General features: G+C 56.0%; 52 protein-coding genes and 2 pseudogenes (2 of these 54 running past the window's edge). 35 read left to right on the forward strand and 19 right to left on the reverse strand.

Features of this window, described 5'->3' with window-relative positions; translation table 11 throughout:
* Positions 1–432, reverse strand: partial view of a hypothetical protein gene (locus ACWHYZ_RS01145; protein ID WP_447985471.1) — the 5' portion only. It extends 402 nt beyond the left edge of the window; only the first 432 of its 834 coding nucleotides appear in the window; the start codon lies at positions 430–432; its stop codon lies off the left edge, out of view.
* A 410-nt stretch (positions 433–842) separates the two neighbouring features.
* On the opposite strand from ACWHYZ_RS01145, the gene ACWHYZ_RS01150 reads away from it, so the two are divergent.
* A complete protein-coding gene (locus tag ACWHYZ_RS01150; protein WP_447985472.1) occupies positions 843–1,541 on the forward strand; it encodes a hypothetical protein in 699 nt (232 codons plus the stop codon).
* A gap of 1,028 nt (positions 1,542–2,569) precedes the next feature.
* Entirely contained in the window at positions 2,570–4,498 is a 1,929-nt protein-coding gene (locus ACWHYZ_RS01155) for a DEAD/DEAH box helicase (protein ID WP_447985473.1), read from the forward strand.
* A 29-nt stretch (positions 4,499–4,527) separates the two neighbouring features.
* Here the strand turns inward: ACWHYZ_RS01155 and ACWHYZ_RS01160 are convergent, their stop codons facing one another.
* From ACWHYZ_RS01160 to ACWHYZ_RS01175, 4 genes are all read right to left on the reverse strand, one after another.
* A complete protein-coding gene (locus tag ACWHYZ_RS01160) occupies positions 4,528–4,683 on the reverse strand; it encodes a hypothetical protein (RefSeq protein ID WP_447985474.1) in 156 nt (51 codons plus the stop codon).
* A gap of 689 nt (positions 4,684–5,372) precedes the next feature.
* A complete protein-coding gene (locus ACWHYZ_RS01165) occupies positions 5,373–6,512 on the reverse strand; it encodes a hypothetical protein (protein ID WP_447985475.1) in 1,140 nt (379 codons plus the stop codon).
* 1,256 nt (positions 6,513–7,768) lie between these two features.
* A complete protein-coding gene (locus ACWHYZ_RS01170; protein ID WP_447987502.1) occupies positions 7,769–8,191 on the reverse strand; it encodes an ImmA/IrrE family metallo-endopeptidase in 423 nt (140 codons plus the stop codon).
* 508 nt (positions 8,192–8,699) lie between these two features.
* Positions 8,700–9,746, reverse strand: a complete 1,047-nt coding sequence (locus tag ACWHYZ_RS01175; protein ID WP_447982971.1) for an IS110 family transposase — start codon at positions 9,744–9,746, stop codon at positions 8,700–8,702.
* Positions 9,747–9,882: 136 nt separating this feature from the next.
* Between ACWHYZ_RS01175 and ACWHYZ_RS01180 the strand changes: the two genes are divergently transcribed.
* On the forward strand, positions 9,883–10,917 hold the full coding sequence (locus tag ACWHYZ_RS01180; RefSeq protein WP_447982970.1) for an IS481 family transposase: 1,035 nt from the start codon (positions 9,883–9,885) through the stop codon (positions 10,915–10,917).
* A gap of 971 nt (positions 10,918–11,888) precedes the next feature.
* On the opposite strand, the gene ACWHYZ_RS01185 is transcribed toward ACWHYZ_RS01180, so the two are convergent.
* A complete protein-coding gene (locus ACWHYZ_RS01185; RefSeq protein WP_447985476.1) occupies positions 11,889–12,041 on the reverse strand; it encodes a hypothetical protein in 153 nt (50 codons plus the stop codon).
* A gap of 325 nt (positions 12,042–12,366) precedes the next feature.
* Here ACWHYZ_RS01185 and ACWHYZ_RS01190 point away from each other — a divergent pair, with 325 nt between their 5' ends.
* The gene (locus tag ACWHYZ_RS01190) at positions 12,367–12,537 is read left to right on the forward strand and encodes a hypothetical protein (protein WP_447985477.1); all 171 of its coding nucleotides are present in this window, start codon (positions 12,367–12,369) and stop codon (positions 12,535–12,537) included.
* A 1,330-nt stretch (positions 12,538–13,867) separates the two neighbouring features.
* On the opposite strand, the gene ACWHYZ_RS01195 is transcribed toward ACWHYZ_RS01190, so the two are convergent.
* Complete coding sequence (locus ACWHYZ_RS01195) at positions 13,868–14,146, reverse strand: hypothetical protein (protein WP_447985478.1); 279 nt, start codon at positions 14,144–14,146, stop codon at positions 13,868–13,870.
* A 597-nt stretch (positions 14,147–14,743) separates the two neighbouring features.
* Between ACWHYZ_RS01195 and ACWHYZ_RS01200 the strand changes: the two genes are divergently transcribed.
* From ACWHYZ_RS01200 to ACWHYZ_RS01245, 10 genes are all read left to right on the forward strand, one after another.
* Complete coding sequence (locus ACWHYZ_RS01200; RefSeq protein WP_447985479.1) at positions 14,744–15,082, forward strand: hypothetical protein; 339 nt, start codon at positions 14,744–14,746, stop codon at positions 15,080–15,082.
* A 110-nt stretch (positions 15,083–15,192) separates the two neighbouring features.
* Positions 15,193–15,495 carry an urease subunit gamma gene (gene ureA, locus ACWHYZ_RS01205; RefSeq protein WP_447985480.1) on the forward strand — a complete coding sequence of 101 codons (303 nt, stop codon included), beginning with the start codon at positions 15,193–15,195 and terminating at the stop codon, positions 15,493–15,495.
* 51 nt (positions 15,496–15,546) lie between these two features.
* The gene (locus ACWHYZ_RS01210) at positions 15,547–15,672 is read left to right on the forward strand and encodes a hypothetical protein (protein WP_447985481.1); all 126 of its coding nucleotides are present in this window, start codon (positions 15,547–15,549) and stop codon (positions 15,670–15,672) included.
* Positions 15,662–15,937, forward strand: a complete 276-nt coding sequence (locus ACWHYZ_RS01215; protein ID WP_447985482.1) for an urease subunit beta — start codon at positions 15,662–15,664, stop codon at positions 15,935–15,937. Before ACWHYZ_RS01210 ends, ACWHYZ_RS01215 begins: the two co-directional genes overlap by 11 nt.
* Entirely contained in the window at positions 15,930–17,639 is a 1,710-nt protein-coding gene (locus ACWHYZ_RS01220) for an urease subunit alpha (RefSeq protein ID WP_447985483.1), read from the forward strand. Before ACWHYZ_RS01215 ends, ACWHYZ_RS01220 begins: the two co-directional genes overlap by 8 nt.
* A gap of 10 nt (positions 17,640–17,649) precedes the next feature.
* Positions 17,650–18,390 carry an urease accessory protein UreF gene (locus tag ACWHYZ_RS01225; protein WP_447985484.1) on the forward strand — a complete coding sequence of 247 codons (741 nt, stop codon included), beginning with the start codon at positions 17,650–17,652 and terminating at the stop codon, positions 18,388–18,390.
* A 13-nt stretch (positions 18,391–18,403) separates the two neighbouring features.
* Positions 18,404–19,147, forward strand: a complete 744-nt coding sequence (ureG, locus tag ACWHYZ_RS01230; RefSeq protein ID WP_447985485.1) for an urease accessory protein UreG — start codon at positions 18,404–18,406, stop codon at positions 19,145–19,147.
* Complete coding sequence (locus ACWHYZ_RS01235) at positions 19,084–20,013, forward strand: urease accessory protein UreD (RefSeq protein ID WP_447985486.1); 930 nt, start codon at positions 19,084–19,086, stop codon at positions 20,011–20,013. Before ureG ends, ACWHYZ_RS01235 begins: the two co-directional genes overlap by 64 nt.
* 806 nt (positions 20,014–20,819) lie before the next feature.
* Positions 20,820–21,641 (forward strand): CBS domain-containing protein, encoded by an 822-nt coding sequence (locus tag ACWHYZ_RS01240; protein WP_447985487.1) that lies wholly within the window; start codon positions 20,820–20,822, stop codon positions 21,639–21,641.
* Between the two features lie 17 nt (positions 21,642–21,658).
* Positions 21,659–22,525, forward strand: a complete 867-nt coding sequence (locus ACWHYZ_RS01245) for a CBS domain-containing protein (protein WP_447985488.1) — start codon at positions 21,659–21,661, stop codon at positions 22,523–22,525.
* A gap of 82 nt (positions 22,526–22,607) precedes the next feature.
* On the opposite strand, the gene ACWHYZ_RS01250 is transcribed toward ACWHYZ_RS01245, so the two are convergent.
* On the reverse strand, positions 22,608–22,853 hold the full coding sequence (locus ACWHYZ_RS01250) for a hypothetical protein (protein WP_447985489.1): 246 nt from the start codon (positions 22,851–22,853) through the stop codon (positions 22,608–22,610).
* Between the two features lie 54 nt (positions 22,854–22,907).
* Here ACWHYZ_RS01250 and ACWHYZ_RS01255 point away from each other — a divergent pair, with 54 nt between their 5' ends.
* The 14 genes and pseudogenes from ACWHYZ_RS01255 to ACWHYZ_RS01320 all read left to right on the forward strand — a co-directional run bounded on the left by ACWHYZ_RS01255 (position 22,908) and on the right by ACWHYZ_RS01320 (position 36,327).
* Positions 22,908–23,186 (forward strand): hypothetical protein, encoded by a 279-nt coding sequence (locus ACWHYZ_RS01255; RefSeq protein WP_447985490.1) that lies wholly within the window; start codon positions 22,908–22,910, stop codon positions 23,184–23,186.
* A 399-nt stretch (positions 23,187–23,585) separates the two neighbouring features.
* Entirely contained in the window at positions 23,586–24,797 is a 1,212-nt protein-coding gene (locus tag ACWHYZ_RS01260) for a polysaccharide pyruvyl transferase family protein (RefSeq protein ID WP_447985491.1), read from the forward strand.
* Between the two features lie 33 nt (positions 24,798–24,830).
* Positions 24,831–26,399: an FAD-dependent oxidoreductase gene (locus ACWHYZ_RS01265; protein ID WP_447985492.1), complete on the forward strand. Its 1,569-nt coding sequence runs from the start codon at positions 24,831–24,833 to the stop codon at positions 26,397–26,399.
* A 343-nt stretch (positions 26,400–26,742) separates the two neighbouring features.
* On the forward strand, positions 26,743–26,916 hold the full coding sequence (locus tag ACWHYZ_RS01270; RefSeq protein WP_447985493.1) for an MgtC/SapB family protein: 174 nt from the start codon (positions 26,743–26,745) through the stop codon (positions 26,914–26,916).
* Between the two features lie 86 nt (positions 26,917–27,002).
* Positions 27,003–27,338, forward strand: coding sequence for a hypothetical protein (locus ACWHYZ_RS01275; protein ID WP_447985494.1), 336 nt, complete (start codon positions 27,003–27,005; stop codon positions 27,336–27,338).
* 213 nt (positions 27,339–27,551) lie between these two features.
* Positions 27,552–28,481 carry a hypothetical protein gene (locus ACWHYZ_RS01280; RefSeq protein ID WP_447985495.1) on the forward strand — a complete coding sequence of 310 codons (930 nt, stop codon included), beginning with the start codon at positions 27,552–27,554 and terminating at the stop codon, positions 28,479–28,481.
* A gap of 47 nt (positions 28,482–28,528) precedes the next feature.
* A complete protein-coding gene (locus ACWHYZ_RS01285; protein WP_447985496.1) occupies positions 28,529–28,852 on the forward strand; it encodes a hypothetical protein in 324 nt (107 codons plus the stop codon).
* Between the two features lie 76 nt (positions 28,853–28,928).
* Positions 28,929–30,341, forward strand: a complete 1,413-nt coding sequence (locus tag ACWHYZ_RS01290) for an MBL fold metallo-hydrolase (RefSeq protein WP_447985497.1) — start codon at positions 28,929–28,931, stop codon at positions 30,339–30,341.
* A 10-nt stretch (positions 30,342–30,351) separates the two neighbouring features.
* Entirely contained in the window at positions 30,352–30,588 is a 237-nt protein-coding gene (locus ACWHYZ_RS01295) for a hypothetical protein (protein WP_447985498.1), read from the forward strand.
* 98 nt (positions 30,589–30,686) lie between these two features.
* Positions 30,687–31,652 carry an SMP-30/gluconolactonase/LRE family protein gene (locus ACWHYZ_RS01300; protein WP_447985499.1) on the forward strand — a complete coding sequence of 322 codons (966 nt, stop codon included), beginning with the start codon at positions 30,687–30,689 and terminating at the stop codon, positions 31,650–31,652.
* Between the two features lie 443 nt (positions 31,653–32,095).
* A complete protein-coding gene (locus tag ACWHYZ_RS01305) occupies positions 32,096–33,934 on the forward strand; it encodes a glycoside hydrolase family 15 protein (RefSeq protein ID WP_447985500.1) in 1,839 nt (612 codons plus the stop codon).
* Between the two features lie 694 nt (positions 33,935–34,628).
* Positions 34,629–35,330 (forward strand): annotated as a pseudogene (locus tag ACWHYZ_RS01310) (endonuclease/exonuclease/phosphatase family protein); the annotation flags it as partial.
* A gap of 325 nt (positions 35,331–35,655) precedes the next feature.
* Positions 35,656–36,016: pseudogene (locus ACWHYZ_RS01315) on the forward strand (M20/M25/M40 family metallo-hydrolase); the annotation flags it as partial.
* 110 nt (positions 36,017–36,126) lie between these two features.
* Positions 36,127–36,327 carry a hypothetical protein gene (locus tag ACWHYZ_RS01320; RefSeq protein WP_447985501.1) on the forward strand — a complete coding sequence of 67 codons (201 nt, stop codon included), beginning with the start codon at positions 36,127–36,129 and terminating at the stop codon, positions 36,325–36,327.
* 505 nt (positions 36,328–36,832) lie between these two features.
* Here the strand turns inward: ACWHYZ_RS01320 and ACWHYZ_RS01325 are convergent.
* The 6 genes from ACWHYZ_RS01325 to ACWHYZ_RS01350 form a co-directional block, all read right to left on the reverse strand.
* Positions 36,833–37,852: a DUF2950 domain-containing protein gene (locus tag ACWHYZ_RS01325; RefSeq protein WP_447985502.1), complete on the reverse strand. Its 1,020-nt coding sequence runs from the start codon at positions 37,850–37,852 to the stop codon at positions 36,833–36,835.
* Entirely contained in the window at positions 37,773–38,891 is a 1,119-nt protein-coding gene (locus ACWHYZ_RS01330; protein ID WP_447985503.1) for a DUF3300 domain-containing protein, read from the reverse strand. Before ACWHYZ_RS01330 ends, ACWHYZ_RS01325 begins: the two co-directional genes overlap by 80 nt.
* A 258-nt stretch (positions 38,892–39,149) precedes the next feature.
* Positions 39,150–39,566 (reverse strand): hypothetical protein, encoded by a 417-nt coding sequence (locus tag ACWHYZ_RS01335; RefSeq protein WP_447987647.1) that lies wholly within the window; start codon positions 39,564–39,566, stop codon positions 39,150–39,152.
* Positions 39,567–39,597: 31 nt separating this feature from the next.
* The gene (locus ACWHYZ_RS01340) at positions 39,598–42,735 is read right to left on the reverse strand and encodes an efflux RND transporter permease subunit (RefSeq protein WP_447985504.1); all 3,138 of its coding nucleotides are present in this window, start codon (positions 42,733–42,735) and stop codon (positions 39,598–39,600) included.
* The gene (locus ACWHYZ_RS01345; RefSeq protein WP_447985505.1) at positions 42,732–43,934 is read right to left on the reverse strand and encodes an efflux RND transporter periplasmic adaptor subunit; all 1,203 of its coding nucleotides are present in this window, start codon (positions 43,932–43,934) and stop codon (positions 42,732–42,734) included. The genes ACWHYZ_RS01340 and ACWHYZ_RS01345 overlap by 4 nt, the downstream gene beginning before the upstream one ends.
* A complete protein-coding gene (locus ACWHYZ_RS01350; RefSeq protein ID WP_447985506.1) occupies positions 43,934–45,190 on the reverse strand; it encodes a TolC family protein in 1,257 nt (418 codons plus the stop codon). Before ACWHYZ_RS01350 ends, ACWHYZ_RS01345 begins: the two co-directional genes overlap by 1 nt.
* 838 nt (positions 45,191–46,028) lie before the next feature.
* On the opposite strand from ACWHYZ_RS01350, the gene ACWHYZ_RS01355 reads away from it, so the two are divergent.
* The 7 genes from ACWHYZ_RS01355 (at position 46,029) to ACWHYZ_RS01385 (ending at position 52,491) form a co-directional block, all read left to right on the forward strand.
* Positions 46,029–46,298, forward strand: a complete 270-nt coding sequence (locus tag ACWHYZ_RS01355; RefSeq protein WP_447985507.1) for a TMEM165/GDT1 family protein — start codon at positions 46,029–46,031, stop codon at positions 46,296–46,298.
* 40 nt (positions 46,299–46,338) lie between these two features.
* Positions 46,339–46,791, forward strand: a complete 453-nt coding sequence (locus tag ACWHYZ_RS01360) for a hypothetical protein (protein ID WP_447985508.1) — start codon at positions 46,339–46,341, stop codon at positions 46,789–46,791.
* Positions 46,792–47,179: 388 nt separating this feature from the next.
* Positions 47,180–47,746, forward strand: coding sequence for a Spy/CpxP family protein refolding chaperone (locus ACWHYZ_RS01365; RefSeq protein ID WP_447985509.1), 567 nt, complete (start codon positions 47,180–47,182; stop codon positions 47,744–47,746).
* Between the two features lie 325 nt (positions 47,747–48,071).
* On the forward strand, positions 48,072–48,437 hold the full coding sequence (locus ACWHYZ_RS01370; RefSeq protein ID WP_447985510.1) for a RidA family protein: 366 nt from the start codon (positions 48,072–48,074) through the stop codon (positions 48,435–48,437).
* Between the two features lie 224 nt (positions 48,438–48,661).
* Complete coding sequence (locus tag ACWHYZ_RS01375) at positions 48,662–49,387, forward strand: response regulator (RefSeq protein WP_447985511.1); 726 nt, start codon at positions 48,662–48,664, stop codon at positions 49,385–49,387.
* Entirely contained in the window at positions 49,380–50,714 is a 1,335-nt protein-coding gene (locus ACWHYZ_RS01380; RefSeq protein ID WP_447985512.1) for a sensor histidine kinase, read from the forward strand. The genes ACWHYZ_RS01375 and ACWHYZ_RS01380 overlap by 8 nt, the downstream gene beginning before the upstream one ends.
* Positions 50,715–51,417: 703 nt before the next feature.
* On the forward strand, positions 51,418–52,491 hold the full coding sequence (locus tag ACWHYZ_RS01385) for a S1C family serine protease (RefSeq protein ID WP_447985513.1): 1,074 nt from the start codon (positions 51,418–51,420) through the stop codon (positions 52,489–52,491).
* 206 nt (positions 52,492–52,697) lie between these two features.
* Here ACWHYZ_RS01385 and ACWHYZ_RS01390 read toward each other — a convergent pair whose 3' ends face one another.
* From ACWHYZ_RS01390 to mnmE, 5 genes are all read right to left on the reverse strand, one after another.
* Positions 52,698–53,093: a response regulator gene (locus ACWHYZ_RS01390; RefSeq protein ID WP_447985514.1), complete on the reverse strand. Its 396-nt coding sequence runs from the start codon at positions 53,091–53,093 to the stop codon at positions 52,698–52,700.
* Positions 53,094–53,106: 13 nt separating this feature from the next.
* Positions 53,107–53,343: a hypothetical protein gene (locus tag ACWHYZ_RS01395; RefSeq protein WP_447985515.1), complete on the reverse strand. Its 237-nt coding sequence runs from the start codon at positions 53,341–53,343 to the stop codon at positions 53,107–53,109.
* 294 nt (positions 53,344–53,637) lie between these two features.
* A complete protein-coding gene (locus tag ACWHYZ_RS01400; RefSeq protein ID WP_447985516.1) occupies positions 53,638–53,931 on the reverse strand; it encodes a hypothetical protein in 294 nt (97 codons plus the stop codon).
* 873 nt (positions 53,932–54,804) lie between these two features.
* Complete coding sequence (gene mnmG / locus ACWHYZ_RS01405) at positions 54,805–56,676, reverse strand: tRNA uridine-5-carboxymethylaminomethyl(34) synthesis enzyme MnmG (RefSeq protein ID WP_447985517.1); 1,872 nt, start codon at positions 56,674–56,676, stop codon at positions 54,805–54,807.
* A 64-nt stretch (positions 56,677–56,740) separates the two neighbouring features.
* A protein-coding gene (gene mnmE / locus ACWHYZ_RS01410; RefSeq protein ID WP_447985518.1) for a tRNA uridine-5-carboxymethylaminomethyl(34) synthesis GTPase MnmE crosses the window boundary here: on the reverse strand, positions 56,741–57,671 show its 3' portion. It continues 491 nt past the right edge of the window; only the last 931 of its 1,422 coding nucleotides appear in the window; its start codon lies beyond the right edge, outside the window — the gene reads right to left on this strand; its stop codon occupies positions 56,741–56,743.

Genomic DNA, 57,671 nt, shown 5'->3' on the forward strand with positions numbered 1-57,671 from the left:
TTGAAACCGTTTCACGATCTCTCGAAAATCCGCGTATGTCAGTGACGGAAAGTGCTTGGCGATGTAACGATAGGCGGTCAACCAGCGATCGTCCTTCTTGAGAAAGGACAGTTCCTGGGGAAGGTATTGCTCGACGTAATAGACACCTGAGACGAGCAGCACCTCGTACATGGTGTCAAGATTAATGTAATTTGCTCCGAAATCATCATTGTTCACCCGCTTAATAAGGTCGCGCAACGCATCTTTGAAGCGTTGAAAGCCGTCGAGGCCGAGCACCGAGTTAAATTTCCCTGAGAAGAGAAACGAATCGATGAAGGTTGGCTTCACCTTTCGCATCTCGTACAATTTCTTATTATCCGCCTCGCGCAAGATGTCGATGACATCCTGAAGATCGTAGGAGGCGGAGGTGTGTGACGGACTGGTTAGGGGCATGGGTAGTTCTTCCTAATTAATGGAGAGTGTAGTACGGCCACGGATGGGATCACAAGCCCTGCACTAGAATCTGATTCCGCCTAATAAACTTACTGAACGCGTGAATCTAAGCAGGCATTGGGACGCAAAACGATTGCTGTGCAGCGACTTCTCCTAGAGAGGTATAAGTACTTGGGGTCAGGAGCCGAGGAGCAGTCGAACGCGCCGCGGTCAACTTTCCTTACTCAGCAGTATGGGTCAATGATGCGTCGTTTTAGCTTCGGAGGTGCCACCGACTTCCCCGATTCGTTAAGCTCGAATCTGCGCATCGTTAAAACTCATGAGCATGCCTTGAAGGACATCGTCTCTGGTGAAGCCGTCAGGAGCGTTTTGACATTTTCTCAATCGAAAACTCAGGAGGCAGGATCACAATGATATGGTCGACTAAGACAGGCTACGCGTTTCACGTTGTCACGCTCGCACTCTCAGTACTCTTCATCACTCCTCTCGCGCATGCCATTGACGATGACGTCAAAGTGCCTTTCCTGTTTACTGAAGATGCCACACTTCCACAAACCGATCTCAGGGGAAGCCTCCCCCACTCCGATGCCATCCAAAGTGACAAGTATTTAAATGCACCGATGACGCGTTTGGAGTATATGCTGACCAAAATTGAAACAGCCCTTATAGATGAATACACCAAATCATACGTCCTCAGGCAATTAAAGGAATCTTTCGAGCCAACTCCTGACGGCCCCACGGTTGCTCCCTATGCTCGATATGATGCTCAACGGGGGCGGATCTTCATCGGATATACCATCGACAACCTTGGCAAACCGAAATCACCGTTAAAAGCAGCCTGCGAAAATATTTTGATGATTATGAAGGTGGTAGCTCCCCAAGAACCCCTTGGCTTTCTGTATCACAATACTGTACTCGGCGTATTGGCTCAAAAGTCGTATGAACACTACACCCCATCACTGGATGTCCTGGCTAAAAGTGTAATCCATGGTGCCAGACTCCAGTCTGCGACAGCCGACAAGACGATTGTTCATAGCCTGGCCTGTCAACGAAACGAAGTGGACGCCCCGATCGTCTATTATCGGTTTAGTTTTAATCTCAACGACTAAAGGAAAACGGACCAATGGTCACCACTTTGCCCGCAATGACCTCATTCAGGAGGCGGAAGAGGTGCGTTTTTGCTTCATGAATATTGCCACAGCGGTCGCATCGTCATTGCGCCAGTTAGTTTCAGGCGCTACCGCTTCGACGTACTGGTACGGCAAATAACTGCTGAGAACCGACATGACGCAGTTGATTTCGGTTGTCCGCTGGGCAGAGAACTTCTTTGATGAAGCATCAGGACCAGAGAAAGTTAAGGCTGATTTATCCGGGCAAGCTCTATCTCGCCATGCTGACTAACAAATTCCTAAGGTTTTAGCGGAGCATCACTCGGGCGGGAGAAACGAGCAACGACTGGCTACCGGCGTCGCGATGTGGCCACGGGGGGAATCTTATGGCGCCACACAATCCACGTGTCATTGTGGAGAGAGACGTACGTTTGTCTTTACGGCAAATGGGCGCGGGAAGAGCGGTGGGTCTGCGTAGTGGTGTTGTCCCCCGTCGGGATGATCGATAAGCCTGCGAGGTTGAAGCTTCAGAACCTTCAATTCTCAAACTACGTCGTGCGGTCGAGGAAAATGGCCGTCTCTTACAGATGAACATATACCGGCGGCTTAGCACAATTTAGATTGGATGGACGGCGAAATCCGTTTCATAAAAAATGCCGGAGCTGACATTTTATCGTTGTTCAAAAACCATACGTCCCTACTTCTAAGGGCCTCTGTGCCCGTGTTTCCTCTACTCCGCTGATCATCAACGTTTAAAACTCAACTTACGTAGCAATAGGGCATTATATTGGCTGACTAAGGCCATAGGGATATATTTGTTGATTTACTGTAACTGATATATAGGTGCAGCAACGACAGTGCGCCATCGGTATTCTCTTTATCCCATAGAGAACAAAGTGGCTATGCTTCATGGAACCGCTCAGCTGCGAGGAATGAAAGAGCCACTACTGTTGTAACAAGCAGTTACCGCCCGCAATTTCATTTGCATTTACTGATGCATCGATCATCATATGAATCCGAGGAATGATATGGCATTACAGCGTGAACGAATTCAGTTGCCAGGAATGAAGGAAGCAGAAGACCTTGTTCTCACAAAAAGTTACCGGCCTAATTTTAACTTCCCGCATTTCAATCCATTACAATCCAGGGCGCTTGAGCATGCCCTTGCTTGGCATGACCTTTTCGTTATTGGCAAAACAGCATCGGGCAAAACAGTCGTTGGAGAGATGTATGCATTAGAGGCTGCTGAGAGGGGTGTGAAGACGCTGTATTTAGCCCCTATGAAAGCACTTGCGGACGAAAAGTACACCGAATGGAAACATTCAAGGAGTCCTTTGAGCCATCTTCAGATCGGGAAGATCACTGGGGACTCCAGACCAAACGAACGGTCGAATAGCGTCTTGAATGCAGCGGATATTATAATTGCTACCCCAGAAATTCTAGATGTGCAAGTTCGACGCGATCCGATACATTACCCTCAATGGATTTCAGCTATCGGAGCGATTGTCGTCGACGAAGCGCACCTGATTACTTCAAAAGAACGTGGTCCTCGACTGGAGAGCGCCATCATGAGGACAACTGAAACCTTTCCAGAATGCCGCTGGTTGCTACTCTCCGCAACCGCACCGAATAGTCGCGAATACGGGGCATGGCTCTCTAGTCTTGTGTCAAGACACGTTCACATCGTTGAAAGTGAGTACCGCCCGACACAGCTGCAGGTACAGGCTTCTTTGTATAAAATCAACAGGTCGGAATCGCGAGAGGACACTCAAAGGAAACAATGTCTTGAAATTATAAGAAACAACCCCGAGGCGAGCGTCCTTATATTCTCTGGCTATCGCCGTTGGGCACAAGATACAGCGAAATTTTTACAGAAACATGGAATTAAGGCAGGGTACCATATCGCACGTCGTAGCCCGGAGACGTTGGAGCTGTTACAACGAGATTTTACTGAACGGAAATTGCAAGTCCTTGTGGCAACGACTACTCTGGCTTGGGGAGTAAATCTCCCTGCCACCCACGTCATCATAGCCCATCAATACTTCCACCCTGAGGAAAACCCTGAACAAGAAATCCCTGATTACGATATTTGGCAAATGTTGGGCAGGAGTGGTCGCCCTCAGTATGACAAAGTTGGTACAGGCCATATCCTGCTTGCCGAAGAAACCGCCCACTACCATATGGCCAGAATCCAGAATAAGGCTCCGCTGGCATCGAAGATGGTTGACCAATTACCCTTTCATATTCTCGGACGAATACACAGTGTGGACGGACAGACGAAAGACGACTTGCTTCAGGCGTTATCGCGCTCCTTCGCCTCATATCAAGGTAGTTTTAATCAATGTCAAGTTCAGGAGGCACTAGACAAACTGGAGGAGTGGCGTTTCATATCTGAGGAGGTCGATGATGTTGGTCGTTCTGTCTATGTGATTACAAAGAGAGGGGAAGCTTGTGCATTCATGTATCTCGACCCGGAAGATATCTGGATCATGTTTAGTACCCTGATGGGCCACGCGCCATGGCGCAAACATGACTTCGTGTCAGTCGACATAGCCATCGCGTGGGTGTTAGCCGATAGGCCATCTGCGTACCGAGCCCATGCACCTGCAGGGCTGCTTGGAATTCTCAGCGAATTCAAGCATGTTCTAAGCACGACCTTGGGCATGTACGAGCCAAACATCGATCTAGGAGCGGCAGAGTGTGCACTACACTTGCTGATGGGACTGCAGCCAGGTGCATTTTCCAAACGGTTTCCTGCTTTCAAACCTACATCTCATTCTTTTAACAAAATGAAGGTCTCAGATCTGTCACGGATCTGCAGTTGCTTGCATCGTTGGCTTGTGGCCGATGCTGAAGTCGAAGTGCACGATAAGGCGCAGGCAATCGACTTCCTCAATAGAATGACTGAACGGCTGAGAGACCTCGCAAGGGATAGTGCAGCAGGCCTAGAGGAGTAAAAGTTGACCTTTCCCGCTGTCGTCGACCCTCAGTCAAAAGGGGAACCATAAACTTCCTCCCACTCTAAACAAGCGTCATCATAGTCTTCCTGCATCTGATCAATTTGCTCCAGACTATAACCTCGCTGAGTGAGGTTTTGACGATACTCTTCCGAGAAAGGTTGAAACGGATTGACAGGCGGCATATATCCCTCCATTCGAGATTATACCCCCCGTCGGCCTGCGGAGCCTCTTAATAGCTGCAATCGTGTCGCTTCGTCTGACAACTTCTAGAAATGGGTTTGTTTATCGCCATCAAAATATCAACAACTATTATATCTATGTCTATTGCCTTGGGCCGCCATGGAGAGTTCAGTATTTTTGCTCCTTCGGCGGCACTCAGACGCCGCCTCGGACACATTATGCGCTCTAGGAGTTTGACGAAGGCTGAACAAAGGGTATCATCTCTCTGGCGGCGTACTAAGCGACAACGGTGGGACCTCAGTCGATCAAGGACATTATCCCTGAATGGTATCCCTATACATCAACATAAGGAGGCCTGGGAGATCCCTCTAGGCAGTCTCTGAGGAGTCGGCTATGTCACAGCATACCCAAACCGTCACTATTCACCAAGCAAAGACGCAGCTCTCTCATCTGCTGAAGGAGGGTTGTTGCGGGCAACGTCGTAATCATTGCCAAGGCCGGCAAGCCGATGGCAAAGCGCGGCCGATTTTGACGCTCCCCTTCCCGCACTGCAGGAAGACTTTGACGGAAAGACATGAGACTGTGCCTGATCCTATCTGTGGTGAGCGGTACGGTGGGACGCTGTGGTCGGCGCGTATCAGGCGATCTGGTCGGCTTTCAAAAATGGATAGGGGATGTCCTTTTTGGAGATTTACTGAACCTGATGTTGGGTTTGCCAAGCCAAAGGTGGTGCAATATCAGTGCGGCGTATGGTCAGAGTCCCCCGAAGCCTTCCACTGACTACAGCCCTGGAGAAGGTCGCTATACATTTAGGTCCATTCCCCGCTGCTGGATTCAAGTTTAAATTAATTTGTGAGCTGCTCGTTGTCCCGCCGCCAAAATAGCTATGTCCTCGCGTACCTAAGGGAGGATGAGGGCAGCCCCCCACTAAACTCTCTACCATGACGCCGCTCAATGAGGCTGCCGTTACACGACCATTTGCATCTACAGTGGCCTGAAGTTGAAGATTTTGCATTGTTGCTTGATAACGGCAGTCTCTCCCGCCACCGAACTGCACCGAGCTATTGCTTCCTGTTCCCGACCAGGTTCCTGTTATCGGGCTGCAGGTCATCTGAGATAATTTAGAAAGATTTGACTCATAATTTCCAATCTCTTGATCAAGTAAAATGACATTGTCGTTGTAACGCTTTTTCTGCCCCTTTAAAGCGCTTTCGAGCTGTCCCAGTGACTGCAAGACGCGCGTATTGAGGTCGAGCCAATCGAATGCAAACTGGCTCCCGATTCCTGGCAACGCCATGAGGTCTTCATGCACCTTGATCAAATAGACCAGGGACTCCCTTGTACTTGGAATGTCTTTAGTGAGAGTCGCATCAAGAGAAGCGACGACGGTTTTGCCCTTCGCCGAAGCATCCTTAAGGTCCTGCAGATAGGCGTTAAGTTTTTGGATCGACGCAGGTCTCGTTGCGCAGTTACTGAAATCTCCTACTGATACGATATTGGCGCTTGTAAATTGTGATGGTAACGGAGACTTTCTGGCTGCTTCGGTCAATTTGTCATATCGATCGGCAAGCTTAGACCAATCGCTACCGGTTGAAATGGGTTTTCCGTGGAGAGCATTATCGGCCGCCCCTCGAAGCTTCTCAAGCTCTTCATGTGCATCTTTGGCCTCATTCAAGGCCTTAATAAGTTCGACCGCATTTTTAGACAGTTCTTGTGCGGATAACATTGGAACTTGAAGCGTCTCCGTGGAAGCTAAGATAACAGCTGTGAACGTGAAGACCTTATAAATAGAAAGGTTTCGCAGTCGGAACAAAACTATCTGACTGATCATTATCTTAGCCTCCTCGTACGTAAGCCTAAGCATTAACACTATGCAGGCACTGAGGCAAGAAAAGCAATACAGTAAATTACAACCGCTTGACCAGGATATGCATCACCGCAGAGGTTGTTCGAACGCAGTTAGCAAGGAGAGGGCGGCTCATCCATATCCGATGAGCTAAGTTCAATCCAGGCATTAGTGGGCATGTGGTTATTACGCCCATGTTGATTACTCATTGTTGGCGGCAGAAGATTTCGCAGTAACGAAATAAATAACGGTGAGGACTAAAAGAGCAATGACTAGATACTGGATTAGATCGGTTGGGCTGGAGCCCCCGTCGGCGTACGATTGCGAGAGGACAAGGATCTGCTGTTAAATGGCGAAACCTACCTTTTGACCCTGGACCAAAATCGTTCTCATAGGGTCTTCCGTCATCTGTGTCCGAAGATTCCTCCTACGGTATTGCTGGATAAAGAAGTATAGCCCCGTGCTGGTGTCTCTTTTTCTGTGCGGCGAAATTTAATGGGGATCGATTTCAGCCGGAAAGAGAACAACCTTCAGTAGCGAAGAGAAAACCGTATGAGGCAGTCACTTTACCAGGCAGCATGTCGCATATCTGCCTCCGTGAGGGACGACGATCAACAAAATCTCCCATCAGCTCTATTCACTTACACCATAACGTGGCCAGCGGTTTTTATGTAGGGCATAAACTGGCCACTCGTGTATGCTGAGCAGTGTGTTAGCATTTCATAACGGGCCGATTGGTTCCACTGACAATTCCGGGCTAGGTTCCATGGCCAAAAATAATTAAGATTATTACGCACTTAGTGGCGTGGCCATTTTATGGAATCATCGTTGGCCAAGATATGTGTCAAGTCACAGGTTTTGTTACTCGGCGTAATAAGTGGCTAGTTTCGCCAGTTTATGCGGAATAACTAAATGCCGTTTTATGCTTCCGGATAGGAAGGCGAAGCCGACTATTTCCATAGCAGCGTCAAGACCTTATCGACACTCAGTTCAATAGATTGCTCATTAGAAATGGGAGCTTGACGAATCATCCCATGCACTTCACGGATCATGGTTCCATTTATTGTTCTTTTACTACAAGCCCTCGTCGCCGTGGATGTTTCTGGGATGCGGCTTCCTTTCTTAATAGACCCGGGGGAAAAAAGCCTCTGATGTTTTATAAGAATAGACATGGTTTCCATCCGATATAACAAGTGCGCAAGGTTTGGTGGAAAGTTAGACATAGCGAAAGGATGTCAATGTCAAGGTGCATTTAAATCCTTTGCCAGCTTTTTTATGGCATTGAGATCCAATGGCAACGCATCGACTTTTGGCCTAACAAGCACCTCTGGGAGGAGCAACCCCGCAACGAAAAGATTCGCCTGCCGCTCGGACAACTGTATGTTGTCTAGTACGTCGTTGTCTGGCGGTATGCAAGCTGTCAGGTGTAGCCGATGCAAAAGAAAGTGTCCCAGTTCATGCGCGACAATGAATCTGCGTCTTTGACGGTTGAGGGTTTGTTGAACAAGTACTACTCCATGGCCACCCTTTTTAATAAGCCAACCATCTGCACCGGTTAGGGGAGTGGAATAGATCCAGAGACCATAGCGGTAAGCTATTGCTTCAACATGGATATCGGCAGGATTGTATGTCGAATTCGCGTAAAATTGCTCTAGCGTGAGCAGCCATAACGACCAAGACTAAGGTAATGTGACGGGCGGGGAGTAGTATATACCATCATCCTAGATAAATGGCGGCTAAGATTTGATCCAGATCCCGTTCGGTGAGCTTTGCAATATCCACTCTCCGAGACTGGACGGATTTTTGGGTGTTTTCTTTTTTGCACTCTTGGTATAGCCGTCGACGAAGGCGTTTGCGAGCTCCCTCGGCAAGCTGTCGCCCAAGTTTTAACGGAGGCGAGGCAGGACATGTCCACGCTGCGTTTCTGCGATCCTATAGAGCTTTTAACTGTGAAAGCTAGAACTTAATCTGCTATGTCAAAGGTCAAGGTCCCTGAGAAGCCCTCCCAATCTGCTATTCGTGATCGGAACGCCGACCACAGGTCATCAATTCGAGGGATATCGATGAGAAGAAGGAGCATACTGACAGACGCCCCGTCACTGCCGACGAGGCAGATAAAGTCACGCTCCTTCCGTCCTCTGAATCCACAGTTGGCTTCTCGGCGCCATGGACTTACGCAGGGTACGGCTGCCGGAGGATCACCACGCGTCTGGCGTGCAGGAGCAGACGACGGGCCACAGCGACCACAGCGCGCTTCGCACCTGTTCGTAGTTTCAATCGGTCATAAATGGATCGCATCCCGGGATCTTTTGTGAGAAACCGCCACGCGGCTTCTATGAGCGTCCCGCGGAGCGCATTTTTGCCGGACCGGGTAATGCGGCCCATACGGACCTTGTCCGCACTGGAGTGCTGTGAGGGCGTCAGCCCAACATACGCCGCCAATTGATCGCCGTGCCTGAATCGGTGCAGGTCGCCTAATTCTAACAGCAACTCCATCGCCGCAATGAGACCAATGCCCGGAATGGTTCGGAGCCATTGAACCTGCGATCGATAGCGGTCCGTTTCTGCGAGTGATCGGAGCAATTTGGTCTGCTTGACGATCTGACCCGTGAGGAATTCGTACTCCTCTAAGAGCCGTTGAAAACTGTCCTGCAACCACGCGGTAGAGAACCGGAGACGCTGTAAGTTCTGTAGGTAAATACGGGTCCATGGCCCTGTGGGCTCAGGAAGCTCAATGCCGTAGAATCGGAGTTCCGCTTTAATGCGATTTTGCGTGCGAACACGATCGCCAATGAGCTGGCGGCGCCGCCGAATGACCTGTCGGTGCATCCGACCCTCTTCGTCTGGTACCCAGACCTGCTTCAGCAGCCCCTTCGCTAACAGCAGGGCCAGTTTTCGGCTATCCTTCCGATCGGTTTTCACTCGATTGCCCGCCTCCTGAGGAATCAAGCTGGGCGGCGTGACGATACAGGTGGCGCCCACCGCCACCAGCCGATCGTGAAGCCAGTACCCAAAATATCCCGCCTCGTAGACGACGTGCAGCACGGCACGGCGGTAACGACTGAGGAGGGCCTGCAACGCATCCCATCGACCGGGAATCGTGCCGTGGAAGAGTTCTACCTCCGTTGTTCTGACCGTGACATGCCAATTCTTTCGGTGAAGATCAATGCCAACAAAGAGCACTTGCCCCACGTCCTGCTGCTTTTTCTTGGTCGCCATAGAAGCCTCCATCATAATGAGTAGAACGAAGACTTCCAGGAAGTACTGATCCTTCTCACTGCAGGCAATACTCTCTCCAGAGCATAGTGACTGACAGTCAGATAGAGTCCTCGCCTTCAAGAAAGGAGCGAGGACGATGACCACGGAGCAGAAGATCATCAAGACCAAGGTGGGTGTATTGGAACTGGCGAAGCAACTGGGCAACGTCTCCAAGGCCTGCCAGCTGATGGGGTATAGCCGAGATAGCTTCTACCGGTTCAAAGAACTGTACGAGACGGGCGGTGAGGCGGCGTTACAAGAGATCTCCCGGCAGAAACCGCTACTCAAGAATCGCGTCGCCCCGGAGGTGGAGCAGGCCATCGTCCAGATAGCAATTGACCAACCCGCGTGGGGCCAAGTCCGCGTCGCGAACGAACTGCGCCAGCAGGCCCTGACGATTTCACCGGCCGGCGTCCGGGGTATCTGGCTGCGGCATGACCTGGAGACCACGCGGAAACGCCTGAAGGCGTTGGAGGCCAAGGTCGCCCAAGACGGGCGGGTGCTGACGGAAGCCCAGGTGGTGGCCTTGGAGAGGGCAAAGGCGGACAAAGAAGCCCATGGGGAATTTGAGAGCGAATGTCCCGGCTACTGTGGCGCGCAAGACACGTTCTATGTCGGGACCCTCAAGGGCGTGGGCCGGATCTATCAACAGACCTTCATCGACACGTACAGCAAGGTGGGCTTTGCGAAGCTGTACGACCGCAAGACACCGGTGATGGCGGCGGAACTGCTAAATGACCGGGTCTTGCCGTTCTTTGAGCAGCACGACATTCCGCTGAATCGGGTCCTTACCGATCGCGGCACGGAGTATTGTGGCGCACCCGAACGCCATGAGTATGAACTGTACCTGGCAGTGGAGAACATCGATCATACGCGGACTAAGACCCGGCATCCTCAGACCAACGGGATCTGCGAACGGTTCCACAAGACCATGTTGAACGAGTTCTACCGTGTGGTGTTCCGGAAGAAGATCTATCGGACGCTCGACGAACTCCAGGCAGATTTGGACGTGTGGCTGCGGGAGTATAACGAACAGCGGTCCCATCAAGGCCGCTGGTGCTACGGCAAAACGCCGATGCAAACGTTTGGGGACAGTGTGCCGCTGGCGAAGGAGAAAATGTTAGCAGCCTAAACCCGGTGAGGACTTGCTGTCTGTCCGATGAAGTCTTGAGCTATACATTTTAACCAAGCTTTTCGTGATCCAGGACCCGGCTCTGTCGTCATGGCGAGGATCCGAAGCTCGAGAGTTTCGATCCTATTTGCTTCTTCTTGTGTTCCGGACATCAGTACCCCTCTGAAGATCTGGGCCTACAATGGTTCTCCATACCTCATAAGCTTCTTGAGACCTTTGCCGTCTCATCTATTCCTCCAACTTGATTATTTGTCTTGCGAGAAGCTTCAGTCGCTTACGTATCCGTATCACTTGTTGTAACGTCAGCCCAGTTACCCTCACCGTCGCTGATGGTGTTGTATGACCTTCTTTCATTGCTGTCAGTATGATCATTGCATCTTTTTTGTCGTGTTCACTCCTGAACGATTTGAGTATTCGGGCTTCGAGCAACTGCAACCGTTTCACATAGCGCTCACAAAAATCTTCCCACATATGAATAAGATGCTCAGGAGTGTCTGGACCGCGTTTCACCGACTGCTTATAGATTTCCTTTTCCCAGTCCTCCGGGTATCTGCCAAGGACTCCTTATAGGACGTTCGTGTGGCATTGCCGATCTGGCCATTGACTGACATCTTCAAAAATATTTTGAAGTTCTGTTTCTTTCCTTTATCCCAGAGTCTGTCGGCATATGTACGCAGCTCACGTAATAAACTTTTTCTGTCATCAGGAGAAAGCGATTGCAGCTCCGCTCGTAGAAGCCGAAATTCGGAGCGAGACGAGAACATAGATGATTCGAAGTTGTAAGGCAGATTTATTAAGCTATGACTTAGCTTTATCAACTACTTTGGATGGATTGCCGAAAAAGTATTTAGAGGAAAACAATTGTATGAAGCCTAAAACATAGCGTCATTTATCTTTAACCATCATTTCTTTGCCGCGTTTCCACACTCACCGATTGAAATGCCCATACCGTATTGTCCTTCACTTGATCATCATGCCCGCAGCTGCCCGGCAATTCCTTGAAGCGTATTCATATCATCCTCGTATCCGGCATAGACAGTTTTCAGTACATCGCGATGTTTCACCATGTATTCGGTGAGGACGGTAAGAACGCGGGCTTGGTCCGTAGTAAGTTCAAGCTGCATGGGGGCCTCCGTTAGTCGTGAGTATAATGAAAACACCTTAGTATATCAGGTTCGGAGAATCGACATTTTGTGACCTCTATTACTGCCAGCTCCGCCGTGAATCGCTCGTATGCGGTCCTGAACATCATGGCATGCGCACCAGCCGTCTTCTTATCAAGTTTCCGATCGGCCCGCAGATGAAGCTCGACGAGGTCTGGAGTGGATTCTGACCTTCGAAGTCGAGACGGTACCACCGGATTTTCTTAAACATTTCGATTGCGCCGCCGAGGCACAGCGCTACTTCAAGACAGCAAAAGAGGCGAAGGTCGCCTAGAATGAGCCCTTCTTGTTTGATGCCATGAACACGGATGCAGAGCCGTATCTGTTTAAGGAGCATTTCCGCAATCAACTGAAGGCGCGTCTACTTGAGCATCGGGTCACGACGCAGATTCTCCGAGAGAGCACTCTGGAAAACATCGGCCATCGTGGGGATACGGCACGGGGCACTGGCGCTTGAAAAGCTCCAATCACACATTGCCTGGAATGTTGCCACAGCGGCCTTCTACAAGGCTGGCGGGAGACCGTGGAAGGTTGCGGGCATACGAGAAGGCGTGTGCTATATCGGGCTTGTGTTCAAAAGGACGACTGAGGAACGAGCCCGAAGTCAGCGGCTTGCGGGGCCCAAATGTTTCTCGATTCAGGTGACGGACTCGTATTCAAGGGCACGCCCGGAAACTACTATCACGTCGAAACGAAGAGCTTTCATCTTAGCCGTCAAGCCGCCCGTGCTCTCGTAGCCCAAGCAGTTGCCGCCTACAAAGACAAGCGTGAGCATAAGCAGCCGCCTCGCGAAGTCTTTATACATGGGAAGGTGTCTTTCTTGCGCGAGGAGTGGGAAGGTTTCAAAGAGGCCGTCGGTCCCGAGACAAACATTGTTGGCGTTAAGATTCGGGATGGTGCCAGCCTCAAGCTTTTCAGGAAGACTGACACGCCAGTCTTGCGAGGCATGGCCTACGTGCGTCACGAAAAGAGCGCGCTTCTCTGGACGCGTGGTGGACGCCTAGACTGGCGACCTACCCTGGTATGGAAGTTCCAAATCCGATCTCGATAGAGATCTCTCAAGGGGAGGCGAATATCGAAACGGTTCTGCAGGATGTCCTTGCGCTGACGAAGCTCAACTATAATACCTGCCTTTATGGGGACGGCACCCTTATTACTCTCAAGTTCGCCGATGCAGTTGGAGACGTACTTATTTCTGGACCTCTCCCAGCAGGAGGTCCGCCGCTACCTTTCATGTATTACATCTGAAGTGAACTCGTCACGCCATGTCATGTCGACGTTCAAGTACCAGGCGGTGAACGAGGCCTTGTACTTTATCATGTGACCTAATCTTGTGAGCGGGACGAACGGACTAAATCCAGGCGGGCCGGGTTCAGGTGCGAGTCAAAGGCCGTCGTCTTGACCGCCTTTTGTTCGTCTCCGGTCAGATGGGAGAGGCTATCGCTGACAGTATCGGCTGCGAAAGTCCATAAGTAGACCTTTAGATGCCGATAATCCATTTGTGTGGGCTGACCTAATGCTTGGTGATTTTTGGGCCCACGTATACCACATACAATAGCTCGTCAGCGCGGACAGGCCATGAGAAAGGGACACGCAACCGAGGCTTTTCATCTTGCCGTGCCAAGTGCAGAACAAAATTCACTACTAGTCCCTGGATGCCGGAAGGTAAGCTTTTCCTGAAAGTCACTTTTCTCGGTATCTGATGAATCCGAAAACCAAGCCTTCTCGCTTGTGAAATGGTCTTGGTAAAGCCGTTGTCCATATACCTGTGCGATAAGCGAAGCTCTTCAAATTTGCCACCGAAGAAGCAAGGGACTCACCTTTATGTCGAGTGGGCTCAAGGCCGTCGCTAATTGCTGGCTTTGGCGATTCACCTCCGGTGGCCAACCACCGCCAATGTCCGGGGCTGCGAGGATCACTTCATCGGGCTGAAGGTCTTCGGCGACGACCCTCATCTTTTCAAAGTACTTTTCTCTGAATGCTTTGGGATCTGACTTCACTTCGCCAATCAGAAAAAGTCGATCACGAACAACTACGAAGTCTAGATCAGTAAACTGAATTGGCATGCCCTAGGGTTCCGGGGGGCAGGCTCATAAAGATCATGGGATGGCAAATAGAGAAACATGCCGCCACAGAGGCCCGTGGACGTACGATCTCGGTATTGCTGAAGGCAATAAAGCGTCTGCAGTACCGCCAAGGTGCCATGCTTCGTAGGCGCATGCCAACGAGATCGTTTAGTCGAAAATGACCATTCAGGCGTGGCTGGCAATGGAAACCGTCGAAGACATCCCATCCTCACCGTCGTTCTTGTGTGGCCAATAATCATGTCAACATACAAAGCGCCTATAAAGGTCAAAGTTCCGCTCGGAATACGACTTGTGTCAAGGTCATGAAGACCCATTGGTTCGTTTTTTCGGCCTCTGCCATGACTGCTGCGTGGCTGACGAGGCATTGCACAGGACTTCGACCGCGCAATCAGGATTCACCTGATACCATGAACTAGTATCTGCCCTCAATATGAGCTGCATTTGGGCACCGGCGGTGCGCGACTCATGGCATGACCGCCTGAGCGATGGCCGGTAGTGATTCCGTGAATTCAACATTGATCCTTTCGCCACCGAGTCCGGTACGTGGAGAATTGTCGAAACGAAAGGAGAATGTCCATGAGAGGGATGTACTCAATGTATTGTGCGGCCGCTGCGGCGATGTTTATACCCGCTTGTGCAACGGCGCCCGGCGGACAGACGACTCAGCCGGGAGCATCATATCAGCAGGAGTTTGCCGACGACGCACGAGACTATCGTTCAGAGGCATACGCGTTATGGGAGATGGCGAGGCGGCGACAGACCGAAGCGGAAGTCCTCAGCAAGGAGCTGGGACCAAACCATGAGCGTGTCCAGCAACGACTGGAACTGGCCCGGGAACTTCAGCGGGCAGCCAATGAGGCCGATCAGAAGGCGCGGAGTGCCAGGCGACAGGTGCCCCATAATATGGTGCAGTAACCAGCAGTCGGACTTCTTACTGCGACTGGGTTGTCGCGGGGCACTCGAACTCACATCAACGGCTGCAACGACAGCGATGAACGAACAGACCGGGAGTTCAGGAGGTGGTGATGCTGCTCACGTTACACGAGCGTGAACGTCTCATGATTTTTACGGCCGGGGAGCTTGCGCTCAAGAGGAAGGCCCGCGGCTTGAAGCTCAACCTGCCCGAGGCGACGGCAGTCATCACCTGCTTTCTCCTAGAAGGTGCTCGTGATGGCCGATTGGTCACCGAGCTCATGGAAGGCGGGCGTACGGTGCTTAGCCGGGACGATGTCATGGATGGGGTGCCGGAGATGATGCAATCGATCCAGGTTGAAGCCACCTTCCCAGACGGGACGAAGATGATTGCGGTATCGCAGCCGATCCAATGAGATTGCGGATCGCGATATGGTTGCCGAACAAGTTCATGAAAGGAGGCTCGCATGGGTCATCGTGTAGGCACCGGTCAGGAGGAGTCCTTCGGACACGTCGAGGCGACCGACCATCCGGAACAGATCGAACCTAAGATCCCAGGCGAAATCTTCTACGGCGCAGCCGGTGGCAATTAATAAAGGCAAGGACGCGATCACTTTGACGGTTGTCAACACCGCGGATCGTCCCGTGCAAGTGGGCTCGCATTATCACTTCGCCGAGGTCAATCCTGCGTTAAAACTCGACCGCCAGGCAGCTTGGGGACGGCGATTGAATATTCTGGCTGGCGCGTCCGTACGGTTTGAGCCCGGGACAACCCATGAGGTGCAATTGATCCCGATCGGCGGCCGTCGCATCGTCGCGGGGCTGCGTGGCGAATGTGGAGGAACACTGGATGGTTGACATCGATCGCTCGCAATACGTCGCATCGTTTGGTCCGACGAAAGGCGACCGTATCCGGCTGGCAGACACAGATCTTTTCATCGAAGTTGAGGAGGACCGCTGTGGCGGCGGCGATGAAGTGGTCTTCGGCGGAGGCAAGACAGTTCGCGAATCTATGGGGCAGTCACGCGCGACTCGCGCAGAGGGAACGCCCGATCTTGTCATTACCGGTGCGGTAATTCTGGATCACTGGGGTATCATCAAGGCCGATGTGGGAGTCCGTGACGGCCGCATCGTCGCCCTCGGTAAGGCCGGGAATTCGGAAACGATGGACGATGTGCATCCACAATTGGTGATCGGCGCCTCTACGGAGATTCTCTCTGGTAACGGCATGATTCTTACGGCGGGGACGATTGACACCCACGTGCACTACATTTGTCCGGACCAGCTAGAGGAAGCTTTGGCCTCGGGAACCACCACTGTGGTCGGTGGCGGCTCGGGCGCCACCGAAGGGTCAAAGGCGACTCTCACGACGCCTGGGGCGTGGTGGCTGGCACGGATGCTAGAAGCCTTCGACCCATGGCCGATCAACGTGGCATTCCTGGCAAAGGGCAATACGGTGTCGCATGAGGCCTTGTGGGAACAACTCCGAGGTGGAGCGGCCGGATTCAAGGTCCATGAGGACTGGGGAGCTACCCCTGCCGTCATCAATGCGGCGCTGACCGTCGCGGACGAGTCCGGTGTCCAGGTGGCCATCCACAGCGATACCCTAAACGAGTCCGGGTTCGTTGAAGATCTGCTCAAGGCGGCTGCCGGACGGACTTTTCACGCCTACCATACGGAAGGCGCCGGTGGAGGACACGCCCCGGATATCATCAGAATTGCAGGTGAACGAAATGTGCTGCCGTCCTCGACCAATCCGACCCGACCGTTCACTATCAATACGGCCGCCGAGCATCTCGACATGATCATGGTGGCTCACCATTTGAACCCCAATATCAAAACGGATCTGCAGTTCGCCGAGAGCCGCGTTCGGCCGAGTACGATGGCAGCGGAGAGCATCCTTCAGGATTTGGGCGCGCTGTCCGTGATGTCATCGGATGCTCAGGCGATGGGTCGCATCGGGGAGGTGGTTCTCCGCACCTGGCAGACCGCGCATGTGATGAAGGAGCTTCGGGGCCCGTTGCCCGGCGATAGGCATGCTGACAATCATCGCGCCCGTCGCTACGTGGCGAAATACACGATCTGTCCGGCTATTGTCCATGGCCTGGAGCACGAAATCGGCTCTGTGGAGCGGGGCAAGCTCGCTGATCTCGTGTTATGGGAGCCCGCGCTCTTCGGCGTTCGGCCGACCGTCGTGCTCAAGGGCGGTATGCCCGCCGTGGCTATAGTGGGCGACCCGAACGCCTCCATACCCACACCGCAGCCGGTTCTTCTCCGGCCTGGCTGGAACGTCCGCAGTCCGGCGGCCGCGGCAACGAGCGTCGCCTTCGTCTCGCCGATCGCGCTGGAAGATGGATTGGCTGACCGATTGACGGTGCAGCGCCGGCTTGCGCCCGTGCAGAATGTCCGTGGTCGCAGGAAAGTCGATCTCCCGGAGAATGGCGCGTTACCGCATATCGAGGTTAACCCGGATAGCTTCGCTGTGCACATTGACGGCGAGTTAGTGAAGGAAGAGCCCGCTCCCAAGGTGCCTATGGCGCAGCGTTACTTCCTGTTCTAAGGAAGTGTCAATGACACAGATTTCTAGTGCGGCCCTGCATTCGGCGTCCTGGCCAGTCGCGGCACTGCTGCTTCTCGCGGACGGCCGCTTCCCCGCTGGAAGCCACGCTCATTCCGGTGGAGTAGAGGCGGCAGTGACGTGCGGAAGGGTTCACGATATCCCGACGCTCGAGGCGTTTCTTCGCGGGCGTGCGGCGACGGCCGGGTTGGTAGCTGCTGCCTTTGCCGCCGCCTCCTGTCTCGTCTTTCGCAGCACAGCATCCGGCCCAATCACCAAGACGAAAGATGACCTTCTTGAACTGGACGTGGAATTGGAGGCGCGGATTCCTTCAAGTGCGCTTCGCGCGGTGTCCCGGAAATTGGGGCGCCAGCTCCAACGGGCACTATGCGCTGTTCGACCGGATTCACGATTAGAAATACTGGCCGCCATGTTTCCCATCGGTCCTCATCAACCGATCGCGTCGGGTGCTGGCGCCGCCGTCGTCGGCCTTGATCCCTCTGCGGCGGCACTCGCAGCCGTCTATGAATCGGTGACCGGACCTGCGACAGCAGCGATCCGGCTGTTGGGCCTGAACCCATTTGACGTGTACGCCCTCTTGACGCGGCTCGCTGCTGAGATCGATGGGCTAGCGGTACAGGCTACCGGCAGAGCCGCTGGCCCACTAGATGAATTGCCGCCATGCAATTCTCCTCTACTGGACATCTTGGCCGAACATCATGCCCATTGGGAGGCGCGATTGTTTGCGTCGTAAGGAGGTGAGTCGGATGTGTTCTCAACAACAAGAACAGAGCGGTGCGCCGCGCGTGGTGCATGACTACGTCCAGCCTCATGTGCATGGACACGGCATGGTCCACGAACCTCTACACAAGCCTCACGGGTCGTTACGGATCGGCATTGGCGGTCCCGTCGGGTCCGGCAAGACGGCGCTCGTGGCGGCACTATGTCGATCGCTGGCCGAAGAGCTGGGAGTCGCGGTGGTCACCAACGACATCTACACCACAGAGGATGCTGATTTTTTGCTGCATCACGGCGTGCTGCCTCCTGAGCGGGTGCGTGCCGTCGAGACCGGGTGCTGTCCCCATACCGCGATCCGCGATGATATCTCGGCCAATTTGGAAGCAGTCGAAGAGCTGGAGAAGAGCCTGCCCCCGCTGGATCTGATCCTCATAGAAAGCGGCGGGGATAATCTCACCGCGACGTTCAGTCGTGGGCTCGTCGATCGTCAGATCTTCGTGGTCGATGTCGCCGGCGGCGATAAGGTGCCGCGAAAGGGCGGCCCCGGCGTGACAACGGCCGATCTCCTGGTGATTAACAAAACCGATTTGGCCCCGCAGGTCGGCGCGGACTTGGCCGTCATGGAACGAGACGCCATCGCAAAACGGAATGACCTCCCCGTCTGCTTCCTGTCGCTGGTGGATGAACCGCGCGCCTCTCCAGTAGTTGCATGGGTGCGCCAGTGCCTGGCGTCGCGGCGATCAGAAGACCGGACACCGGCGAAGGCGGGGTGATGCAGGCCTTCGCGCGCGTCGTTGTCGAATTTGTAGTGGGGACGGACGGACGAGCACGCAATCGAGTTGCCGTCCTGCGATCAGAACCACCGCTGGTGCTCCGGCCGGTCGTGGCCACCTGCACTGATGGATTCCTATGCTGGGACGGAGAAGAGCCACGCCCAGCAACGGTGACCTTGGTGGCAGGAAGTGCGGGGCCGATCGGTGGCGACCGACTCCGCCTGCAGATCGAAGTCGGCTCGAACAGCATGCTGGTGTTGAGCGAGGTAGCCGCCACGCTGGTGCTTCCCGGTCCGAATGGCGAAGAGTCAACAATGGAAATCGACATCCGAGTCGGCGCAAACGGCACGCTGGTATGGCTTCCGGAACCGGTCATCGGCGCACGAGGATGCCGACATCGAACCAACATCCATGTCCGATTGCTGTCGGGTGCGCGTCTGCTGCTGCGCGAAGAGCTGGTGTTGGGCCGGCATGGCGAACAGCCGGGGTGCCTTCGGCAGCATCTGCGGGCTCAAATCGATAGTCGCCCCTTTCTCGATCAAGAGCTGGCGGTGGGCCTCGATGCCACCGGCTGGGACGGCCCCGCAGTCAGCGGCGGTCAGCGTGCCCTCGGGTCGCTCTTGGTTGTAGACCCTGCCTGGGGAAAAGCCTCACCGCGAATAGTGGATTCACTTGGGAAGGATGCCGCCATCTTGCAGTTGCCGGGGCCCGCTGTGCTGATGAGTGTGCTGGCCCCGGATACCTTGCTGTTACGTCGTCAATTGCAGCGGGGGCTCGCCTTGCTAGACCACCCGGCCACTGAACCAAGAGTTGAACGCGGAGAGCTGCCGGTTGCTCAGGCCTATGCACGAACGTCGGGTTCGTAAGGATCGTCAACCCCGCCTAGCGAATTAGGACGGCTGCATTCCCGATAAACTCCATGAATCCACTGGTGAAGTCGGCGCGCTTTGCGGGCAAGGTCAGTTCGTTGTTCATCTTCGAACCTCCCGACTGCGGACACATCCGATCATGCTCGTCATGTTGTTGAGGAGAAAGACTGCCAGCTTCCAGCAGATGCCTGGAGGAACAGCCCTCCGAATATTGTAGGCGGCGAGTCGTCTCTTCTGTTTTATCCCGTGTACGTTTTCTATGCCGAAGAGGGGTGCCGACATATCAGGCAATGAGTGCATCTAGGTCGAGTCTGGGAGCAGATGTATTGCAGCCGGGGATTTGACAAGCAGATCGGGGTAGTTGAGGAGGCAAAGCGACAGGCGTGGACTCGGATGTTGGAACTCTTCGGTCATATTGATGAGCCGGACATGAATGAGAAGTGGTTCACGAGCTCGGGCCGGACCTTGTACTCGCAATACACCATGACGCAATCGAGGCGGCCGTGCAGCGTAGCGAAGTAAGACGATGCACTACGTCTCCTCGTGTGACGGCTGACTATCGACATCCTGTTGCCTGGAGTATGGATAAACGGCAAGGGGGACATGGCAGTTTTCAGAGAGCCGTTTCGGCGGTCATCGCCGTCTCCCCCGGAGGTCGCTTATGCTGAATCCAATTCTGATCCAGTCACTTCCTTGCTGGCATCCGTCGGTCCCTCGGTCGTTACGGACATCACGCCGAACGCCTACTTACTTGAGGCGCGAGCGTCTCGCCGCCTGGATAGCAGAGGATAAGAGAGGCCCCTATGGAAGGGTCGGTGAAACATGATCTCATGCGAGTCCGCGAGATCATGAACGCTAAAGTGGTCACCGTCCGTCCTAAGGAGGCAGCAAGTGCCGTCTTGTCACAAATGCGACGGCGAGGTATCCGCCATCTCGTAGTTACAGAAGATGGTCGGGTCCGCGGCGTCATTTCCGAGCGGGATCTTTCCGGAGTGCCCGGCCGCGATATTAGAAAAGGTCTCGTAGCAGAGGATCTGATGACGCCGCGCGTAGTGAGCGTCAAACCAGAGACAACACTGCTCCAGGCGGCCGATCTGATGCGACGCCGGCAGATCGGCTCCGTCCCCGTGCTGGACGACGGTGTGCTTGTCGGCATCGTCACGGCGAGCGATGTATTGGATGAGCTGGGTCGGAGTTCGAGACGCTCGGTCTTTCCGGGCTGGATACCGAGAGGATTGAAGCGGAAGTCCTCCCGTCTGGGTGTGTCGGTCGTTCCCGCTCATATCCGCGTGCTGGGGACAAAACTCAGTAAGAACGAACGGATCGACATCCGACAACAGCTGGGCAGGAGGCTCGGAAAGTTTGGACCGTCCATTGAGCGGGTCACCGTCCGCGTGGACGATGTGAACGGTCCCCGCGGCGGCATCGATCAACTCTGCCGGATCAAAGTAGTCCTCAGTGGTCTTCCGAGCGTGGTGTTCGAAGCGCAGGACGCCTCGCTCGACATCGCGATCGGGAAGGCACTCGCTGGGACGGAACGAGCCGTACGTCGGACCGTGCAACGCAGACGTATGAAACCGCTCAAAGTCGGGGCTCGTGCCCGCGCCCCTTCACCTGACGGATGAATGAAAGGAGTCTCGAAATGTCACTCAAATGGTATCAGAGGCCGCGCCTGGTCGTGCTGAACCAGAACAGCTCAGCTCTGGAGGCCGCGCGCGCGATCGAGAATAACAACATCGGCGCAGTAGTCGTCCAAGACAAAGGACGGGTCGCAGGTATTGTCACTGATCGGGATTTGACGATTCGGGTGGTAGGACACGGGCTCGACTCACACACTACCCCGCTGGACCAGGTCATGACAACGCCAGTTATGGCGCTCTCGCCTGCGGATAGCCAAAGTGATGCGATTCGGCTCATGCAGGAACGGAACATTCGCCGTATCCCTCTTGTGGAGGGAGAACGGCTTGTGGGCATCGTCACGCTGGACGACCTGCTCCTCGATGAAGCGGCTCCTCTCGAAGAACTGGCGGCCATTGTTGCGACGCAGATCGGTGAGGGAGGTCCGGCCGCCTCTACCAAGTCGCCCGCCATGGAGCGGCGTGCCGCCCGCGCCGAAGCAACGTATCGGCGCTTGCTCAATCAACTGCGGACGAATGCCTCCTTGGAGACAGCGGCGGAGGCGGAGATTGCGCTCGAGGTCGTCCTCAATTCGCTGGTGCGGCGGCTGACGCCGGGTGAAGCGAAGGACCTCATCGCGCAGCTTCCCTCACTCATGCAACCGCCACTGGCTGCACTTGCCCCCGGGCCGGATAAGCGCATCAACAGACAGACGATCGAGGCGGAGCTGGTTCAGCGGCTCAACCTGGAGCCGGCACGCGCAGGGCAGCTCCTCACAGCGGTTGGGACCACGATCGCACAGAACGTCAGCGCGGGCCAGATAAAAGATGTCCAGAGGCAGCTTCCGGAAGAGCTGCGTGACGTCTTTTCCGAGGTGTCTCTCGCGAGCTGACCGTGGAATTGCCCGGCAGGGCAGACGGACAACTGCGGCACTAATCGGTCTCAGTGCACCGTGAGGAACGGCTATGGATAGCCTAGCGGAAGACGACACGGTCTCGATCGCCGAGCGAGCCGCGCAGTATCGCCATGAGGATCCAAAACTCGCGAACTAGGCCAAGGGGTACGGCCTCATTCGTCATCAGGAGGAGACTCAGGTCCGGATCGTTGAACTCGTGCAGCGACTGCATGCAGATGGTCGCGTCGGAGACTCGGTACCGTTCTGGGACTTGCTGCACGCGCTCGATCGATTGATGAGTGCCGGCCTCTAGGTCGCCGTGCATCAGACATACTGCCCGGCAGGTATATATCTCGAGGGGCGCCGCCCGGAAACGATCATGGGTCTGCTCGATGCCTTACACACGGGATCGCAGACCCTGGGTCTCGGCTACATCAATGAAGGCGGCACCCTCGATACGCCGGGCATGTTGTTTCGCAACTGCTGCACGTGGGCGCATGGCGTCGATACCGTTGCACGTCTCTTAAAGTTGACGCGTGAGCAGATGCTACGAGCGGAAGGACTGGACACGCTCGATTGGCGCCGGAGCCCCCACGGAATTATCATCCCGGACCTCAATGAGTTAACCCGAAGCAGGACGGGTAGAAGAAGAGGATGACCCATCGACTGCGATAGTCGGTCAGCCGAAAGCACCCGTCTCGCTTCAAGGACTCCGCCCCGCGAGAAGTCCGGAGCCTCAGCATCGGTCGACAGCATGAACGGCATGCTATCACATCTCCGCAAGAACTGACCGCGACCAATCACGCTGACCGCGACATGTCCAAGCTGCTCAGACGGGACAAGCGGTAGTCTCTAGGGTGGCTTCACAACGCCCAAACGAAGAGCGACATGAAATCGTATTTTTCATAGCGACTACCTTTGTAAGCTCAAGTCTCATGGTCGACACTCTCCGGGAGTGCTAGATTTGGATTTGTGCCGGCCGTCTAGAAGCATATTGAGCTGGTAGCCCGTCTCGCACACCTGGCAGAAAGGTATCCGTGTGCGATCAAAGGATGATGTGATCAAAGAAAGAAAGGCCGAACCGGGAGGTCGCAGAGATGGCCGTACGGAGCGGTTCCGCGTGGGGATCTCAGGGTCCTATGGTGGATGGAACATGGGGGACGAGGCCATCCTTCAGGGGATCATCGGCGAATTGCGGCAGTCAGTTTCGGTTGAAATTACCGTGTTTACCCGTGATCCCGCCGATACCTTGCGCCGTCACCAAGTCGAGCATGCGGTGGCCGTGCGGGAGTTCTTGCGTGAAGAGATTCTCCCGGCATTAAAACCGCTGAATCTCTTCATCCTCGGCGGAGGCGGCATTCTCTTCGACGGAGAGGCGAGGATCTTCCTGCGCGAGGTGGAACTGGCTCACGAACTCGGTATCCCGGTGATGATTTACGGAGTCAGCGCCGGTCCGCTGGTCGATTCGCAGACACAAGCGCAGGTCACCCGGTGCGTGGAGATGGCTGACGCGGCCACCGTGCGAGACTGGCGCGCGAAGGATTTGCTTCAGTACTCCGGGGTCCGCCGCGAGATCAAGGTGACGGCCGATCCGGCTCTGCTCATTGAGCCGGAACCGCTGCCGACGTATCTCCTCGAGAGCGAGGGCTTGAGAGGTCGGCGTCGCCTGGTAGGGATGTCGGTGCGCGAGCCCGGACCCGCGGCCCCCGACTTGGCCGAGATGGATTACCACTCGCTGCTCGCCAACGCCGCAGACTACATCGTCGATCGTTTGGATGCGGATGTGGTGTTCATTCCGATGGAGCGCCGCAAACATGACTTGCAGCACTCGCACGCCGTGCTGGCGCGGATGCGAGGGGTCCACCATGCGTCTGTGTTGCGCGGGGAATACAGCGTAGGGCAGCTCTTGTCTCTTGTCGGTCATTTCGAGTTCGTAGTCGGGATGCGGTTGCACTTCCTCATTTTCGCCGCCCTGCAGCGCGTCCCGTTCGTGCCGCTGCCCTATGCGCCCAAAGTGACGGGGTTCGTGGAAGAGTTCGGAGTGAACCCGGCTCAACTGGACAGGCTCAACGCGGGACAGTTGATTGCACTGATCGACCGCGCTTGGGATGAGCGCGGTGCGATGCGGGATAGGATTGCGCAAGCGCTTCCGGCGTTACAGGCGCGGGCCCGGGAGAACAATGAGATCGCCGTACAACTCCTCCTTACCCACAGTGAGCAGCGGCAACCTGTGACGCCGAGGTCCAGCGAACCTCCAAATCCTCGGTGATGATCGTGTGCAAACGATGCTAAGGGGATGTGCATGAATGTGCTTCGCACGGATGTCGCCATCATCGGAGGCGGTCTCGGCGCCTGTGCCGCCGCTCTGGCCGCGGCGAGAGGAGGACGGCGCGTCATCCTGACCGAAGAAACACATTGGCTGGGAGGTCAGCTCACGAATCAGGCGGTTCCCCCGGACGAGCACCCATGGATTGAGGAGTTCGGTGCGACCGCGAGCTACCGGGCGCTTCGGGACGGAATCCGAGCCTATTATCGCGCTCATCTCCCGTTAGCGTCGGCCGCACGTGGCCTCAAGGCGCTCAACCCCGGCAATGGATGGGTCAGCCGGCTGTGCCATGACCCGCGGATTGCGGTGGCGGTGCTTCATCAAATGCTCGCTCCGCACCAGCTCAATGGAAGACTGTTCGTCCTGCATTCTCATAGGCCCATCGCGGCGTGGACGCATCGTGATCGCGTGACCGGGGTGGTCGTCAAGGGACTTGAAACGGGTCGGGATACGCTCATCGAGGCGCCCTTCTTCATTGATGCAACCCCGCAGGGCGAGCTGCTAGCGCTCGCCGGGGTCGAGCATGTGCTGGGGGCAGAATCCCAGGCCGAGACGGGAGAACCTCATGCCTCCCAAGAGGCCGATCCAAGAGACCAGCAGGCGATCACGGTCTGCTTCGCGATGGAATATCTCGCCGATGAAGACCATACGATCGACCGACCGAGGCAGTACGATCTCTGGCGCGACTACCGTCCCGCAGGCTGGCCGGGTCGCTTGCTCGACTGGACGACGGTGCAGCCCGAGACGCAGGAGCCGATCACTCGGTTGCTGTTCGAAAGCGACGACGGCCGGCCCTGGTGGACCTATCGCCGGATCCTTGACCGGAACAGTTTCGAGAAGGGCTTTGCGGTCAGTGATATCACCGTCGTCAATTGGCCTCAGAACGACTACTGGTTCGGACCCGTCTGCGGTGTCGATGAGGCGGAACGGGCACGGAATTTGGCAGCAGCCCGAGAGCTCAGTCTCAGTCTTCTGTACTGGCTTCAGACGGAGGCGCCGCGTCCCGATGGTGGGGCCGGCTACAGGGGATTGCGGCTCCGCGGTGACGTCGTGGGAAGAACGGTCGACGGACTGGCGCCGGCGCCGTACATCCGAGAATCCCGCCGCATCCGAGCTGAATTCACCGTTGTCGAGCAACACATCGCGCATCCATTGCGCCCAGATGGACCGGAGATCTTCGCCGACTCGGTCGGTGTCGGATGTTATCGTATCGATCTTCATCCTCGCGTGAGCGGTGCCGGGTACCTTGACCTGGGTTGCTGGCCATTTCAGATTCCCCTCGGGGCGTTGATTCCGGTTCGTGTTGAGAATGTCTTGCCTGGCGGGAAGAATCTCGGGGTCACGCACATCACGAACGGAGCATTTAGGCTGCATCCCGTTGAGTGGAACGTCGGCGAGGCGGCGGGTGCCTTGGCAGCGTTTTGCCTCGATCGCGACGTTCTGCCACGGGCTGTGCGAAATCGCGACACGCTTCTCGAAGCGTTTCAAGCGCTGCTCCGGCAACAGGGCGTCGAGCTCAGTTGGCCATCACTGTCCCCCCTGTAGGAACCGTTGAGCGACGCTTGCTCGGCCAGGGAGAAATGCTGACAGTCCTCGTAAATCTCTGTGAGCTCTCAGCACACCGCCGCAATGGTTTTTAGAGCAAGGTTCATGAAATACTCTCACGATTCATGGATGACCTATTCATGTGGCGAATACAGTAAACCATGGCGTGTGCATACGGCTGCGGATGAACAGATCCCTGTTTCGCGCCGGTAAAGCCCGGCAGAGTCACGAAACCATACGAAACGTCGTGACAGAGTACCGAGGATTCTGGGTCACTCGGGTCACAAGTCGAAAAGGCCCGGGCATGGCCGGCTTTTAAGTAAAGGAGAAGGACAAGCTGCTCATGATCATGTGGCCTGAGTTGATGCCTCGGTTGGGCATGGCGCTGTTGCTCGGCGCGGTGATCTGGTTCGAACGGCAATGGCGGCAGCGAGGGGCCGGTCTTCAAACGAACGCATTAGTCTCGTTGGGGGCGCCTGCCTTTGTCAGCTTGCCGGGGCTTCTCGACGGTCTCTGAGGGCTTGTTTGGAGCGTTACTCCGATGCGCGGTGGTCAGCTGATCATCGACTGACAGACGGCTGAAGCCCCGAAGGAGGAACCGCAATGAAAGCGCGAAAGATTACGGGAAGACCGGTGATGGCAAGGCCCACAGTTACGCCAACCATCACATCCGGGTCGGCTATCTCCCAACGACGCTCGCATAGGCCGACGACGCCGACCCCTTTGCGGGCGTTGCCGGACACGCGGTCGCATGAGGACGATTTCACCATCGTCAGGCCGAGGGAATCGATTCCGATCGAACGAACACTCAATGGGCGCCGTCTCCTCCTGCATTTCGGGAAGACTACGGTTGTGCTTACGGCTTCAGAAGCCCGCCGTCTGGCGTACTCGCTGCTTCTTGAAGCTGAAACGACCCCGGCGCGGTCTCATGGTAGCTGAGTGCCGCCCTAAGGTCATGCCGTGAGGCTGTTGGGGACAGGGGCGTCGTCGTGAGTGCAGATTTCCGCGCCGCCCCTTCGTGGCTTTATGCGGCAAGTGATCGATTGCCTGGCATGCAACGAGCAGTCTAGGGCGCGTAACTTGCTTCTCACCGAGACTGAGCTTGCGGTTGAAAAATCACCGACACCAGCGATGAGAGGAAGGAGGACAGCAATGGAACTACCAGACAGAACAATGCGATTCTGGTCGGTTGGTCTGGTCATGCTCAGTTTGATGGTCGTCGGTCCGGCACTTTCCGATAAAGGACATCCGGGAAAGGCGGGCACGCACATGAAGGTGAGCGGTGTCGTGTCTCAAATCAAGTCCGACCTGATGGTGGTGAAGACGCCGTGGGGTCAGATCACGGTTAAATCGGCCGACGGACTGAAGGATGTTGAGGTGGGCGAGGAAGTGGAGGTGTGGGTGAACGAGAACAACAGCGTAATCGATGTGCATCGAAAGGGCGACCCGCACGCGACACACCGGTACATTACCGGCACGTTGACCTACAGCTCCAAAGACAAGAGTACCATTCGGCTGGTGACCCCGGAGGGAGAGCGCGACTTTCCCGTCGAGCGTGGGAGATCGCGCCTATCGCTGATCGAGGAGGGTTCTCCAATTACCGTGGAAGTGAATGAGGCGGGGAAGGTCATCGATATCCATCGCATGACGGTGGAACTTGCATTGAATGAGGCTCCGGTGACGGCCACGGGACACCATATTACGATGGACGGGGTCGTGACGGACATTCAATCGGGCGTTGTCTTTGTCCAGACGACGGCTGCCCGGTATACCATCAGTGAGAAGACTGTGCCAGCCGATCTCAAAGTGGGCGACGAATTGACCCTCTGGGTGAATCAGAACAACACGGTCGTCGATCATCACCGAAAAGGCCATGCGGCCGCCCATCGCTTGATCACCGGGAAGCTGATCTATACAGGGAAAACGAAGAGTGAGATCAAACTGTGGACCCCCGAGGGGGAACAGGTGTTCCCGTTGGATCGGTTAGAAATCAAAACCAAACCGATCGAGGAGGGAGCCACGGTCACTGTCGAGCTGAATGAAGAGGGCGCGGTGATCGCGCTTCGGAAGGTCGAGGCGTAATGGGCGTTGAATTTTACCAAAAGTGATCCCGTGGAAGAAGTCGCCGTTTGATCGGCGGACAGGGAGTGGATTCCGCAATCGAATACCTGGGCGCCCAGGTCACTTTCGAAGGTTGTGTCAAATCGACGCGTCTCGGAGGCACCATTTCTGCGGCCGGATATTTCTGGGAAGGAGACGATGTGAAGATTCCGCGGCTGGACTGGTGTGTGGGCATGGGGGACAAGACGATCAGGACCGGGCTCTGTCCTGGAGGAAAAGAACCAATGAAGCGCTTGATGCAGTTGCTGGTCGCCGGCCGGGTGGATCCCACGCCGCTGCCCACCCCACCGGATGGAATTCGATCAGGTCGTTCGACCAAGCGCTCCATCTGATGGAGACCAAGGCGGAGGGTATTTTGAAACCGCTTATTATCTTTAATTGAACGAGGGGTACTTCACTGGGCTCTTTATGCTCTTCAAGCAGTTTTATCTGGAAAGCCTGGGTCATGCCTCATACCTCATCGGCTCAGAAGAGACCGGCGAGGCTCTGCTGCTCGATCCTCGACGTGACGTCGCCATGTACCTGGAGGAAGCGCGCTCACAGGGACTATCCCTTCGCTACACCCTCGATACTCACCAGCACAATGATTATGTCTCAGGGGCCCTCGAACTGAGCGCGCGCGCCGGCGTGCAAGTCCTGTCCGGTGCAGCCGCGATCTTTCAGTATGACACCAGGCGGCTGGCGGACGGAGAACGGCTGGAGATGGGCGAAGTGCGCTTTGAAGTCCTCCACACGCCGGGTCATACGCCCGAACATGTAAGCCTGCTGGTGACCGATCGCAGCCGCGGTGAGACCCCGATGTTGCTTCTGTCCGGTGGAGCCCTCCTGGTCGGGGACGTCGCTCGACCGGATCTACTCGGCGGACGGGCGGAGGCCGAACGGCATGCTGCCGTGCTGTGCGAGACGCTGCAGAAACATATCCTGACACTTGATGATTATGTGGAAGTATATCCCACGCATGTGAGCGGGTCGTTATGTGGTGGAAATATCGCCAGCCGGCTGGCGACAACGATCGGATACGAGCGGTGCACGAACAAGATGCTCGCCGAGATCAGCTCCAAATCAGAATTTGTCGAACGGTGCGTCGATCTGGAAAGCCTCCCTGCCGTGCCGCCGTACTGGCCGCGCATGCGGCAACTGAATCAGCAAGGGCCGCCCCTCCTCGGCGGACTGTACGAGCCCCCGGCTCTGTCCCCAGCATCCTTTAAAAAGGCGTGCGAGCGTGGTGGCCTGGTCTTGGATTGCCGCCCACCCGAAGCCTTCGGCGGCGGTCACATCCCCGGAGCCTTGAATGCGGGACTGACGCCTTCGTTCCCCACCTGGGCGGGAACCGTCTTGCCGCCGGAGCAGCCTTACCTGCTTGTCATGGAGAGACGAGACGATCTCTGGACCGTGTGCTGGCATCTTTTGAGGATCGGGTACGAGCTTCCGCAGGGGTGGTTGGCTGGCGGCATGCATGAATGGCGAACAGCCGCCTTGCCGCTTCAGGCCATCGCACAATGGACTGTCTGGGAGCTGGATGCGGCGAGGAAGCGAATGCCAGAGATCCTGGTCCTCGATGTGCGTCAACCGCAAGAGTGGCGCGACGGACATATCGGAGGCGCCAAGTACATTACCGGAGCTGAACTGCCGAGGCGGATGCATGAGGTGCCGAAAGATCAGCCGGTGGCTGTGATCTGCGGTAGCGGCTATCGGTCTTCCGTCTCGGCCAGCCTGCTAGCCCATCATGGATATCAGAACCTCAAGAACGTATTGGGCGGCATGGCGGCATGGAGGAAAGCCGGGCTGCCGACGACGGCGCCGGGAGGAAACGTGAACTAGGAACCGCATCATGCGCAACATCGTGTACCAAAATCAGATGATCTTCGGCACCGTCAACGCCTCGCGCTCGGCGTTCGAGGCCGCGGTGCGCCAGCTCGAACAGTTTATGTCCATCTTCCCCAAGGCTGTAAAGAGCATCATCACCGAATGGGTCAGCCTGGAAGATGCCGCCAGCCTGCTGCGCCAGCCCGGCGGGATGAAGCAGGTCGTGACCATCGTAGGCTATGATATGACGCCAGAGGCGTGAAGGAGGAGACCGGATGAATGTCCTCATCCTCGGAGCCGGTCCAGCGGGAGTCACCGCCGCGTTCCACGCTGCGGGGCTAAGTTCATCAGGAGAAAGCAATGAACGCAGGAATGTCACCTGATTTGCCGAGGATAGAAAGACTAGACCCTGGGCTGGACCGGCTGATTGCACCCGGTGCACAAGTTGAGCTCCTCGGGCAGGGGTACGACTGGAGCGAAGGGCCGGTGTGGGTGAAGGACGGCGGCTTCCTCTTGTTCTCGGACGTCCCGCAGAACATGGTCGTGCGGTGGAAGGAAGGCGAGGGCGCGAGACGGTGGCTGAAGCCGTCAGGCTACACGGGTCGCGAGCCGCGGGGCGGCGAGACCGGCTCTAACGGGCTGTTGATTGATGGCGAGGGACGACTGGTTCTCTGCCAGCATGGTGATCGCCGTATTGCGCGCATGGAGGCGTCGCTCTCGGCGCCGGCGCCAAGTTTCTCTACCCTGGCGGATCGATATGAAGGAGCACGTTTCAACAGTCCGAACGACGCCGTAATGAGCCGAACCGGCGATCTTTACTTTAGCGATCCTCCTTATGGGATGGTGAAACAGTTTGAGGACCCGGCACGCGAGATTCCGTACCAGGGTGTCTTTCGAAGGCATCGCAATGGCACCGTGAGTCTGCTCACGCGCGATATGACAAGGCCGAACGGATTGGCGTTCTCGCCCGATGAGAAGACGCTGTACATCTCACAGTCTGATCCGGCGGCCCCTATTTGGCGCGCGTTTGACGTGTGTCCGAACGGTTCGCTGGGAGCCGACCGGATTCTATTCGATGCAAGCTTGCTGGCCAAGACTCGCCGTGGCCTGCCCGACGGCCTGAAGGTGGATACGGAGGGCAATTTGTACGCGACAGGACCTGGCGGTGTCTTAGTCCTGACGGCTAATGGCAGCCATTTAGGGACAATCCTAACGGGCCAGGCCACCGGAAATTGCGCGTTCGGCGATGATGGCCGCACGCTGTACGTCACCGCCAACATGTATCTGATGCGAGTCCGGCTGAAGGCGAAGGGGCTCGGCTTCTAAACCCTTGTGCTAGGATGCCCGTGTCGCCGCGGCGCCGTTGAGCGAAGCGCGGCAAATGGCGATCGGCTCCTGGTATCCATCTCCCTTCGCAGCATGTCGTAATGAAAGCGGATTTGTGTAGCTACTTCATGACAGCCGGACTAGGGCTAAGCAGCGCCCTAATATGATCTGCCGCTTATGATAGTTATGAACCCCACTGCCGAAGAGCATAGACGGCTACGTCATGACTGCAGAGCCAAGAGAAGACGGTAGCTTGTTGCCATCGCCGGTGCAGCGCAGAGGTCGAAAACTGATTGGTACGCGATAAAGCAAGAAGGCAAAGAAGGGGGTGGAATCTTGAACCTTTGATCGGCACGTTGGCCGTGTTGATCAGTTGATTAAGGGGGAAAAGCGCTGAGAGGTACAAAGATGCGTAGGGCTCCGTGATGATGAAGGAACCGACCATGAAAGCGCTGGAGTGGCTCGACGGCTATTTGCCGATCGAGGACCACGGTCTCATTGGAGACGGCGCCACCGCGGCCTTGGTCAGCCGCGACGGCAAGATCGTCTGGTTATGTCTGCCTCGATTTGATTCTCCTGCATTGTTTTGTAGCCTGCTGGATGTGCGTCGGGGAGGGCATCTCGCGGTTACACTGGAAGATCTGCAGGAGTCCCGCCAGTTTTATGAATTGGATAGCGCGGTGCTGGTGACGGAGATGAGAAGTGGAGGAGGCCTCATTCGTCTCACCGATTGCTGTCCGCTCCGTAACGGGGCGGATCTGACGGAGGATCTCCAGGCGACCAGAGGAGAACTCCTCCGGAGCGTGGAGGTTCTGTCTGGCGAAGTGCGCCTGAGGATCGAGATTGAGCCACGAGGAGGTGCTGAGGCCGAAGCTCGGGACGGTGGCCTCCGTGTGCGATGCACCGCGCAACCGGAGCTTATGTTGAAGTTCCTGTCATCTGCACCCTTAAAGGGGCTTTGTACGGTAATCTCGCTTAAGAAGGGCGAATCGTTCCATCTCTTGTTGCGATGGCGACAATCCCACGGTCATGTACCGTCGTTCGACGCGCGCCGTCTGCATAACGATACCACCGTGGCATGGAAACAATGGCTGACTCACTTAAAGTATCACGGCCCTCAAGAGGACTTAGTACGTCGCTCCGCAATTACGTTGAAGCTTCTGGATCATTTCGAAAGCGGAGCCATTGTGGCCGCGCCGACCTCTTCACTGCCCGAACACATCGGCGGCGTCCGAAACTGGGATTACCGTTACGCCTGGGTGCGCGATGCCGCGTTTTCTGTCTATGCCCTGCATCGCATTGGTCTGTCGCATGAAGCCGCCGCGTTTCTTTCATGGCTGCTTGACGCCGCGGAGCGCAAGGGGGCTGCGCGGATCATGTATACGTTAAACGGGAACAGGCCGCCGGATGAGGTGGATGATCCGGAACTCGAAGGCTACCGGCGTTCGAAACCCGTCCGTTGGGGCAATGCCGCGGCCGATCAGAATCAACACGATGTCTATGGAGAGATTCTCGATTGCGCCTACCAATGGACGGCTCATCACGGGTCGATGCCAGAGCGACTCTGGAGCAAGCTTTCCGTCCTGGCTGCAGCGGCGGGACGGGAATGGCGAATGCCCGATCAAGGGATTTGGGAAGTACGAACCAGCGGAAGGCCATTCACCTATTCAGCCGCGCTGTGCCAAGTGGCACTAGACCGCGCAGCGCGGATGGCGGAGCGATTTGACTTGGCGGGTCCACGGCAGTTGTGGCGGGAGATGGCAGACGATATCGGCCGCGCGATCTTGAAGGAGGCTTGGGACGCGAGGGCGAATGCCTTGACCGAGCACTTGGGTGGGGGAAGCCTCGATGCCAGTCTCCTGGCACTGCCGCTGAGGCGGGTAGTCCCTGCGGACCATCCGAAGATGGTGGCGACGACGCGCGCAATCTGCGATCGCTTGGGCGCGGGCAAGGGGCTGCTCTATCGGTACCGCTACGAAGAATCCCCGGATGGGATCACGGGGAAAGAGGGCGCTTTCCTGCTGTGCAGTTTCTGGCTGGTGGATAACTTAGCGAAGCAAGGACGTGTGGATGAGGCAATGGAATTATATGAATCGCTCTGCGCCAGGGCCGGCCACCTTGGATTGCTCCCGGAAGAGATCGATCCCACGACGGGCTCGTCCCTAGGCAACTATCCTCAAGCATTCAGCCACATCGGTGTAATTGCGAGCGGAGTGAATCTGGCGCGGGTCTGGGCCAAAGGCGGGAGGGGCGTTCCCTCGGAACAGGAGCAGCGAGCATGATCGGGACACCCACGTCAATTTCCTTACCCTAGCGTAATCCGTCCGTAAAAATTCGAAATGTCTGCTGGCCTCCTGCAATCGTTGCTGCGCCTCTGCCGCCGCGCCGAGCAAAGCATTGGAAATAGGACGCGGCCCTATGAACAATGTGTCTGGAGCCGATTGCGTCCTGTGATCGGGAGTTGCCTGGACATGGAGAGAGCGATGCGGACATGGAAAAAGCGGTGCACTGAGTCTCCCTGTTGCGCGCAATGCACCTACCCGTTTCACTCGCTCCCCCGCGTTCGCGACGAGAGAAGGTCTGATCGCAGAGATGGTGTGGCACAATGATTCCGGGAGCTGAAGCGCCATGGATTGGACTCCCCTACGCGGAGATTCAGTTCGATTCCGTGCTGCAGAAGGCGGTTGCCGGTGCGCCGAGCACGCTGCCCCATCGCGCACGCAAGAGAGCGACGCTCTAACACAAGGACAGGCCTTCCAGGCGCCTCCTCCCATTCGGCCACGTCGAATGGTGCTCGCATGAGACGGCAATTACCTTGTGTCCGTATGGCGTTGGCTCTGTCTTGCTCTTTCTTGGCAGCCTGCACACATTCCAATCGTCAAGCGCTTGGAGCGCCTGTTCCCTACTCTCCGCGCATGGAACGGTTCACCGTTTTGACCTACAACATCCTACACGGACTTGAGGTAGGAGGTTGGTCTGTCGGGCCCGGCGAATCGAAAGAAGAGCAGAAGGCACGATCTCCAAGCCCGACAACTGTCCCTGTCTCAACCGGACGTGATGCTCCTTCAGGAGGTTAACCCACTGCCTGAGAAAGCCGAGGCGTTTGTAGCGGCGCTGAAGACGTTTGGCTCGCAGTACACCGAGGTCCATCGAGCGGATGCCTCCGGTATTCGCGTGTTCGGACTGAGGGTCGTCCCCGGCTTGAATAACGGCATGGCCGATCTGGTCAAAGCCCCGCTGAGGCTTCGGAAGGTTGCAGGGCTCAAGCTCAGTGGTGGCATCGGAGGCTGTGGTGATTTCTTTGGCCTCCAGTTCGGGGAGCTTCGATACGCGCTGATCGCCGAAATTGAAAACCCAACCTCGGGCAACAAATTTCTTGCGGTCAGCCTGCACCTGCACTCCGGGATCGAACGAATGGCCTATTTCATCCAGCGAGTGACCGAAGCCGAGGAACACGGAAGAATACGGCGTGGGGTCCTGCAAGACTTCGTTTCAGCCTTGGAACAGGACCAAAAGAGGCGGCCTGGCGAGATACGTGTGTTGGTGGCTGAATTGCGACGGCTTTTAGCTGAGGAGCGGGATCTGGGAGTGATCCTTGGAGGGAACTTCAACTTTGAACCGGACTCCCCGGAGTATCGGGAGTTGCTGGCGGCAGGCCTGAGAGATACGCACATGATCGCAAGCCCCAGCAATGACCTGTACAGCTACGACGCGGAGCAGAACGGGGTCGTCCGCCAGAAAGAACTCACTATACCGCCCTCCCTTAGCCAAGCCATGGCGAATCTTCCAGAAGCGGAACAGCACAGGATTGTAGAGAACTATCGGCAGAGCATGAGGGCAAGCGAGACGGATCGATTATCTGTTCCATATGAGCAAGCTGCCAAAACCAAAAGAGTGTCTCGGGCAGGCACTGTTAGGAGGACCGACAGCTCTCTCAGCTCAATCGGGATCCGATCACTACGACGTGCTGAATACCTACATCTTCGATCCATCACAGTGCTGACAGGTGAGAGCCTGCCGCCTTGTCGCCGAGCAGTTTGTGCGCCTTCGACTGGAGTCCGGGTAAATGTGGCGCGCACGGGCGTCGTGAACATCCTAAAGGGGGCCAAGCCCGGTCGTACGTCGGCTCTCCGCGTTGATATGGACGCGCTTCCGGTCAAGGAACCAGAAGGATTGTCGTTTGCTCCAAAACAAAAGGTCGGCGCTGGGGGAAGGAGGTCGATGTCATGCATGCCTGCGGGCACGTATCCATACAGCTGTGCTGATGGCGACCGCGGATGTGCTCAGCGGTCTGAAGCGACGTGCCAGGCTTGGTTCAGTTCATCTTTCAACCGGCCGAAGAGGGTTGGAGTCTGTTTGAGCCTTCCTCATGGCCGGGCGCTGTCACAGATCGCGGCACCAACCCCGCCAACTGGTTCCCCGCCTACGTAGGTATTGACAGGGGTTAGACAAGCCGGAGGATACAGTACGTCGGATGTATCTCACATTTCTTCCTGAGCAGGGTAAGCATCGTGACCTGGATAACGATCAAAAGAAGTTGAATGTGGCAGAAGATGATAAATACGCTGTGATCGCCGCGAGCGCAGTAGCAGTGGTGCTCCTCGGAGCCGGCGAAGCAGAGGAACGGAACCTGGTCTCGTTGCTCGCCCCAGTGGTATCACGTTCTCAAGGATGACATGAAGGGCTACTTCGCCTTGAAGGAGCGGAGTCGTCAACGAGAAACTTTCGTCCGGCTCTCGGAAATCATGGCAGCGCTCGCACTCGCTTGGCTGCACAAAAACGACGTGCCGACGCGGGCTTGCCGGGAAAGGGACTGTACGCATGGCAGGCCAACTTCACTTGCAGCATAAGATGGCAGTCAGTTTTTTAAGAGACCATAAAGTGGCGATTAGTGCCTCATAAGGATCCTATTAGACACACAAAAATGTGCTCATCAGAGAAAATTTTAATCGTACGGTGAATGTAGGCTACAAAACCGTCATGTTTTACCGCTGACGACTTCAAGGCCGGTAATTAGTTGGGGTTGAAGTTAGACGATCAAGCCAAGAGCGCGGTAATCTTCAACAGCAGGACGAGGAAGAAGCCAAGTCTCGCTGAGGAAAGTGATCGATATCCTACGAAATAGGTAATCAATAAAAAACCGGCTGTCTACGAATTAAGTGAGGTGGGTCTGTGTTTCGTTACGGAACGCGTTTCCAGCTCGGGTCGGGATCGAACTCGGCCATGTCCGCAACGAGCGCCGCTGTATTTTGACCGAGATCTTTCTGATAGAGCACTCCGTCCTGATTGACCATGAAGCTCACCACCCCGGACATCCCGTAGCTGGCCGGATAGGCGAGGACTGCAAATCCCCCGAGCAGTCTCCCGTTGGCCCGATAGTCGTATGCTCCCCCCGGCGCATTCTTGCCCTGCTTGGCGAGGATTCGATACAGATACCCATGGAAGGATATCACTGAGCCCGAGTCGGGTGTGCTCGGTCCTTCACTTGCCGCGGCTGCGAGCAAAGGCCCGACCGGACTCAAGGGTTCGTCTTCGCGGGTCTCCCAATACAGACCGTCCCGCTTTCCGGGCGAACTGACCAATTTCGAGGCGAATTCTGGAACGCCGTCGCCATCCGCATCTTGTGTCGCATACTCACGCTCAGCGTCGACGATCGCGAGACACACCTGGATTGCGGCAAGCTCATTGCGACCGATGTGTCGGCTCAGAATCTCTTCTGTGGCACGGGGCACGTCGAAAAGCCAGCCTTCCGGCGATTTCACCAGGGAGATCGGCATCGGCCACTTGTCGCGGCCGACACTCAAAATCGCGCGCGTGTTGTTCTCTTCGAACACCACTTGGTTCGCGTTCGCATACGCGTTGAGAAACCGTTTGCGCCATTGTGCGTCCGCTGCGGCATCGCCGGAGTCGAACAACGCCAGACCGTCGGTGCCTAAGAGGGCTTGCAACGCAGAGGGATCGTTCAGCTTGACGGCTTCCACAAAGGCACTCATCCCGTCTTCAGGGGAAGCAAACGTGGTCTGCGCGGACGCGCAGCCTGAAGGCGCCGCCGACATGGCCAACAACAGAACAGTCAGAATCGCGAGCGGAAATCGCCCGAAGTGAACGGAAGGTCGCATATCACCTGCCGTGACGGCCTCCGCCGCCGCCGTGATGGATTCCTGCGCCGCCACCGCCCCCGCCACGGTGGAAACTGGCATTGCCGCGTGCCCCGAAGTTGTACGCAGATGCTCCATGGCCGATGCCTTCGAAGGCATGCGGTCGCGGTTCGCCGACGCGAAACCCGGAAGGGACGGACATCGGGGGACGGCCGCTTGCAAAGCTGCTGCGGGCGTTGGCACGATTTCCAAAACTCTCGCGGCTTCCGTGAGAAGCCGGGGAGGGATAGTGTCCGCGGAAATCCTGTCGGACTGGAGGCGACGCGACCGCACGCCCACGCCCATACTGCTGCCGCAACGCGGCTTCTCGGTAGGGTACGCCTCGGCGGTGGACAGGATCGTGTGTCCAGGTTCTGGTGACAGTATTGTGATAATAGAAGTTGTTGGCCGTCACCACATTGACCTGTCGATGCGGCCAGTCGAAGGCCCCGAAGAAGAAACCGGCTCCGACTGGGATGCCGGGTCCCCACACATACCCGATACCCACACGGGGGCCCACGAAGTAACCGGGCCAGGGTCGCCAGAACACGGGTGGATAGGCCGGCCACCACCAGAGGCCATAGATGACCGCGGGATCGTAGTAGGGGACATATACTAGCTGCGGGTCCGGTGATGTAATCGAAATGTTCTGCCCCTCCTGGTCGATACGAACCTGGTCGGCCGACTGGAGAGTGCCGTTGGCTGACGCGCGCTGACGCAAGTTCTGAACGGTGTCCATGACCTCGGGCTGCTGTGACAGGAATGCATCGCCGAGCCGTTCCGTCCAGTCCAGTTTCTCATCCATCATTGCCAGAACGTTCGGGAATGCCACGAGCGACTTCACGCTGGGCTCCCAATTGTATTGGTCGGTCGCTTTCACCGCCTGGTCACCGTGGAGCGTCGGGTGCGCTTTCACCCAGCGGGCTGCCTCGACAATTTCCAGGGGATAGGTCGAGGCCATCAAAATCTGTGAGAGTAGCGAATCGGGATACAAGGCAATCGGGGCCAGCATCTGATCGAGTTCTTGCTGCTTGAACAGGACCTTGTCTTTGGTCCCTCGCTCCGGCGTGGTGAATTCCGTCGATGTGCGTTGCTTGGCCATCGGCGGCGCCGCATCCGGGTTATAGATGCTGTCATACTCACTGCAATCGTCGGACTCCTTCGGTGCGGTGGTCCAGAAGTCTCCGTGGGGACTGTGGCAACGCCATACGTAGGCTGAGACGGGACTTGCCCACAGCAACAGCAGATGAGTGCATAGCCCGACGGCGACTAGATAAGATATGTTGCTCTTCTCGTGCTTTTCATATATGCAGCGTGCTGTATCCACGTCTTTAATACTATACGACACGGGGTGCTTTTGTCATAGAACATCAACCCATTCGTTGGCGATCCAGCTGACGTGGAAGTATGAGTAGACCTCACTAGTGTGCGTGAGCCTTCCAGTCTTTTGCTGATCGCGACCGGGCTCGCTGGTGGTCATGCGGCTATGTTGCAGACGGCGTTCCACCAATGCTGTAGGCGCTCCGACAGCATGTGTTTCTGAACGGCTGTTTTCGTCTTCCAGTTGCTGGAGCCGCCGTGGTTCGCTCACGCCTAGATGTGCGTATTTCTTTTTCACGGCATAGAAGGTAGTTTCGTCCAGCCGGCAGAGGTCGGTCCGCGACTGCATAGCCCGCGAGGGTCCTTCCCTTCCGGATAACCACACGAGATAGCTTCCACGGATATCACACAACCCGGCGAGGACGAAAAGACTGAGACGAACAGGTATCAACATCATTCTCCTCATTCATCTCGGTGAAGGCATTCTCTCACGATGGAGATTTGTTGATGGCAATCAGCTCTTCTGTCATGGATACCGCTTGAGCTGACCGCTCTCGCCTCTGCTCAATCCATTTGTATAAGACCGGGAGGACTAGTAAGGTCAGCGCCGTAGATGACAGAAGCCCACCGACCACCACCATCGCAAGCGGACGTTGAATTTCTGATCCTGGACCAGTGGCAAGGAGCAATGGGGTGAGGCCGAGCGCCGCGACAACAGCTGTCATGAGGACGGGACGAAGACGGATGACGGAGCCATCGATAACTGCCTTCTCAAGAGGCTGACCTTCGATACGGAGATGATTGATATACGAGACGAGGACGACTCCATTTAAGACTGCCACTCCAAACAACGCAATAAACCCGACGGATGCGGGCACGGAGAGATAGAGCCCACTGATGAACAGACTCAGCAGTCCGCCAATCATCGCAAACGGGATGGTGAGGAGGATGAGTCCCGCCTGTCGAAGGCTCCCGAAGGTCACAAAGAGCAACAGGAAAATCAGCCCGAGCACAACGGGCACGACAAGAGCCAGGCGCTTCATCGCCCGCTGCTGATTTTCGAACTGCCCTCCCCACGTCACATAGTACCCTGAGGGAAGATGTACTTCAGTCGCGAGGTGGGCCTGTGCCTCTTCCACGGCTCCGACCAGATCGCGGCCAACCACGTTAAACTCGATCGCAATCCGACGACTGGCGTGTTCACGACTGATCTGCGCCGGTCCCTCAACGATTCGAATATCTGCGAGCTCCCGCAAGGGAATCCGTGAGCCATCAGGTGCCGCGACCCACAGGGCGGCGATCGCATTGACATCACTTCGTCGCTCATCAGGAAGCCGGACGACAATCGGAAACCGCCGTTGACCCTCAAACATTTCACCCGCCTCGATCCCCCCTCCGACTGCCTCGATCACTTCCGTAATATTCGCCACATTAATGCCATGGCGGGCAATGCGTCCACGATCAATATCGATCTGGAGGTAATACAGACCACTCAGCTGTTCGACTCGTAGATCCACGATCCCTCGTACTCCCCGCAAGCTTTTCGCCATCTCATCGGCAGTCGTGCGGAGCACGGTCAGATCGTCGCCGAACAGTTTGACGGCCACTTCTGAACGGACTCCCGACGCCAATTCATCCACTCGCATGGCAATAGGCTGGGACAAGCCGAAGGCTATGCCGGGCACTCGGCCGAGTTCCACGCGTATTCGTTCTTCAATGTCGGTCTGCGACCGAGCCTGCCATGTGGATGGCGGCTTCAAGAGTACATACATATCACTCAATTCCATGCCCATGGGGTCCGTGCCAAGTTCGTTAGCTCCCGTTCGTGACACGACCGACTGGACGTCAGGAATAGTCAATAGGAGCCGTTCCACCTCGCCACTCACTTTCAGCGATTGCTCTAAACTAATGCTCGGCAGCCGTAACAAGTTGACGACAATAGTACCCTCGCGCATCGCGGGCAGAAATTCTCGACCAATGGACGGCAAGAACGCCAGCGCGATCACCAACAGGGCCACGGAAACCATTACCACTACACGCCCGTGACGAAGGGCAAGCATGAGCAGACGTTGATACCCGTGTCGCAGTCTGTCCATGACCTGAGCCTCTTCTTTCCGTGCGCGGGGCCGCATGAGGAGAGCGGCGAGCACCGGGATCACGGTCATTGAGAACAGGAGCGAGCTGAGCAAGGCCATGACGACGGTCATCGCCAGCGGGATAAACATTTTGCCTTCCATGCTCTCCAAGGCGAAGAGTGGCACAAACGTCAGGGCGATAATCAGCTCGCCAAACAGACTTGGGCGACGGACTTCCAACACTGCTCGTAAGACCAAGGGGATGCGACACCCAATACCACCGGCCGCATCCGTCGCGTGTTGACTGAGATAGCGGTCCACATTCTCCACCTGCACAATGGCGGCGTCGACGATCATACCCAAAGAGATCGCCAGGCCTCCGAGCGACATGAGATTCGCCGACAACCCGACTTGGCGCATCAGCAGAAAGGTTGTCAGCGTGGCCAGTGGTAGGGTGAGAGCAACTACCAAGGCTCCAAGCAGCTGACGAAGAAATACGTATAGCACAATCATGATAATAGCCGCCCCCGCGAGCAACGCATGCTCAATCGTCGCAAGCGCCTGGTTCACCAAGGTGATCCGGTCGTAAAACGGGACGGCGGCGACAGCCGGCGGCAGCACGCGGTTGATCAATTGCACTTGGTCTTTGACCCGACTCACTACATCACGGCTATTTCCACCGCGCAGCATGACGGCGATGCCCTCGACGACCTCTCCCTTCCCATCCCGCGTGACCCCACCCAGTCGAACGGCCGCACCTTCTCGGATGTGTGCGACATCTCGTATATAGATCGGTGTGTCACCGCGCGCCGTCACGACAATCCGTTCAAGGTCGGCACGCGATTGAGCAAGACCGTGTCCATAGAGGACCAGCTTATCGCCTCCTTGATCGATATAGCTGCCCCCTGCATTCTGGTTATTGCGCGAGACCGCGTCCGTAATATCTTGCAGCGCCAACCCGAGGCTGGCGAGTCGAGTGGGATCGACCACAATCTGGTATTGCTTTGCCAACCCTCCCAGCGTGTCGACATCCGCCAAGCCCGGTACACCGCGCAACAGGGGCCGGATCAGCCAGTCTTGCAAAGTGCGCAGCTCCATGAGACTGTGTCCGGCCCCTTCGACGAGATACATATACACCTCGCTCAACCCCGTGCTGACTGGCCCCAGAACGGGATCTGTTCCCTCTGGCAGACGCTCCCTAACCGACAGCATCCGTTCGAGCACAAGCTGCCGCGCGAAATACACATTCACATCGTCCTGAAAGAAGACGGTAATCATGGACAGGCCAAATCGGGAGACGGAGCGCATCTCGGTTTTCCCAGGAAGGTTGACGAGTTCAATTTCTAGCGGGAAGGTCACCAGCCGCTCCACTTCAGGAGGGGACAAGGCCGGCACACGCGTAATGATTTGCACCTGCACGGGGGTCACATCAGGAAACGCATCAATGGGGAGATGGGCAAAAGCCATCATACCGGCGATAGCTACGACCGCCGTGGCCAGTAGAATCAGCAGGCGCTGATGCAATGCAAAGTGGATGAGACGATCGATCATGACGGGTTCTCCGGCATGCGCTCTCGCAAGCTTTCCGATTTCAGCGCATAGCTGCCTTCCGTCACCACCTCCTCGCCGTCCTGCAGGCCCGTGACGACGGTGGCGTACGGGCCAGAGCGCGGTACCACGGTTACGAGGCGCCGCTCGAAGTTCCGTGGTCCACGAACCACAAAGACAACAGTATGCTGGCCCTCTTGCTGGAGTGCCTGACGCGGAACGGCGAGAACGGGCCGTTCATCCGTCACAAGGGTCACATCTGCAAACATTTCCGGACGGAGCTGGCCGTCCGGATTGGGTACATCAGAACGGATCATCACGGTTCGTGTGTTGGGATCCACCACGGCCGCTACATAGGTCACTTGCCCCGTAAAAGTCGTCTCCGGATAGGCCTGTACTCTCACGTGGATGGGAAGCCCGACTTTCAGTAGGGCTGCTTGCTGTTCCGGAAAATCGGCACGGACCCACACGGTCGAGAGATCGGCGACGGTGAAGAGAATTTTCGACGGATCCACGACTTCCCCGACTGTGGCATTTCGCTGGATGACTTCACCCGAAAGGGACGCGCGGAGCGGCACTTGGGCGACCCGCGCATGCGGGAGTTTGCCACTCCGCAGCCGGCTGATGTCCTGTTCGGTCATCCCAAGCATGTGCAAATGCTCATCGGATTGCTCGGCGTCAGCGAGCGCATTGTGATACTCAGCTTCTCGCCGTTGGTACTCCGCCGTTCCAATCACTTTTCGCTCCAAGAGTAGTTTGGCCCGTTCCAACGATTTTTCGGCCAGAGATAGACGGGTGTAGGCCTTGCGATGCTCCAGCTGTGCTGTCCCCAGCTCTGGAGAATCCAGCAACAATAAACGATCGCCCGTCTTCACATGATCGCCGAGATTGGCATACACCGCTACGATCCGACCGGGGACGCGCGAGCTCAAATGGGTGAGTCGGTTATCATTGGCCAAGATCTTGCCCGCCTGCGCCGTGAGTTCCATGTTCATCGGGCGAACGGTCACACGCTCTGTTCGTAGTTGTGCGAGGACCGGGCTGTTCTCCGGCATCGTGAGCGTGCCCGTAGGCGAAACCGGTCGGGCGGCATTCGACGTCTGGGTGGCGTCGTCCTGGCGCGATTCACAGGAAAGTAAACCCAGCATCACCACGAGGGCGAGGCATATTCTGTAGTCGGATAAGCAGATATACAAAGGCATCACAGATCTCCAGTCCATCGAGCCAGCCGTGCCAACGCCATTGAGCGATCTGCGCGTGCTTGAGCATATTCAAATAAGATTTGCCGATACACTCGCTGCGTATCCAGCACTTCGAGTAAGCTGGCCGCACCCTGCTGAAAACTGAATTGCGCAATCTCCAGGGCTTCCTTGGCCTGCTTCAACATGCCTTGTTCCATCACCGCGATCTGCTCCTGTGCGGTCTGGGCTTCTTGATAGTGCTGGGTGATCGCTTGTTCCAGTTCGTTACTGGCCCGTAGCGATTCGGCCTCCGCGCGACGCTTCGTGCCGAGCGCGGTTTCGATTTCGCCTTGTCGGCGATACCAGAGTGGGACCGGAATCCTAATACCTGCCGTAATGGCCTCGTCCCCCGCTTCTCGATGATACGTCCCCTGGACGGTGACGCTCGGGAGTCGTGAGGCCCGCTCTTGAATGACCGTGTGATCCGCCTGCTCAATGGCGCTTCGCTGACGACGAAGGCTGGGATTGCGCTCGAACGCGCTGGTGATCAGCGTGTCGAGGCCTTCTGGGGGCCGGCTGGAATCAAAACCGCCTTGAATGCGGTAATCCTGCCCCAAGGCCTTACCCGTCAGCATATTGAGCTGGCCACGCGCAACCCGCAAAGCGTTCTGCGTCCGCGCCACTTCCTTACGGGCCTTCTGCACTTCGACGCCCGCTTTGATCGCTTCGAATTGTGCGCCTTCCCCAGAGGCCACTCTCACTTGAACCACGTCGGCGACCGCATGGACCGTGGACACGTTTTGTTCGGCCAATTCCGCATCACGTTGCGCCAAAAGTAGTTGGTAGAAGGCCACTTTGACATCCGCCGTCACGATGAGCCGCGCGTCTTCCAAGGCGGCATAGGAGCCAGCCAATCCAGCCTCTGCCGCGCGCTGGCGTGCTTGACGCAGGCTGGGCCATTCGACAGGCTGCTCCACCGTCACCGTTCGTTCTGTAATCGAAACCCCTGTGCTTGGGTCACGGATCGCCCCGCGGCCACCTGATGCGGTGATGGACGGATTGGGATAGGCTGCCGCCGCGACGCGTTGACCTCGGTTCTGGGCTACGGCTCCTTCTGCTCCGGCAATGGCCGGATTGCGCTCAGCGGCAAAGGAAAGGATGTCCTGCAATGTGTATGAGGTTTGCTGAGTGTGATCGGCAGCGACGGATTCTTTTAGAGCCGGCTTTGAGGTTATTAAGGCAATAAAAATGATTGCACACCAGAAAGGTTGTGCCATATCCACCTCCATAAGCGGTCCGGTCGGACAGCGATCCTGGACCGCTGAGTAGAACAGAATGTATGAGGTCGTTAGAGAAACAGTCGCAGGTTTATGTCAGTGCGGGGGGGTGAAAGAGAACACGACTCAAAGACGAGACCAAAACATGGGGAGCTTCAGATAGTTTCGGGATTGATGGCGAGTTGATGGCGGTGAACATCGGGCTGACACCTTGAAAAAGTAGATGGCACGGACATCCATCCTCCGTGCCGTTGCCCAAACTGTTGACTGAATCATCCACCTGAGATTGGCTGAGAAGGATCGCATGGGATACGTGCAGATCGAAATCAGAGAGGCAGCTCAATCCTGTCAATTGGACTGCCAGCAACACTAATAAACCGATCGGTATTATTTTTGAAAGCGGCCTGATCACTGGCCAACCCTCCTGAAATCGTGCGAATCCTATCACGAACGAGAAGGCTGGTCAAAAATGACTGTCAGCAGAGTTGTCCTTCTGACAAGACCGTCATCTAGAATACAGAGGGTGCTGGAATTTAACAAAGCCAAAATAGGACTTCTGCGTAACTCCTTGGTCGGAGCGCAGTGGAGTAAGTTAGAGTTGAGTGCTGGAAACGGATTCCTAAACTGCCGTCTCTCTACTAAACTCGAATTTAGAGTTTGCACAGTGACGTCTCACCCGGTTTCGGAGTTGGCGCATGAGAACGGGCAGTCGCGGCGACCCTGTTGGGCTACCATGAAGGGAGTATCGGCCTAAGCTATTAGTTATCTACTTCAGCATTGCGTTTATGTTGCTTCCTCGAACACTTGTATAAGCTGATGGCTTGAAAGGAGCATGTGCATGGCATTCTTCAGTATTTTTGTGACCGTCTTTCTCGCCGAGTTAGGCGACAAGACCCAGTTAGCCACCCTCTTGTTTGCCACGGACCAGCAAGTGAGTAAGGTCGGTGTCTTTTGCGCGTCCTCCGCGGCCCTCGTGTTATCGAGTCTGCTGGCCGTGCTCATTGGAGATCAGCTTCCCAATTATGTGTCCATGAAGGCCTTGAAGGTCACGGCCGGACTAGGCTTTGTCGCTATTGGCGCCTGGGTGCTGATCGATGGCTTTCGGTAATTCTTTGCCGTCGCCGTCTGACACGTCATAAACATTCACCTTGAAATTGACGGCTGCCACAACAGACACGATCGTCCGCATTCATTCTTTAGTAGAGTATTTGGTTGTCCGATCGGTCCCTATTACGGATTCCTTGAGGTCGGGCCTGAAAGGAATTGGAACGACCCGTGTGTTCTACCGGGAACTGCAAGCATTAGAGTTCGCGGGGACTGACCAACAAGTGCAAGGGCCGATTCGGCCGTCCGCGCCGATTCGGGCGTGGCCGACCGTGGCGACGGTGCGGTTTGAGACGCCCCCTGGCCAGCAAGCTGCAGTGGACTTTGACGAACCCCGCCTCTGGATCGGTGAGCGCCTAGAAGTCAGCCACATCTTTGTATGGACCCTCGGACACTGTCGCCGCGCGCGCGGGCGTCGGCCTATCCGCATGAACCGCTTAGTGTGCTGCCCGATGGTCATGAGCCGACCCTTCCAGCCATTCTGCGGCGTGCCGTAGAATGTCTGTACGATACCAGCGCACGGGCTTGTGGGCGACGCGAAAGCCATGTGCTCTGGCATTCCATGTGGAGGATTTGCGCGTCATTATGAGCTCACACCGTGGGCCTGTCAGCCGTATCGAGAGCAAACGAAGGGTACAGGCCAGCAGACAAGCCGCCGCGTAGAAAATTCGGATTTGCCGGCACCATAGACTGCGGCCCTTGTGGGCTCATAATGAGCTACCTCAGCGCTCGGTATCATTCCAATGCTTGGCTAGTCGTCGTTCCGTGGCGCCGTGACATTTTGTTACACAATCTTACAGCTACGAAAAGATCTGACCCGTCCTCTTTGTTACGGTGCAGGCAGCTACAGTTCTCATTCACCATAACAGGAGGCAGAGGATTCCGATGACTAGTGAGACGGCGCGAACAGTGTCATTCTTGGGCATGGCGGTGCTGTTGGCAACAGCTTGGACGCTAGCGACGGATACGATGAGTTGGGCGGACGGACATGGTTACGGGGGCCATCGCCACGGTCGCCCGAATGCGGGTGATTTTATCTGGCACGTATTCAAGGCCAAAGAAGCCCTGGGTCTCTCCGAAGAGCAAGAAACCAGATTGCGCACCATTGGCGTCGCCTTCAAAAAAGATCGCGTGAAAAGGGACGCGGAGGTCGAACTCGCTGAGATCGATCTGCATCAACTCTTTCGTCAGCAGGAGAAGCAGGCCAGTGGCGGTAACGTCGAAAATGCAATCCGGAAACTGTACGCGTTGAAGGCGGATCGGCGCATCGCATCGTTCAATGCCTTTCAAGAGGCTCGAGGCGTCCTGACACCGGAGCAGCTCAAGAATCTGCGAGAGCTCCATGAGAAAAAGCGATGCTCGATGGACGGGAAATGCGCAGAGGCTCATGATGACGATGGTCCGCGTGGCGAAGGAGCGATGGGTGGTGACCGGCCGGCTGTGCATCAATAGAAAGGCCGCACATCGACCCCCCTGGCGGGGCCTCCATCCTCTGAGCATGGAAGGCCCCGCTACGGATACGAGAAGACCATGTGCTGCCGATATCCGACGGCTATCTTCATAGGTCTGATCCTGCTTGCGACGGCCGGGTGTGCCGGCCCCGGCGCGTCGCGAGAACCGTCCCCATCCGGTGGCATGATTTCGCCCCCATCCAAACAAGGAACGGCATTGGGCATTCCGTGGGAAAACCAATTTGGGACCAAGGGAGCGGTGAGAGTGCGGGATACGATCTTTATTGCCGCACAACTGAGTTGGGATGAGCACGGGACCCTGACAGGTGACACCATGGAGGCCCAGATGCGACAAGGCCTATGCCAACATAGGGAAGCTACTGGATCCACATGGGGCCAAGTTCAAAGACATCGTTGAAGAGACCATGTTTGTGACGGATATGAAGGACGTACTTCCTGCAGCGCAAAAGGTTCGGCAGGAGGTGTTCGGTGGGGCGCCGACCGTCGCCAGTAGTCTCGTGGGGGTCGCCCAGTTGGCCGATTCAAAGGCTCACGTGGCGATCAGCGCTGTCGCCAAGCTCGATATTTCGATGGAGCAGGGTGCCGGCAGCACCTCATCTAGCTCTCGCCCGCGCGGTGGTGGGGGTCGATCACGCGGCGGCATGGGCGGAGCGCTCTTCCCGTTTTATTAGATGCCGCATTGCCGGCATTATGGTATGTCTGTCCGAATCATGAGAAGTGATGACGGCGTACGCTCACCGGTCCCGCAGTCGTTGCGGTGCTCATCATGGAAACACGCGCCCGCAAGCACATGCACCACCATGATGACAATGCAACACTGTAGCGGTTTCAGAAGCGGAAGTGTCTTCGGCTGCCAAATTATGGGCTCACCCTTTAAGACTGTGGGTCAGCGGCGGTGAGCATTACCATCCTTGTCATTGACGACGATCGCAAGCTAAACGACTTACTCAGGTCCTACCTGCATCAATTCGGTATGGACGTGCTGGCGGCGACTCATCCCGATGAGGGATTGGCCTTGCTCAGAAAACAGTCACCGTCACTCGTCGTGCTCGATCTCATGTTGCCGGGGCGAGATGGGTTCACCGTCTGCCGCGACATCCGCCGCGAAAGTTCAGTGCCGATCATCATGCTGACGGCGCGCGGCGATCTGACGGATCGGGTGGCAGGTCTTGAACTGGGTGCTGATGACTATCTAGCCAAGCCATTTGAGCCACGCGAACTGGTGGCTAGAATTCACACGGTGTTGCGTCGGAGTGGGGAGCCGTGCCGGCTCACCTCACTATGCGACCGATTCCGTGCCGATGCCTTAACCGTCGATCTGCGCAGTCGCACGGCGTCGTTGGCTGGTGCTCCACTGGACCTCACCACGACTGAATTTGAAATCCTCGCCCTGTTTCTTCAGCACCCACAAACGGTCCTGAGTCGGGATCAAATTATGGAGCACGTTCGTGGAATCGATTGGGACGCCTACAATCGGTCCATCGATGTCGCAGTGAGTCGCTTGCGTCATAAACTCAATGACGATCCCAAACGACCGCGGTATTTCAAAACCGTCTGGGGTACTGGGTATCTCTTCTTGCCGATCCCTGAATCGATCAAACCGGAGTCATCCGGTGCGTGATCTCAAGCACGGACCCATCCAGTTTATTCGGCGATCTGTCTTTCTCAAACTCTTCCTTATTTATCTCGGCACGACCCTCGCGTTGGTGCTAGCCGTCGGCGGGTATAATCGACTGGTCTTGCACAACGAGCATTTCAAGCAGACCAAAAGCAAGATGATGGCACACCATTTGGCCATGATCATCGAGGAAATCGGACATCCTCCTGACCGGGAACGAGCCATCCGCCTTTCAGGAGAACTGGGGCTTCAAATTCGGGTTGAAGGCCCTGAAGGAATGTGGGCGACAGAGACCGCGTTGCCTGCCACCTCCGCATTGCGGGTCCATCCGTCGCAGGCCGATCCCGATATGCAGATGGGCAAGTACCGCGGACGCAGAGTCGCCATCATGGCCCGCGGCGCGACGCACTATCTTTTCTTTTTCCCTGAGCCGCCCGAGCTGGATCTCGAAAGCGCTGGGCTCTTGATTGGTCTGATTGCGCTGATTTTGGCGGGCAGCTATGCCCTCGTGCGCTGGTTGTTTCGGCCGCTCGATTGGCTGGCGCGGGGTGTTGGCGACATCGCGAAGGGGAATCTAAACTGCGAGGTCCGGAGACGTTCTGACGACGAGTTAGGGCAGTTGACTGATGCCCTGAACGACATGGTCTGCCGAGTCCGGGACATGTTGCGTGCCCGTGATCGATTGCTTGTCGACGTGAGCCACGAGCTGAGGTCACCGTTGACGCGGATCAAGGTGGCGCTGGAATTCATATACGACGAACGGGCCAAAGAAAAGATTCAGCAGGAAGTCCGCGAATTGGAAGCCATGGTTACGGAATTGCTCGAATCGGAGCGGCTGAACAGCGACTATGGGACCGTGGTTCTGAGGGATGCCGACGTCGTTGCATTGGTTCGTGATGTCATGGAGCTCTATAGGGATCAACAGCCGGGTGTTCGATTAGTGGTGGCTCCGGCGAGCCTCATGCTCAAGCTCGACGCCCATCGGGTTCGCATGGCCTTAAGAAATGTGCTCGACAATGCCGTGATACATACGGACGCCTCACAGGGCCCCATCGAGGTGCGAGTTGAGAGGCATGAAGGAACGGTACGTATTTCGGTATCCGATCATGGCCCGGGGATTCCCATCGATGAGCAGGGGTTAATTTTCGAGCCGTTTTACCGCGTGGACAAATCCAGGACTCGCACGACCGGCGGATATGGACTGGGGCTAAGCCTATCAAAAAAAATCATGATGGCGCATGGAGGCGACCTGCTCGTCACGAGTGACGACGGTTTCGGCAGTATCTTTATCTTCACGTTCCCCATCACTGAACCCGCTCTACAACGGTAGTCGTTGCGACGACGCCTTTCCAGATTTCCGCGATATGAACGCGATAGATTCCGTATGTCAGCCTAGGAGCCTGCGCCACACATTGTTACAAACATTTACGGGCCGGAAAGGATCTGCGTGCGCAACGATGATACGTTTCATCATGGAGATGAACGCAAGGCATCTCAGCGAGAAGGTGCAAATATGACGTCTCTACGCTGTGCCGGACACATGGTTCAGCTTAATATCGATATCGAATCGAATCGTCAGAAGGAAGCAGAATAGTTTCTCCTTGGCGAGTATGGACTGCTCGGTGTGCCTCGAAGATCTGATGCGCTTAGATCAAGATTCCTCTCCCGTTGGAAAGATAGACTCTCGGAGGTGCAAGGAGCCGCATGAGATCGTAATATCTGCGCGTCAACGCTGCTCGCTGTCAGCAATAGGCCACGAGCGGCCTGAGCAGTTCCGCGCTAACGGCGGGTGGGAGTTACACGCGCTTGTGTTTTTATGTCGCAAAGCCCAGAAGTTACGATGCACGTCTAGCTATTGCAATGGCTTACTTTTTGCTCTTTTTCCCATTTATTAGGTCGACGGTCTCTTTAATCACTGAAGATTGAGAGGTGCGCCTATGAGTCCTCGAATAGTTACTCGAGCATTGCAGGTAAGCGTTCTGAGCCTATCCTTTATGACCGTCCCCGTCCTTTCCACGGCCCATCAGACGATCATGGAATCAGGTGTTGTCGCTCAGGTCTATAAAAAGGTCGCGCCGGTGATTGTCCTGATCAATGCGACGCATGCAGAGCCATCGACGGATCGTGACGCCTCAGTCCACAGTGTTGGGTCTGGTATTGTGCTAGATGACACGGGTGTGGTTCTGACTAACAACCATGTGATCGACGGCGCGACAAGTATCGTGGTCACGGTGAAGAAAGGCGTTAAGCTGGAGGCTCAGATCGTCGGAAATGATCCCATGACCGATTTGGCGCTCCTCCGCATCTCGCTGCCGAAAGGCCACTACCCCGTCGCCGAATTCGGCGACTCCGACCGCCTCGAGGTTGGTCAACCCGTCCTCACCATCGGACATCCGTTTGGCCTCGACGCGACGTTAACGACCGGCGTGATCTCTGGATTTCTGCCGTCTCCTGAACCCTCTCGTCAACCTCAGCGCCTCATTCAGAGCAGCGCCGCCATTAATCCAGGAAATAGCGGGGGCCCGCTGCTTGACCTGTCAGGGCACATCATTGGCGTGAATGCGGCGATGCTCGCGGGGGCGCAGAATGTGGGGTTTGCCATTCCCAGCAACACCGTGAAGAACGTCGTACACGAGATCCAGTCTTATGGACGCGTCATTCGGCCGTGGCTTGGCATCGGGGGCCAGCTTGTCACCAGAGATCTCATGCAACTCTTGGCCCTTCCCTTAGCCAAGGGCATCGTGGTGTCCGGGATTGCCAAAGGTAGCCCCGCTGAAAAGGCCGGACTACGCTCGGGTCAAACGGATATCTCCGTGAACGGAGAGCGTTGGTTGCTGGGGGGAGACATTGTCGTCGCAATTAATGCGCATCCGGTGACGACAGCCGAAGAATTTGCAGAGGCCATCAAGGATTTGGAAGTAGGCGACCAGGCGACTCTGCGGTTCATGCGTCAAGGCATTCTCCGTACGACCGTCGTCACTATCGACGAACGCCCGCAAACGCCAAGTCCTGCGACCAGTCGACAGCAAGTGGAACGTGTCGGATTCCAACCGCTGGCCCTGATGCGACAGGCCAATCCAAACACGATGGTATCGATAGAGTATTAACGCTCCTGTCGATCATCGCTCACCGTCAGCACCGGCGGAGCGAAGCCCGTCCTTTCGCTTACTCCGCCGCCATGGCGAGCGCCGGCCTCAGTGTCTTTCCGATCTTGTCTTCGTCCATTCTCCTCAAATCATAGGCTATTTGGAGCAGCATACTCTGAAGCAATAGCTTCGTGCTTGATAGCACACCGAGCGGGTCCGACACATATTCATGAACTCGGTACGGTGCTCCCGCCGAAGAAGCGACGACAGCACGCGACCAAAGTATCGACGGAGACTGGTTTAATAAGAAATTCTCTTGCGCCTTTCCGTAGCGCTTCATCTTTGATGTGGGAATCCGAGCAGCCGGACATCATGAGGACAGGAATGGTGGGATAACGAGACTGAATCTCTTGGACTGTCGCCAATCCGTCCAGTACAGGCATCATGACATCCAATAGGACGCCTACAATGGGATCATCCGTTGTCTCGTACTGACTCATTAGCTCGAGCGCCGCACAACCATGATGAGCAACAAGGGTATCATAGCCGCACGCCGATAACCGGTCGCGCAGTATTGCCGTGACGTCATGATCATCATCCACGATAAGAATCCGCCGCTTCATTCAGTATGCCCCACTACAAACTCGACTCGCGAAGTTCCATGTCATATGTGTGTTGGCGACTGTACACTGAGATATCGCCACGGCGACTCAATGCCTGCGCCGTCAGGAGCAAAGTATCCGGGGTGAATTCGGTCATCTCTCGAAGGATGTGCTCAGCGGTGAGTCTGCCACTGACGTCAGTTTTCAACGCTTCTAAGAGGAGTAATTCATGTGCAGAATAGACTCCGCCGCGGCCCGTCTTCTGGGACATGTTAGGCCTCACCGTTGAGGTAACCTTCGGCTTGGGCAACTCATTCTAGGGCTTTCGATGCCGGGGACTTCTCCTTGTTCTGGACTAATGCGTCGCCGCGTGCCCTAAGGATCTTTTCTACTCTCTTGATCTTACACACTGCGGTAGGGATGTCTGATCCCTATGTGGTCCAAGTCTTAACCGCCATGTTTGCGGGCCCTTGTCCGGGATTTTTTCATGCTGCTCAATTGCAAATTAATCGTACTTTCCCTTGCCTGCGGAATTCAGCAGACGTTCTGCAGCTGTATGAAAGACTCAGCTCTCCGGCTTTCGGCAACCTTGGCTGATAACTGTAAACACCACGGCCGACATTTCCATTTGCCATTCACGGTGGTTCTCAGCCAGATACCTCTGCAGCATGGACACCAGATCGTTGACGTTCAGCTTCTCTCGTGCGATGCATGGCATCACGGTGTTAAGCATGTCATCTAACCCGGCTTCACCGACATCGGAGGTGAAGCGAAGCGCTTCATTCCACGCCTCCACACTTCCCAAAACGTAATACCGTTTTGCTGAGTCGGGCAGCTGCTGCCAGTGTTGTGCCTCCAAGCTCAATGCACTATTAGTGCAGAGGACCAGCATACCAATAGCGAGCGCAGTAACGCTTGAATATGTGCCGAGGCGGCTTAAAGGTCTCATCGTCGAACAGAGTGACAATCCCTGGAGGTGGAGGTGCGGGCGATGGTCCCCATGTCGTCGATGGCACGCCGGAGCTTCTCCTGTTCTGGATTCTGGATCTATTCCGTTGGGCATCTTGTTCCAAACACACTGCGAAGTCTTTTCGTTATAATTGCAATTTGTAACAAAATGTTAGATGCCCTGTGCCCCGAGGAAAATGGTCATCGGTCGCAATAAACGAACAGAACTAGCCACAAGCAAGCGGCTGATTAATGAAGCGGGCGCACGGGGAAGAACGCCTCGTTGGTCAGGACGGAGCGAAAATCAAGCCGGGGCGCCTAAAGCGAAGGCCGCGAAGGCTCAGGAGCAGGCATCGGGGGAGAGACAGCGAGTCTAGAGAAGGCACGCAGACTGAGCGTGATCCTTCCTCAAGGGTCTTCAATTCATGCCCGCTCAACACTTGGCTTGCTGCCTGAACCGTAAGTGACCGTACCATGGTCGAATAGGTTCGAGCGACAACAAGAGTGCAACGAAATAGCAAATAAAGATTTGGTATGCAGGCTCTTATGATGGTTCTGATGAGGGGCATAATTGTCGGATTCGGCTACAAAATAGTAGGCCTTAACCATAGTTTCTGACATAGCGAATACAAACAAGACAAGGCCGTCAGCACCGTTAATAAATGTGCGGTATAAATCTTTCAGGCATCCAAGAGTAGGAAGGTAAGCATATTATGGGCTTCCATTGGCCGATAACACTTTAAGCAGAGGTTTTCTGTGTAAACGGCTTAACGTGAAATTGAAGCTATGAGATGGCTTGCTGACGGTCCCGCTCTAAGGCGACGAGTAGAAGGGAGATAGCTGCGGGTGTCATTCCTGAGATGCGTGACGCCTGGCCTACAGAAGACGGACGAACGCGTTCTAGTTTTTCCAACACCTCACGGGAGAAGCCGACGACTGATTTGTACTCAAATGTGACTGGGATCCGTCGCTCTTCGAGCTTTTTGAATTTAGCAACTTGTTGGATTTGCCGTCCGATATACCCTTCGTACTTTATTGCGATCTCGACGGCTTCATTGATTTCTTTATCCTGCACAAAATCTTCGGATTTCCCGGTCAACTCATACAAACGCTGGTATGAGAATTCTTGGCGCTTCAGGAGTTGAGAAAAAGTAAGGTCGGGTGAAATAAAGTCGAAATTCATGGACGCTGCCAGGCTTCGGAATTCATGAGTCGGCCTCGTTTGACCGAGCCGTGCCACTTCTTTCTCCACCAGGTCACGCTTTTTTGAAAACTTCGCATACGCCGCATCCGGAATCAGGCCCAAACGATGGCCTGTGTCCATGAGGCGAAAATCAGCATTATCATGTCGAAGGAGTAACCGATACTCTGCGCGTGACGTGAACATGCGGTATGGCTCTCGAGCATCCTTTGTAATTAAGTCATCAATTAATACACCGATATAGGCTTGTGACCGATCAAGAATTAACGGCTGGTCTCCCCGCAGTTTGAGGACGGCATTGATGCCGGCCATAATCCCTTGTGCGGCCGCCTCCTCATACCCGGACGTCCCATTGATCTGCCCTGCATGGTACAAGCCGGCGACCAGCTTAGTTTCCAGCGTCGGGTGAAGCTGGCAAGGCGGGAAATAGTCGTACTCGATTGCATAGCCAGGCTTGAGCACCTTCGCGTGTTCGAGCCCCGGTATTGTACGTACAATCGCGTGCTGTACGTCAACCGGCAGACTCGTGGAAATCCCATTTGGGTAGTATTCAACCGTGTCTAAGCCTTCCGGCTCAATGAAGATTTGATGCCTGTCTTTGTCGGCAAAGCGAACGACCTTGTCTTCAATGGAAGGACAATAACGTGGTCCCGTGGATTCAATGACCCCGCTGTACATCGGCGATCGGTCTAGATTCTGATGGATGATCGCGTGCGTCTCCTGATTCGTATAGGTCAAGTGGCAGAGCATTTGAGGCGTGGTGATGCAGTCGGTGCGATACGAGAAGGCAGTCGGCGGATCATCGCCGGGCTGAGGGGTCATCACGCCAAAGTCGATCGTGTCGCGGTCTAGCCGCGGAGGCGTTCCGGTCTTCAACCGCCCGACCTCAAAGCCGAAATCTCGCATGCAATCAGAGAGACGTTCTGCCGAAGCTTCGCCTGCGCGGCCGGCCGTAAAATGGTTCAGGCCTATATGGATCAGGCCCTTAAGGAACGTTCCAGAGGTTAGGATGACCGCTCTTGCGGCAATCTGTTCCCCGGAAGCCGTGACGATACCGGTGACTGATTGCTGTTCCGTGAGAATCCGGTCGACGGTCCCACGAGCAATGTCGAGTCTCTCCTGAGCCCGCAACGTCTCTTGCATGCGTTCCCGATACAGCTTCTTGTCGCATTGCACGCGAAGGGCTCTGACCGCCGGTCCTTTGCTGGTGTTGATCATCTTGAATTGGATCCCGGCGCGATCGGTGTTCCTTCCCATTTCCCCCCCAAGGGCATCGATCTCTTTGACGAGATGGCCCTTGGCGATACCGCCGACCGCAGGATTGCAGGACATCTGGGCAATCTTGTCCTCATCCATCGTCAGCAGCAGGGCTCGCACGCCCATGCGCGCTGCCGCGAGTGCCGCCTCGCAGCCGGCATGCCCACCCCCAACAATGATGACATCGTATTGCTTCATAACCCACCTGAGAAATGATCAGACCAACAGAGGGAGACCAATTCCCGTCCCCGTCCGTTTCCGACTATTTGCCTATGCAGAACTCACTGAAGACGTGCTCGAGAATATCATCTGTTGTCGTGGCGCCGGTGATTTCACCGAGCGCATCAAGTGCACCGCGCAGATCTAGCGCGACGAATTCTGAAGAAAGCCTGCACGTGATCGATTCTAAGGATCTGTTCAGCGCCTCGGTCGCCTTGACGAGTCCGGTTCGATGGCGAAGCGCCGTCACGACTGCCCTCTCGTCGGGTTCGAACTCCGGATGCAGGACCAGATTTCGTATCGTGTCACGGAGATCATCCAATCCGGCTCCAGTCCTCGCGGATATCCGGACCGTCGCTTCGGCGGTAACGGATTGTCGCAGGACTTGAAGATCCTCAGGGGAAATCCCCGTCGGCAGATCGGTTTTATTGATCACGAGGGCGACCTTCTTGTCCTTGTCGCGTCCCGATGCCAAGAGGGCGCGATCCTCCGGCTCCAGTGGACAGGAGCCATCGAGCAACACAATGAGCAAGTCAGCCTCCTCCATGGCCGATCGACTGCGGCGTACGCCCTCCTGTTCCACGAGGTCCGTCGTGTCCCGAAGCCCCGCTGTATCTAGCAGGCGAACCGGTACGCCACGAATATTAAGCGTTTCTTCCAATACATCTCGCGTGGTGCCCGGGATGGGCGTCACGATGGCCCGATCCGTTTGCAGCAAGGCATTGAGGAGGCTTGATTTGCCGACGTTCGGTCGACCGACGATGGCAGCCGTGATCCCTTCACGCAGAATCCGTCCTTCCTGGTAACTCTCAACCAAACGGGACAGTTCTTCGATGGTACACTGCACTCCCTGAAGCAGTTCACGTTCGTGAATGAACGTAATGCCTTCCTCGGTAAAGTCGATTGCGGCCTCAACGTGTGCGAGGAGGTGAATCAGGCGCTCGCGGATACGATAGACCTCCCTCGAGAGAGAG

It is taken from the genome of Nitrospira sp. Nam74, assembly GCF_965152615.1.

Excerpts from the sequence above, each read along its gene's own strand:
- ACWHYZ_RS01150 (WP_447985472.1), top strand. The coding sequence starts at position 843 with ATGATATGGTCGACTAAGACAGGCTACGCGTTTCACGTTGTCACGCTC.
- ACWHYZ_RS01155 (WP_447985473.1), top strand. The coding sequence starts at position 2,570 with ATGGCATTACAGCGTGAACGAATTCAGTTGCCAGGAATGAAGGAAGCA.
- ACWHYZ_RS01160 (WP_447985474.1), bottom strand. The coding sequence starts at position 4,683 with ATGCCGCCTGTCAATCCGTTTCAACCTTTCTCGGAAGAGTATCGTCAA.
- ACWHYZ_RS01165 (WP_447985475.1), bottom strand. The coding sequence starts at position 6,512 with ATGATCAGTCAGATAGTTTTGTTCCGACTGCGAAACCTTTCTATTTAT.
- ACWHYZ_RS01175 (WP_447982971.1), bottom strand. The coding sequence starts at position 9,746 with ATGGCGACCAAGAAAAAGCAGCAGGACGTGGGGCAAGTGCTCTTTGTT.
- ACWHYZ_RS01180 (WP_447982970.1), top strand. The coding sequence starts at position 9,883 with ATGACCACGGAGCAGAAGATCATCAAGACCAAGGTGGGTGTATTGGAA.
- ACWHYZ_RS01185 (WP_447985476.1), bottom strand. The coding sequence starts at position 12,041 with ATGCAGCTTGAACTTACTACGGACCAAGCCCGCGTTCTTACCGTCCTC.
- ACWHYZ_RS01195 (WP_447985478.1), bottom strand. The coding sequence starts at position 14,146 with ATGCCAATTCAGTTTACTGATCTAGACTTCGTAGTTGTTCGTGATCGA.
- ACWHYZ_RS01200 (WP_447985479.1), top strand. The coding sequence starts at position 14,744 with ATGAGAGGGATGTACTCAATGTATTGTGCGGCCGCTGCGGCGATGTTT.
- ureA (WP_447985480.1), top strand. The coding sequence starts at position 15,193 with ATGCTGCTCACGTTACACGAGCGTGAACGTCTCATGATTTTTACGGCC.
- ACWHYZ_RS01210 (WP_447985481.1), top strand. The coding sequence starts at position 15,547 with ATGGGTCATCGTGTAGGCACCGGTCAGGAGGAGTCCTTCGGACACGTC.
- ACWHYZ_RS01220 (WP_447985483.1), top strand. The coding sequence starts at position 15,930 with ATGGTTGACATCGATCGCTCGCAATACGTCGCATCGTTTGGTCCGACG.
- ACWHYZ_RS01225 (WP_447985484.1), top strand. The coding sequence starts at position 17,650 with ATGACACAGATTTCTAGTGCGGCCCTGCATTCGGCGTCCTGGCCAGTC.
- ureG (WP_447985485.1), top strand. The coding sequence starts at position 18,404 with ATGTGTTCTCAACAACAAGAACAGAGCGGTGCGCCGCGCGTGGTGCAT.
- ACWHYZ_RS01235 (WP_447985486.1), top strand. The coding sequence starts at position 19,084 with ATGGGTGCGCCAGTGCCTGGCGTCGCGGCGATCAGAAGACCGGACACC.
- ACWHYZ_RS01240 (WP_447985487.1), top strand. The coding sequence starts at position 20,820 with ATGGAAGGGTCGGTGAAACATGATCTCATGCGAGTCCGCGAGATCATG.
- ACWHYZ_RS01245 (WP_447985488.1), top strand. The coding sequence starts at position 21,659 with ATGTCACTCAAATGGTATCAGAGGCCGCGCCTGGTCGTGCTGAACCAG.
- ACWHYZ_RS01250 (WP_447985489.1), bottom strand. The coding sequence starts at position 22,853 with ATGCACGGCGACCTAGAGGCCGGCACTCATCAATCGATCGAGCGCGTG.
- ACWHYZ_RS01255 (WP_447985490.1), top strand. The coding sequence starts at position 22,908 with ATGGGTCTGCTCGATGCCTTACACACGGGATCGCAGACCCTGGGTCTC.
- ACWHYZ_RS01265 (WP_447985492.1), top strand. The coding sequence starts at position 24,831 with ATGAATGTGCTTCGCACGGATGTCGCCATCATCGGAGGCGGTCTCGGC.
- ACWHYZ_RS01270 (WP_447985493.1), top strand. The coding sequence starts at position 26,743 with ATGATCATGTGGCCTGAGTTGATGCCTCGGTTGGGCATGGCGCTGTTG.
- ACWHYZ_RS01275 (WP_447985494.1), top strand. The coding sequence starts at position 27,003 with ATGAAAGCGCGAAAGATTACGGGAAGACCGGTGATGGCAAGGCCCACA.
- ACWHYZ_RS01280 (WP_447985495.1), top strand. The coding sequence starts at position 27,552 with ATGGAACTACCAGACAGAACAATGCGATTCTGGTCGGTTGGTCTGGTC.
- ACWHYZ_RS01290 (WP_447985497.1), top strand. The coding sequence starts at position 28,929 with ATGCTCTTCAAGCAGTTTTATCTGGAAAGCCTGGGTCATGCCTCATAC.
- ACWHYZ_RS01295 (WP_447985498.1), top strand. The coding sequence starts at position 30,352 with ATGCGCAACATCGTGTACCAAAATCAGATGATCTTCGGCACCGTCAAC.
- ACWHYZ_RS01300 (WP_447985499.1), top strand. The coding sequence starts at position 30,687 with ATGAACGCAGGAATGTCACCTGATTTGCCGAGGATAGAAAGACTAGAC.
- ACWHYZ_RS01305 (WP_447985500.1), top strand. The coding sequence starts at position 32,096 with ATGAAAGCGCTGGAGTGGCTCGACGGCTATTTGCCGATCGAGGACCAC.
- ACWHYZ_RS01320 (WP_447985501.1), top strand. The coding sequence starts at position 36,127 with ATGTATCTCACATTTCTTCCTGAGCAGGGTAAGCATCGTGACCTGGAT.
- ACWHYZ_RS01325 (WP_447985502.1), bottom strand. The coding sequence starts at position 37,852 with ATGCCAGTTTCCACCGTGGCGGGGGCGGTGGCGGCGCAGGAATCCATC.
- ACWHYZ_RS01330 (WP_447985503.1), bottom strand. The coding sequence starts at position 38,891 with ATGGCCAAGCAACGCACATCGACGGAATTCACCACGCCGGAGCGAGGG.
- ACWHYZ_RS01335 (WP_447987647.1), bottom strand. The coding sequence starts at position 39,566 with ATGATGTTGATACCTGTTCGTCTCAGTCTTTTCGTCCTCGCCGGGTTG.
- ACWHYZ_RS01340 (WP_447985504.1), bottom strand. The coding sequence starts at position 42,735 with ATGATCGATCGTCTCATCCACTTTGCATTGCATCAGCGCCTGCTGATT.
- ACWHYZ_RS01345 (WP_447985505.1), bottom strand. The coding sequence starts at position 43,934 with ATGCCTTTGTATATCTGCTTATCCGACTACAGAATATGCCTCGCCCTC.
- ACWHYZ_RS01350 (WP_447985506.1), bottom strand. The coding sequence starts at position 45,190 with ATGGCACAACCTTTCTGGTGTGCAATCATTTTTATTGCCTTAATAACC.
- ACWHYZ_RS01355 (WP_447985507.1), top strand. The coding sequence starts at position 46,029 with ATGGCATTCTTCAGTATTTTTGTGACCGTCTTTCTCGCCGAGTTAGGC.
- ACWHYZ_RS01365 (WP_447985509.1), top strand. The coding sequence starts at position 47,180 with ATGACTAGTGAGACGGCGCGAACAGTGTCATTCTTGGGCATGGCGGTG.
- ACWHYZ_RS01385 (WP_447985513.1), top strand. The coding sequence starts at position 51,418 with ATGGAATCAGGTGTTGTCGCTCAGGTCTATAAAAAGGTCGCGCCGGTG.
- ACWHYZ_RS01390 (WP_447985514.1), bottom strand. The coding sequence starts at position 53,093 with ATGAAGCGGCGGATTCTTATCGTGGATGATGATCATGACGTCACGGCA.
- ACWHYZ_RS01395 (WP_447985515.1), bottom strand. The coding sequence starts at position 53,343 with ATGTCCCAGAAGACGGGCCGCGGCGGAGTCTATTCTGCACATGAATTA.
- mnmG (WP_447985517.1), bottom strand. The coding sequence starts at position 56,676 with ATGAAGCAATACGATGTCATCATTGTTGGGGGTGGGCATGCCGGCTGC.